The organism is Bacteriovorax sp. As-1, from assembly GCF_058446905.1.
In genome coordinates, this window is sequence record NZ_CP184341.1 from 1,535,617 (window position 1) to 1,593,287 (window position 57,671).

Consider the following 57,671-nt stretch of genomic DNA (forward strand, 5'->3'; position numbering starts at 1 on the left):
AGAGCATCGATCATAATCAAAAGCTCCATCAGGTTATCGTTAACTGGCGCACTTGTTGACTGAACAACAAAAACATCAGCACCACGAACGTGCTTTTCAATTTCACAGAAAATTTCACCATTAGCAAAACGAACTAATTGGGGATTAACCAGCGGCACATCTAAAAAATCTGATATTTGATTGGCAAGACTTGGATTTGAAGAACCAGAAACTAAGACAATTCGTTTCACAAGATCCTCTCTAAAATAAATGTGGGACTGATTTTACAAAATGGTTGGGGTGCAAGGATTCGAACCTTGGCATGGCAGAATCAAAATCTGCTGACTTACCACTTGTCGACACCCCAATCTTTTGTGGATTCAATATAAACGCAGAAGCGCTTTTTTGCAAGTATGTCCTTAAAAAAAGGGCCCTTAATTAAGGACGAGTTCGCAACCAAATTGCTGGAAGCGCTTACCTCTGTCGCGGTAATAATTCTGGAAGACATCAAAGGCGGTAGTTGCACCGTATAATCCCAGTGATTTTGTTTTGCGCTCGCCTTCGTATCCAACCCAGATCAGGGTGATATTCTTACCATCGAAGGCCACGTACCAGTTGTCATAACCATTGTTTGTGGTCCCGGTTTTACCGAAAAACCTAAGCTTTTGCATAACAACATCTACCGCGCGCTCAACTGTCGTTTGGTTCGGGTCAGACAGAAGCTGAAGCACCGACTGGTCCATGAAGCGCTCACTGTTTTTTATTTTGCCGCATTCTGTTTTAATAAAGTTTGCGTAGACGTCTCTAAGCTCGCTCATACTCAGCTCCATACTTCCCAGAAGTTCTGATGGGTATTGGTCAAGCGGGGTTTTTAATTCTGGAAAATACGGTTTTAACTTTTCTTCAACCTGAGGAAATCCCAGCTCGCTGGCTATTCTTATCACAGGACGGTTAAGTGACTTTAAAAGTGCATCTGTGTAAGTCACCTGCGCTGGAAGATTGCGATGGGCCTCTCTTGGAGTCCACGGCCCGGACTTTAGCTGCAATGTGATTGGATCAGTCACAACCCATTCATCCATTCTGCGTCCAAGGTCTTCAAAGACACTGTAAATAATCGGCTTAATTGTACTTCCGACTTGGTGTCTTTCTTTTGAAAGGGCCTTTTCTTTATTTCTTTCTACGCGGTTGTAGTAACTGTACCAAGAGTCTGAACTCAATGGTCCAAGCATAACCTTAACCGAGATATCAACAGTGTTGAATTTGTCGTTAAAGCGATCATTGATTTTACTTTTTACATCGGCCACTTTTTGAATAAGCACGAATTTTTCATACTCTGAAAGCGTTGGCTCCTGATCGTTTAATGTTCTCCAGATCGACTGGTGATAACGAGCGCTCTCAAGTTTCTTCAAGCGTGCAGTCCAGTTATCCCAGTCCGCTTTTTTCCAGATGAGGCTTGGATCGTTAGGAACAAAGTTTTCCTGAACGAGTTTCTTGTAAACAACGTCGGCCCTTTCTTGAAGTCTTTCCAGTTTTTTAAGCGGGTGAAAATAACCTGGACCTTTTAAAAGACCAATCAGGATCGCACCTTCAAAGGGCGTGATGTCAGCTGGTTTTTTACCAAAGTAAAAAAGTGAAGCGGAAAGAACCCCTTTCATTTTGATTCCCTGAAGAGCACCCCAATGAACTTCATTCAGGTAAGCTTCCAGAATTTTTTCTTTAGGAAATTTTGTTTCAATATAAATTGAAACGACCATTTCTTTTAATTTTCTCGAAAACGTTTTCTCATTTGTAAAAAATAAGTTTTTTACCAGCTGTTGAGAGATTGTCGATCCCCCCTGCGTGTAGCGCATAGTTCTTAAATTGGTCACGAAAGCACGGAATAAAGATTTTAGATCAACACCAAAGTGATCAAGGTAGCGTTGATCTTCTACTCCGATAAGACCCTTCCAGAAAATTGAAGGGATGTATTCAAATGGCAAGTAGTGTTGGTAACAGTAGATTTCAACACAATCGTTGCTCATCAGGTTTTTAAAAGAGACGTCATGATTGATTTGCAACAAACCAGGGATGGCACTTAGGTCTGTGATTGCACCGCTTTCGCGTGAGCGCGCCATAAAATCATCAAAACTATTTTTTTCTGCGGTAAAGAGATAAAAGCGTTGAAGTTCTTCTCTTTTGACCAGAGAGCCCTCTTCAAGTGTCACTGTCGGATAAGAAGTGATGTAAGGATCGTAGCTTTTTAAAATTTTGTCTTCCAAAAGAGCGATTGATGTCTCGTTAAGTGTTGTCTTAACAAAAATGTACACACCAATAGTTACTAGAACCATGAGTGCCAGCAGGAAGATAAATATGCGAATTGCCCATTGCTTCATCTTATCTATAATCTCACAAATACAGGGATAATCCAGTCATAATTCTTGTGTTTCTCATTTTGACTTAACCACTCTCATTTCATATAGTATTTTGATAAAACTTTCCAATGTTAATTGACCTCTTTTTTGGAGTATTTCATGACTATGTCTTTGAACAGATTCCTGGCCATCGCCTCTCTTGCGGTAATCCCAGCGACATCATTTGCTCTTCCTATCGACTGGCACGGCTCTTTCGGCGTGGACTCAACTCTTCTTTCAAGCTTCCGTAGAATCGATGGAAAAACTGCTCGCACAGCAACCAACAACGGTTCACAAGAAGTTGCACTTGATACTGGTGATAAATCTTCGGCTTCTTGGCAGAGCTACATTTTAAAGCTAGCTCCAACGATGATCATTAATGACGCAGCTACGTTTAAGGCGGAACTGACAACTGGTTATGCTAGCGGAGGATTCCTTGGTGACTCTGCTCAAACAGATAGGGCCGGTGATAATACAATTCCTGTTTATTACCACAATGAAGCTAAAGGCTCATCGGTTAACATCAAAAAAGCTTACCTTGAACTTTACTCAGATACTGCGACATACATGATTGGTCGCCACACTTATAACTGGGGTCTTGGGGCAATCTATAACGACGGATCAAATGCATGGGATCGCCACGCTTCTTCTCGCGATGGGATCACGATGAAACTTAAAATCGGAAACTTCTACGTAAATCCATTCTGGTCAAAAGTTTCTAACGGTGGCCTAACTGATGCAACAAATGCAAAAGAACTTGGAGCTGGTCTTCTTTACGATAACCCGGAAAGAGACATTGCTTTTGGTCTTCTTTACACAGTTAAATCAAGCAGTGCAAATAACACTCACTTCTCAACATCAATCGACCCAACTGCAACAAATAAGCAAGTTGGAGAAACTGACGTTAAGATCACAGATATCTACCTTAAAAAAGTTTGGGGTAAATTTGACGTAGCAGTTGAAGTTCCACTCATCTCTGGTGACCTAGGAAAAACAAACGCTGACAACACAGTGACAAGCTACTCAACAAAAGCAATCCTGGTTGAAGCAAACTATAAATCAAGTGACTCATGGAATTTCGGATTCAATGGTGGACGTGTTAATGGACAAGACGGAAGCAGAAGTAAATTCGGCGCTCTTTTCTTAAATCCAAACTATCAAGTTGCGAACATCCTTTTCCGTTATAACTTAAATGCGATTGGAGCTCCAAACACAGCAAGTGTTTACGACTCGTACATGACAAATACAATGTACTTCAAATTGAAATCAAGCTACAACTCTGAGAAGTGGACGTTTGATACTGCCGTTATCTATGCTAAAGCTCTTGAAACAGCTGAAGCTGGGAAAGCTGCTTACAACCACACAAAAAACAAAATGTTTAATGCTGTGACAACTCAGTCTGATGATCTTGGAACTGAAATCGACGTCAACGCTACTTACAAGTGGAACAATGAAATCTCTATCGGTGCTGGTCTTGGTTACCTGATCACTGGGGACTATTTCAGCTACACTAACGATACTACGATCAAGAACGAAACTAAAAACTCGCTTCTTCTACAAATCAACACTTCAGTTACTTTCTAATAAAAAAGGCCCTCGAAAGAGGGCCTTTTTGTTTCTACACTTTTAATTTCAGCTCAAATAGAAGGCCAAGCACCCATCTGCTGTCCACCCATTTGATTCATTTGTGGCATTTGGTATTGGTAACCTTGCTGTTGCCCATACATCATTTGCGACTGTTGTTGTGGGTAGTACATCTGTTGTTGCTGTTGACCCATCATCATCGAAGCACTTTGCCCACCCATGTTATACATAGAAGCATCGTATGCTGTAGATGTTGTTGGCCCATAGTACCCAGGGTATCTATCAGCGAAGTTATCTTCGTAGCTTGTATATGATGATCCGTATGGTTCATACATATCTGCTTCCGCTTCTTCTCTTGAAGCTACTTTTCTTTGGTACTCGTTATAGTTTGTACCCATCTTCGTTAATTTATCATTTCTACCTTTGATGTAATAAAGGTCTTTTTCACGTCTCTTAAGCTCAGCAGACAAGCGCTTGTCTCTTCCGCTTACAAACTCTTTACACTTAACTGGGTTCTTTACACTTCCAAGCATCCCAACCGCACAGTAGCTGTTGTAGTCTTGGTATTCTTTCTTTTCGAAAGCAGCGTAACGAGAGTTCATACGATCAATGGCCGCTTGACGCTCATTTTCTGTTTTCTTGATTGGGTACATATTCCCTTGTCCAACAAGGTACTGATCTGTCCAATCATTAAGAGTTTTATCAAAACGTTGTAACTTCTCAACCTGTTGCTTGTTAGCTGCTTCAAAAGTTAATGGCTTTCCACGTTTTTCATCTGTTGGTCCTGCATATACTTTTGAGTATAGGTATGACTTAAGACGGATATCTTCAACTGTTTTAGCTGAATCATTAATCGCGTATTTTTCCATTACAGAATAAACACTTGCAAACGACGTTGGGTTTCTCTTTGAGAATTGACCAATTTCTTCGTTAAGCTTTTTGATTTCATCATCAATCGCTTTCATTTCCGGTGCACCATCTTCAAGATTTGCACGTTTTTGCATTAAAGTATCAACACGGTAGATCGCTGGGTTAAGGAACTTATTATCAAGCTCTTTCACTAGCTCAGCGTATTTAGCGATTTCTTTTTTCGCTGTCGCCTCATCCATTGTGTCTCTTTGCTTGTTAAGCTTTTCTTCGATCTTCTTTAGCTCACCATCAATTCTAGCAACGTCTGCTTTAACCGCATTCAGGTACCCAGCATCCATTTCTGCTTTGATTTTATCAGCAATATCTTTAAGAGCGTCAGCATTACCAAGAGATCTTCTAGCTTCAGCGATTTTTTGAGCATCACCAGACTTACAGATAGCATTGATTTCTTCAATCAACACATCTTGACCTTTATTGATGAAAGTTGAATCATCAGCAATTTTCTCAGCAAGCATACATGATTCACCAGGTACACTTCCTTTAACTCTCTCTTCAAGACCAAAAAGTGGTTTATATCCATTTCTTGGATCATTGTATGCTTTTGGGTAACCAAAAGTTAAAGTCACAGACTTTTTGATATCTGCTTTTTTATCGAATTCATAATCCATCGAGTAGATGTTTTCTGAATATAGTTTTCCTGGAATGTCATCGTGCTTAAGCTGACCATCAACCAGGATTGGTGATTCTGTTCCGTCTTTTCCTTTTAGCTTGTAATTAGAAAGACACTCTTCAAATTGAGCGTAAGTTTGATCAACATCTTTTCCGTCTTCGCCTCTTTTAACAAGTCTCATAAGAACAGTTACGTTCTTTGAATCTTTATCCTGTCTAAGTTCTGGAAGGAAGTTACCACATACGTTAATGATCGGTGGAATTCTTACCACGACCTTATTGCCAGCTCTCTGTTCAATATTGATGCTATCTCCATCGCGAGTCAGCTGTTGGAATAACTCTAGCGGATAATATTTTTCTTTATCTTGATCACCATCACATGAAGCCATTGAATTGGCCTGGCTTGTAATGACCTCTTCTTTGGTCGCTTCCGATTTTTTCACCGTATTAGATGAAGAATTTCTTGTTGCGGCTCCATTCGAAGGTTTTGATTCACCATTACTCGGTGTTCTTACCCCTTGAATTCTTGCGAAAGCACTTTCTGTGATCAGAAGGCTTGCCAACAAGTTAATCGCCAAGATTTTTTTGTTCAATTTCATACGCAATTCCTTTTAGGAAGATGGGCCTATATCAAGTTCTCATCGTCTTTACGGAGGAAATTGAGATTTTCTTTAATACTTAATCAAAATAATAAGGATCTACGTCTATTTTCAACGAGATAGTGTGAGGGGGGCGGTAGTTTTTTAGGAAAGTATTTAATAAGTTGTGGAGTTGATTGATATCCTCGCTTCTGAGGAGCAAAGACCAAGTAAACTTGTTCACTTTTTTCTCAATCATTGAAGGTCTAGGGCCAAGAACATCTACTTTATTAAAGTGCGTGTGCGCTAGTTCAGACAATCTCTCTGCTTGGGTACTGCTCTCTTTAATGACTTCGGCCTGATGTTTTCCATTGATATAAAGTAGGATGATTTTCTTTACCGGAGGTGATGAGCACATTTCTCTCAGCGGTATCTCATCCTTATAGAAGTCATCAAATGAATGATTCTTTAAATAAGAAAAGATTTTATTTTCCGGGGCCAAGGTATGAACAAGAACTTCGGCCTTTTTTCCAAATCGTCCAGCTCTACCACTAACCTGAGTAAGCGTTTGATAAACTCTTTCATTGCTTCTGAAGTCAGGGAAATTTAATTGAGAATCGATCCCCAATATAATAACCAGGTTTACGTTTTCAAAGTTGTGCCCCTTTGAAAGCATCTGGGTTCCGACCAGTATATCTATTTTCTTTTGGTGAAAAAGATCCAGCGTTTCTTCTAGTTTTCCAAATGTCTTAATTTCATCACGGTCAAAACGTTCGACCACTCTGTCGGGAAATAGCTCCTGTAAAGTGTCGTGGGCCTTTTCCGTTCCAAAGCCTTTGGGTGTCAGTTGAATGTTCATGCACTCAGGACACATTTCTGGGGCCGGTGATTTATACTCGCAAGTTTGGCATACAAGCTCGCTGCGCTTTTTGAAATATTTTAAATTAGTGCTGCAATTTGGACAGGCAAATTGATGTCCGCAGGAATTACATTGTAAATAACTCGCATAACCCAAGCGGTTGATAAAAACGAGAACCTGCTCACCTTTTTCAAGCGCCTTTCTTATCTTAAACACACTTTCACTGCTATAAGGCCAAAGCATCTTTTCAGCTTCAACTCGCGCTCTCCCTCGCATATCAACCAACTCTACGTCAGGAAGTTTTGCTTCTTGGGCCCTTTTGGTTAGTGGGAAATAGTGAGTTGTTCCGACAAAGGCCTTATAGGTTTCCACCATTGGTGTTGCTGAGCCAAGAACAACGGGAATCTTTAAAAGCGAAGCTCTTTTAATCGCTATATCACGGGCATTATATGTACAACGGTCATCTTGCTTAAAAGATTGATCGTGCTCTTCATCGACAATGATCAGCCCCAGATTTTTAATCGGCAAAAACACACTACTGCGCACACCAAGAATTAATTTTGGTGAAGAGTCTTCCTGAAGAAGTTTCCACAATCCAAATTTATCTGAATTGCTAATGGCACTGTTGTACGAATAGATCGGTACATTTAAATAGGTTTCAAATGTTTTTAAAAATTGCGGGGTGAGGTTAATTTCTGGAAGAAGAAAGAGAACTGATTTTTTCTCTTTAATGATTTTTTGAATCAGCTCCAGATAGATCAAGGTCTTTCCGGCCCCAGTCACTCCATGAACTAATGACTTTGTGAATTTATCAAAGCCTGCTTCCGTGATTTTCTCAACTACGTTTTGTTGATCTGGATTTAATACAAATAGAGACTCTTCTCCCTTTCCTTGATCGTAGTTGAGCTTGCGTGGGCGCTTTAAAAAAGGGGGTAAAACATCAAAAATCAGCTGTCCCAATGGATAGTGATAATAACTGGCCATCCATTGGAAGAGGTCGCACTCTTCTTTAGAGAGAGTTAGCTCATCACTTGCTTCGGTAATGTCTTTAATTTTTTCCAGGTCAAGGTTTTGTTCTGAGACCTTCTGCCAGACGCAGCCATCCACCGATCTCTTGCCTTTTCCCAATGGAACTTTAACTAATGTTCCTTTAGTGATTTTTTGAGCGAGCTCTCCCCCCGCACTATACGTCAGCATAGAGCCATTAAAAGGCGTATTAACCGCAACAAGAAAGAGAGTTTTTTCCATTCTTAAAATAGAAATGAATAGCCAGGGTCAGCTTGTCCCGGAGCTTTTTTCATTTCTTCGTAGCTATCGGCCAGGCGTTTGTCGGCTTTTTTAACATCGAGACCCAGTGTTTGGATTTTATATAATCCACCTGTGCTGTCTTTCATGTTCATAAATTTAGGAAGTTCATTTGTTCCATTAAAAAGAAGATAGTTGCTAGCTTCTAATTTAATTTGAGCGTCAGCTGTTGCGTAGTCCATTGCTCTAAATTGTCTTTCTTCATTTGAAAAATAACCCTGGACCGACTTCCAATCCACTTTCCACATAAACTCGTTATCTTTTTTAACCAATTCAATATTGCGTGCGCGCTTAAAAGTATTCGATCTGAAAAGCTCCAGAACTTTTTCCTTTGTTTTTGGGTCTTCTGGATTCAATGGAGAACCTGCATCACCTCTTCCTTTGCTGTTAACTAAGTGAGTGCGGTAAGCGCGAAGAAGCTTCATCTTATCTTCATTCAAGAGAGTTTTGTTTTTTACAACACTCACTCCATTTTTTTCCAAGAACGCTTCAACTCCTTGAGAGCGGTTTGTAGCCAGCATCATCAGCACACCATAGAACATACTTTTTTCAGGAGCTTTTTCTCTTCTGATTTGAGTTAAAAGATCTGGAACATACTTCACGCTCTTAATTTGAGAATTAAGCATCTGTCCGTTTGAATAAACAGTTTGAAGCATGCCAATAGTATTGGGATTATCCAGAGTCAATTGCAACTTAACATAGTCCATCTTATCAGGCTCATTCAGTGACTGAACCATCATCTTAACGGTTACATACTGTCCTGGCAGATCTGCATTGTTTAAGTTCTTTAACAATCCTTCTTCCGTTGGAACAGAAGCTTGCAAGGTAAATGCAAACGAAAGAATCATTAAGGCCTGAAATAATCTCTTCATCGTTAATCCTATCTGATGTTGTATTTTTGTACTTTTTCTTTAATAAGACGTCTCATCATCTCTTCTGAATCTTTATTCATTAGAGCGAATTCAATCGTTGCGTTTAAGTACCCTTCGATATTTCCTGTATCAAATCTCGCGCCCTCAAAAATGTGAGCGTAAACTTCACCTTCTTTTGCCAACAAGTTGATCGCATCTGTTAATTGGTATTCTCCACCAACTCCTTTTGGGATCACTTTTAGTGCGTCGAAAATTTCCGGTCTAAAAACATATCGCCCTGGTGTTGCCAGGTTTGAGGGTGCATCGGCCGGCTTTGGTTTTTCCACCATCGTCGTCATACGCATTATTTTTTTCTGAGCGTCAGTAAAATTCCCTTTAACGATACCGTATTTATAAGTTTCCTGAGGATCGATTTCCATAACTCCAATCACATTGGCATTATTGTTTTTTGTCGAAACATCGATCAATTGTTTTGTAACCGGGTTTGGCCCGCGAACAATCTCATCTCCTAAGATAACAGCGAATGGCTCATTTCCAACGATATCTTTTGCACAAAGAACAGCGTGACCTAGTCCCAATTGTTCTTTCTGACGGATTGAAGTCACTTCAACCATTTTTCCAATTTTTTGAACAAGCTCGAGCTCTTTTAATTTTCCATTTTTAATTAAAAAATCTTCCAGCTCAAACTTGCGGTCGAAATAATCTTCAATCGCATTTTTACCTGATGAAGTGATGAAAACAACCTGCTCAATACCTGACAAAATTGCTTCTTCTACTACGTAGTGAATCATTGGAAGGTTGATGATAGGAATCATTTCCTTTGGAACTTCTTTAGTGGCTGGTAAAAATCTTGTCCCTTTTCCTGCAACGGGGATGACGGCGCGTCTAATCTTCATTATAATTTCCTTTTGAAAGCTGTTATTAATTTTAAAAGGATTTACTAATATTCGCAATCAAATCACAAAATCTTTTTTCCTCGTCAGCACACTCATCATGTCAAACTTTGCGCATGCAAGAATACATGAATTTGAGACGACACATCTAAAATCAACTGCAGGTACTGGTGTTTCCAGCATTCTTGCCGAAGAAGCGGCATTCTTAAACCCTGCTAGCTTATCTTTCTTCAACAATGGCAGTGTTTATTTTCAAAGAGACATGCTGCAATTGAAAGATGACAAAGGGAACATTATTCAAAAGCCAAAATCAACAGGTGTTGTTTTAGCTGATGGCAATGCTTCTCTAAGTGGGACAGTCAGCTACGTTCACCAGGAAGAAGGTGCAATAAAAAGAAGCCGCTGGGGAGCTAGTGCAAGCTCACCATTAAGCCCAGGTTCAGCTTTTGGTTTCAGCATGAGGAAAACTAAAGATGAAAACACTCTTACAAATAAAAAAATTGATTACTATCAATCTGTTTTTGGTGTGACTCACTCAATAGACACACAAAGCTCAGTTGGTGTTGTTGTTTACGATGCTTTCAAGTCAAAAGGCCAGGCGACAAAGGCCATTGTCGGCGCACAACATGTTTTTGTTGACTACATTACTATTGGTCTTGATTTCGGAGCAAACTACACTTCCGAAGAAATCTCTGAGTCACTTCTTTACCGCGGGAGTGTTCAGGTTCGCGTGCTAGATGATTTCTATCTACGTTTTGGTGCTTTCAAAGATAAAGAACACGACGAAAAAGGAAATGGTTTTGGACTTGCATGGATTCAACCAAGGCTTGCTCTTGAGTTCGCTCTGAAAAACACTACACAAGATGCAGATACGACTATCAACAGAACAGAATCTAAAATAAAAGAGATGTCTTTCGCAGCATCGTTAAGATTCTAAAATAGGTGTAACTTGGCAAAGAAAAAAGCTGACGCAAAAGACCTCAAGGACGAGAAAAAGCGCGAGCAGGTTGTGGAACTTTACCGCACACGACTGACTCACCTCAAGCGCGCTCAAGTTTTTGTCAAAGAAGATCGCATGGCCCAGGCCGTGGATTCTTATAACAAATACCTCGGTATTCTTGCTCTCTATTTCGATACAACCGAAGACCGTCTGACTCCTTCGCTCTTTGATGCGGAAAAAGACATGACGGAGTTGCTGTTAATTAGTCACGCTTACTGGGATTTGGCCAAGGCCTACGACCGAAGCCCTAACCTACAAAGGGATTGTCTGCGTTGCTTAGATCAGTTTATGAAGTTCTCAATCGGTTTCAAATACCAACACGTAAACGCTCAGATCATCCGCAAATTTAACAATAAAAAGCAGGCCCACAACCCCAAGGCCTTTGAGGCCGCTTACCACAAGATTCAAATCAGTGCGAAGAGATGTTATGTGGCCACAATGTGTTTTGGATTTGAGCACGAAAAAACTGAAGTCTTAAGACACTTCAAATTGAAGATCGCCAAACATAGTCTGGGATTGGATTTTATCGATTTTTATTATGCATACTCGCCTCGCCTGGTAGATTTTTTAAGCCAGAAACCGGTCTTGAAGTTTGCTTTTAATGCTTTTATCGCGCGTCCTTTATTATCAACTTTTGTGTTTTTAATCAGACCCCATGTTTACAATCAGAAAACTCATTCTTAAAGAATGGCTGACATTTTTTTTAGGTGCTGTGTTTATCCTGGCCATGGTCTTGTCGCTTGGACATATCCTGACAGGTCTTTTAAAGGCAACAAACGAATTGCGCTCAATTCTGCTGGATTTAGCTCTGGAGATGCCATCATTTCTTATTAAAATTTTTCCAGTCTCCTGCCTGGTTGCTTCCCTTTTTTCTATCAATAAGCTTAAAAGCCGAAACGAGCTGACGGCCATTTTTGCCAGTGGTTTTTCCCGCAGACAATTTGTTCTCTGTATAGGAATTATCGGTGCATTGATTGGCCTTATTCTTTTTCTTATCAACGGCTACCTTGTTCCCTATACAAAACATCAGCAGTCCCTTTTAAGTGATTCACATCCACGCATTGCCAATAAAGCAAAGACAAGCACCGTTTCAATCAACGCTCTTAAGTCTGGTAAAATCTGGTTTAAAGGACAGGACTATTTCTTTTCATATAGCTCTTTTGATGGTGTCACAAATACCATTTATGATTTGAACTTATACTTCTACGACAGAAACTTCAAACTGGCCGAGCAAGTCAGTGCCGGAACGGCGAAATTTGTTGAAGGAAAAACATGGCAGCTGGAAAAAGGCGTTCATGTGACCAACTTGGAAAACAAAACGTTTCCCTCTCCCAGTTTTTTTAATGATAAAAAATTTGATTTAAATGAAACGGTGTCTGATTTCAAAAAGATCAACGCTGACATTTCTACACTAAATATTTGGCGCCTGTATGACTACATCCTTGTTCTAAGAACCAATGGAATCAACGACAGTGAATATTATGTCACGTTCCTCGATAAATTTTCCTCAGGCTTTACGTGTCTAGTTTTGGCGATTTTAGCCTCTGTGGCACTCTTTAATCCCAACCGACGAAACAGCTCTTTTGGGATGAATATCGCCTTCGTTCTCACTTTCACCTTCCTGTATTGGTTTATTTACTCGTACTTTATGACTCTTGGACAAACCAGTAAAATCCCAGCGATAGCTGCTACTTTTGGGGTTCCGTCGGTCTTTGTTCTCTACTTAGCAGGCTATTTTATTTACCATCGCAAATTGCGCTAATTTATGGTATTTAATAGGAATGAAAGATAACTTTTTAGAGAACTACAAATTAGAGGGAGCGAAGCTTCCCATCTTCACATATCCTGCACCTGTTTTAAAAAAGGTCGCAGCTCCTGTTACTGAATTTAACGATGAGTTAAGAGCACTGGTTAAAGACATGCTTTTCACCATGTACCACGCACCAGGTATTGGATTAGCAGCACCACAAGTCGGTGTGAGTCTGCGCTTTTTTGTTTTAGATATTTGGTTTGAAAGAGATAAAGTTACGATGGCCGATGGCACTGAAGAATGGCGTCTTTCAGATTTTAAACCAATGGTTTTCATCAATCCTGTATTTAAAAATAAAACCGGCGAAATCATCCATGAAGAAGGATGCTTAAGTGTTCCCGGTGTATACGAAGACGTTAAACGTGCTGAGTTTGTAACAGTTGAGTACCAAGATATGTACGGCAATCATTTATCGCTTGAAGCTGATGAATTGCTTTCAGTTTGTCTTCAACACGAAAACGATCACCTCGATGGGATTGTTTTCATCGACCGTCTAAGTTTTTTAAAGAAGCAGTTAATTGAAAAAAAGTTCCTGAAGAAACAAAAGAAAAAATAATGACTAGAAAATTAAATGTCGTTTACTGTGGGACTCCTGATTTTTCAGTGCCTACACTCGAAGAGCTATACAATAACCCGTCTATCAATCTTGTCGGCGTTATCACTATGCCTGATCGCCCGGCCGGAAGAGGACAGGAATTAAAAGCTCCTCCCGTGGCTGAGTTTGCTAAAACTCACAACATCCCTCTTTATCAGGTTGAAAACATTAACCGCGAACCAGAGGTTCTTGAAGCTCTGGAAAAACTAAATCTGGATTTCATCCTGGTTCTAGCTTTCGCTCAATTCTTAGGCTCACGCATTCTCAACATGCCTCGCCTTGGTTGTTTTAATATTCACACATCTATTCTTCCTAAATACCGTGGAGCTGCTCCTATTCAGTACGCTCTTTTAAATGGCGACACTTCAACCGGTGTTTCAATTCAAAAGATGGTTAAAGAAATGGATGCTGGTGATTTAGTTCACTTCGATGAAGTAGCGATTACTGACGATGAAACAGGTGAAAGTCTCTACAACAAACTTAAACTTAAGGCCGCTGTCAGTACAAAAGCTTTAATTGAAAAAGTTTTAGAAGATAAACTAGTTTACACTCCTCAAGACCCTGCTGGAGTGAGTTTTGCTCCCACAATAAAAAAAGAAGATGGGTTTTTAAATTTCAAAGAATCAGACTATAAAAAAATCAGAAACCAGATTAAGGCCTTCGATCCATGGCCTGGGACTTACTGCTTTTTAAATGGCCAGAGACTTAAAGTTTTTGAGATTGAAAAACTCCCTCGTTCATTAAAACCCGGAGAAACTTCAATCGACCACGGACTCCTGTCTATTGGTTTAAATGACGGATCGGCCATCAGACTGAGTAAGATTCAGCTTGAAGGTAAAAAAGTTTGCAGTGACACTGAATTATTAAACGGACTTAAAAATAAGGGCGGAGAGATCATCCTCAATCCGTAAAAGTTTATGACTATCATTTCACCAAGTCTTCTTGCCTGCGATTTCCTCAATATTGAACCGGAACTCATGGCGTTTTCTGGTGTGAAAGATATGTGGTTTCACCTCGACATCATGGACGGACACTTTGTTCCGAACCTGACGTTTGGCCACCCGATCATTGAACTCATCACTAAAAGATCCCCTCATAAATGTGACGCTCACTTCATGGTGACTAACCCTGAATTCCACGGAGAAACTTTAAAAAATTCAGGAATCCACAACTTCACATTTCACCTTGAAGCTGTGATGGACTCGCTTTCACTTATTCAAGAATTAAAAAAGAACTACCCGAGCGTGGGTATTTCGATCAAGCCCAATACACCAACTCATAAATTGAGTGATGAAATCCTAAAAGCAATTGATCTTGTTTTAGTGATGTCAGTTGAACCTGGTTTTGGTGGACAGTCTTTTATGCCAAGTGCATTTGATAAAATTAAAGAACTAAAAAAGAGACGCGAATCCCTAAAAGCACACTTTCAAATTCAAGTTGATGGTGGAGTGACAGACAAAAACGCCAAGGAACTGATTGAGGCAGGAGCCGACAATTTAGTTGCCGGCTCTTATGTTTTTAAAACGACTAAAGACAATTACAAAAACAAAATCGAATCACTGAGAAACTTCTAATTATTGAGCTAGAAGAGTTAACGTCTGATCCTGTTGGCAAATAAGAAGATCGCCATCAGCAGCACATTTCATATCAGTTGAAACGATTGAGCTGGAAATCGCTCCGCCTAAAAGTCTTAGGTTTCTTAATGTATCAAGACCAGATCTCTTCATGCTGGCAGCGTATAGTCCTTCCATTGTTTGTGCGCTAACTGTGATTGATTTTACACTTCCAAATAAACTTGTATTTACTGTCGCCGGGATTTCTTTATTGATGTTTTCTTTAATGTCGATAAGCCTTACAACATTTTTTCCGGTTACTTCTAAACTCACCAGCTCTTCACTTGCTTCATTAATTTCTTGTGAGCTTAGGTTTTTTACTCCTTTTGCCGTGATGTAATCCAGAGACGCTTGTCCAGTTACCACTTGAGAAATTTTCGTGAAGCGAGTTTTTGAGATTTTTTTGAGCGTTAAAACTTCATGACCTTTCACCGTATAAACAAGACGATCTCCAGCGAACGCTGAAGTTGAAAGAGTAATTGCCAATGCAAAGACTGCAAGAGTTGTTTTCATAAGAGCTCCTATTGATGGTTGCCCCATCATAGCAGGCCCATAAAAACCTGGTAGGTCTCTTGAATTTTTTACTTGTGCCTTCTTTTTGAGGGTGTTTTTTTGTTTATTCTCCAAGGAAGCGTTGAAGAAATCAGCTACTTAAGCCCTCGTTTGGTTTAGGCTCCCTTAGCACTTAAACTCCCACATATGCAATTGAGAAACATTTTTAAAAACCTGATCTTTAAGGAAGCCGACAACAAGGAGCTCGAGCAAATCATTTTATTTATCCAGATGAATCACCTCCAGTCACTAACCGAGGCTATTGAAGGCAATCCTGGCCTTCTCTACCTCTGTCACAAGAAGCGCTCACTCATCTATTGGTGCGGCCATTACAATAATACAAAAGCCCATATGGTCGTCATTCAGCTAATTAAAAAATACCCTAAAGAAAACAGTGTGATAGCTGCCTAAATTGAAGCAAAACCCCATTACATTTTGAGCTTTTTCATTGTAGGATCAAGGCGTTTTTTTAACCCTTGAGAGTACACATGAACATCAGCTTAAATGGCCAGTCTTTAACTATTGATCAAGTTCACCAGGTGGCACACGCCAAAGGTGGATCAGTGAAATTATCTATCGATTCAAAAGCGATGGAAAAAATGAAAGCGTCTCGCGCGTTTGTTTTCGACATCGTAAAAAAAGGAGCTCCGGTTTACGGAATCAATACTGGTTTTGGTGCTCTTTCAAGCATGCACATTGCTGAAAAAGACTTAGCCACACTACAAGTAAATTTAATCCGCTCTCACTGTACTGGTGTGGGTAAACCTTTTTCAAGAGAAGTCACAAGAGCGATCATGCTTCTTCGTGCAAACTGTTTAACTTCAGGTTTCTCTGGTGTAGAGCCTTCTACAGTTGAACTACTTTTAGATTTTTTAAATAACGACATCACTCCCGTTGTTCCTGAAAAAGGATCTGTTGGTGCTAGTGGTGACCTTGCTCCTTTATCTCACATTGCTCTAGCTTTAATCGGCGAAGGTGAAGTTGAGTACCAGGGAAAAATCGTAAACTCTGATGTAGCAATTAAGACCATTGGAAAAAAAGCTGCTGTGCTTGGACCAAAAGACGGTCTTGCTCTTATCAACGGAACAGCTTGTATGGCGGCGCTTGGAGCCCTGGCTGTTTTTGAAGCTCGCCAAATCATGAAACTTGCCGACATCTGTGCAACGTTAACGATGGACGGAGTAAAAGGGACAGACAAAGCTTACAATCCAAAAATCACCATGCTTAAACCTCATCCTGGCCAAATTGCCTGTATGGAAAACTTAAATAAGCTAGTTGCCGGATCAAAACTAAAAGACTCACACCCTGACTGTCACAAAGTTCAAGATCCATATTCACTTCGTTGTGTGCCTCAAGTTCACGGAGCTTGCAGACAAACATTGATTCACGCTGAACAAGTTATTGGCCTTGAACTAAATGCAGTTACAGACAACCCGCTTATCTTCGTTGAAAGTGGTGAAGTTATTTCTGGTGGTAACTTCCACGGTGAAGCACTTGCTTTAGTCATGGATTACCTGGCAATGGGTGTAGCCGAAATCTGCAATATCTCTGAGCGTAGAATTGAAAAAATGATGAACCCTACTTTCTCTGAGCTTCCAGCATTCTTAACAAGAAACTCTGGATTAAACTCTGGGCTTATGATTGCTCACGTAACAGCGGCAGCTCTTGTCAGTGAGAACAAATACCTTTGCCACCCGGCGAGTGTAGACTCTGTTCCAACTTCAACTGATAAAGAAGACCACGTTTCAATGGGTGTAACTGCAGGAAGAAAACTTCACGAGGTTGTAGAGAATGCTAAATCTGTTCTAGCAATCGAGCTCCTGTGTAACACTCAAGCACTTGATCTTCAAAGACCAGAAGTCACTTCAGCTCCGCTTGAAGCTGTGTATGCACTCATTAGAAAATCAGTGCCAACAATCGAAGAAGACAGAATATTTTACAAAGATATGAACAATATTATTAAAGTTATCAACAGTGGCGAAGTCGTTGCTGCTGCTGAATCAAAACTTGGAGCTTTAAACTAATGAGTACACATAATATTCCATTACCTCCAACAGGATCAACACTAACAACTAAGGGATGGCACCAAGAAGCTGCACTAAGATGCCTTCTTAACAACCTTCACCCTGAAGTGGCCGAAGACAGAGACAACCTAATTGTTTACGGCGGAAACGGACAAGCAGCTAGAAATCATCAAGCACTTGCCGACATCATCCACGCGCTAAAAAACTTAGAAAACAATGAAACACTTATGATCCAATCAGGGAAGCCGGTTGCGATTCTACCGAGTCACGAACACGGTCCAAGAGTTTTAATTGCAAACTCTAACCTTGTTCCTCATTGGGCGACGTGGGAGCACTTCAATAAATTAAAAGACGAAGGTCTTATGATGTACGGCCAGATGACTGCCGGGTCATGGATCTACATCGGGACTCAAGGGATTCTTCAAGGGACCTATGAAACTTTCATGGCCGCTGCAGAAAAACACTACGGAGAAGGTTCAGACCTGACTGGTAAACTTGTATTAACTGCTGGTATCGGTGGAATGGGTGGAGCTCAACCTCTTGCTGTTAAAATGGCAAACGGTGTGTGCTTAGCTTGTGACGTTGAGGAGTGGAGAATTGAGAAGAGATTAAAAACAAGATACCTAGATGTGCTTTGTAAATCATTTGATGAAGCGATCGATCTTGCTCTTAAGTCAGTTAAAGAAAAGAAAGCTATCTCTATTGGTGTTGTTGGAAACGCTGCTGATTTCTTCAAATACGTTTATGACAAGGGAATCAGACCAGATCTAGTTACAGACCAAACATCTGCTCACGACCCTCTAAACGGATACGTTCCACATAAAATGACAGTTGCTGAAGCTCTTGCACTAAGAACTAGCAATCCAGCTAAATACGTTGAACTTTCAAAACTTACAATGGGTGAACACGTAAAAGCGATGCTTGCTTTCCAAAAGGCTGGATCACATGTTTTCGATTACGGAAACAACCTGCGTGAAGGAGCTAAGCAAGTTGGTGTCACAAACGCATACGACTTCCCAGGATTCGTTCCTGCTTACATCAGACCACTTTTCTGTAAAGGATCTGGGCCATTTAGATGGGTTGCTCTATCAGGGGACCCGGAAGATATCCGTGTAACTGATGAGGCGATGAAAAAACTTTTCCCTGAAAATAAAAAACTTCACAACTGGTTAGATAAAGCTCAAGAGATGGTCGCTTTCCAAGGTCTTCCAGCTCGTATCTGCTGGTTAAACTACGGAGAGCGTGAGAAGGCCGGACTTATGTTCAACCAACTTGTCCGTGAAGGAAAAGTTAAAGCACCAATCGTTATCGGTCGTGATCACTTAGATACAGGTTCTGTAACTTCTCCAAACAGAGAAACAGAAGGCATGATGGATGGAACAGATGCAGTTTCTGACTGGTCTCTTCTAAACCTTATGATCAACACAATGAACGGAGCTTCATGGACATCATTCCACCACGGTGGTGGTGTTGGTATCGGATACTCTCAGCACTCTGGTATGGTTATCTGTGCTGATGGATCTAAAGACATGGATGAGAGACTTAAGCGCGTTCTAAACTCTGACCCGGGAATGGGTGTTGCTCGTCACGCAGACGCTGGTTATGAACTAGCTCGCGAAACAGCTAAAAAAAGCTCGCTAAAGCTTCCATCGCTAAAAATTAACTCTTAATAAAGATCTGAGGCGCTGGCCTGAGTGTTGTCTTTGAATTTACAAAAGGCACTCTCTGCGCCAGCGTTGTTTTTAAGAATCAGGATTTCTCCCTGATAATCTTTTTTACAAACGACAGCACCAGGATTCTTCCCGCCACTTCTTTCTGCCTCACTGACCTTTACTTTATCTTTGTTTAAAACGGCCTTAATCGCCTCGCATTTAGCTCGAATTGCCAGGCAGTTCTCAGAGACCAAAGCACCGGTTTCTTTATCTTTAACGAATGAATAATAAAGGCTCCCGCTTGACCAGACATCTGCACTTATCACAGGCTCAGCGGCCCATGTCGATTGAATCCAAAACAGAACAAGAAGTAATTTCATAATAACTCTTAATTTAGGTAGTCAACGCCGTAAACGCTGTCAAAAAAGTTTTGCTCGTTAAACCAATAGGCTCCTTTTCCATCAATGTTTTCAATTCCAGATTCTGCTGTCGCCCGGTAGTTAGCACCCCACGAGTTCTGAATAAGATACTTGTACTTTCCCTCTGAGCATTGGATTCCTACAATACCAAGCGCATGGTGACCACATTCATTATCTTTGAATTGTGCCTTCGGTTTTTTTAAAATTTGAGAGCATAAAGATGCCGTCAAGGGCTGATTGTTTTTTAATTTTTTAATAATCATCTTATCGACTTCATCTTTGTTCTTCCAACTGCTTTGAATGGTATTGCAAGAAACATTTTGAGGGATATAAACTTTTGTACTGTCATTGCAATCGCTCGCATAAAGTGCCATCATCGCCTGATCATAACTATTTCCTGCATTTGTAGTCAGGAAATCCATAGCCGTTTCAAGATCATCAAGTCCTGACTCTTTGTATTTTACGATTACATTGGTTGCTTGCTTCATGAGTTCTGCATAAGAGCAAAGACTAATGTTACTTCTCCAGTCCTCTTCAAATTCCTTTGTTTGAAAATAACCATAGGTATTTCTTTTTATACATGCCGGTGAAAAGCCTGATGTGACCACTTCATTGAATTCTTCGCTCAAACCTTTAAGACTGTTGCTCAAAATACTTGAAGCACCAACAATTTTATCTTTCATAAACTTTCTTGCTATTGTTTTTTCCGAAGGAGGCATGCTGAGATTTTCTATAAAACTGTCTGTTATATCGTCACTTAAATTCTCAACTGAGAAACTACCTTTTCTCTGCTCTATCTTTGCCTTCAGCCTCTTCTTCCAGCTAGGGTTTATTTCCTTAACTTCGATGGAGCCATCTGCATTAACTTTCGCATTGTATGCCAGGCCTTTTGCAACTTTACACCAATACTCATTGCTTGATGCAAACTCCGGCTTAAAACAAAACTTATAGCTCAACGCCTGCTGTGTGAGCGGCCCCAACAGCATGTCGATATTATCTGCATTAATTCGGTTGCAATCCTTCTCTTCAATTTTCTTAATCTTCTTTTGAACCAAATCCTGAAAACTCGTTTTAAAATCCTGATATTTTTCTTGGGCAGCTAAAACTCTCTTCTTGTTAAAAAATCCCGGCCTTTCATTAATGTCCCCAAAAATTTTTTGGAATTGATTCATGTACAAGGAAGACTCTAAAAAAGTTTTAAACTGCTTATGCTCGGTATCCCCAGAAGTTAAAATTTTCTCAAGATTTAAATTTGTTCGCGTGCAAAGGATTGGCTTCTTTTTATCAGTCTGCATATCTTTAACAGTGGTGATAACACCACAAGTATTTCCGCCATCCAGGGCCAAGTCCCAGTCCATTGCCCCGCCAGCACCATTAATTGCTTTCTGCGAATTTTTTTCTTCCTTTACATAAATGTCGTAATTACCTGACCTCGCAGCTTCAGATCTAAGATTCTTTAAATTCTCTGTCTTATACAATGTGGCCAAGTGAAGATAAGACACTTCAGGATTATCTGGGAGTGCTGATTGCAGCAGAAGGCTGGCCGCATTTGCATAACAACTTCCAAGACCATCTTGATCTTGAACGCGAAAGTTTGACAAACTTTTATTTCCTTCATCAACACGAATAACTTCGCCATTTTGCATTTCTCCACAATTTTGTGCGAAAGCAGTGGCCGAAAGCGTGAGAAGCATAGTCAAAAGTGCAATTTTCATAAGCAAAAACCTCACATAAATTCTAACACATTTCACTTTGGTTTTAAGGGAGGAAGACTTAACCTGAGTAAAGCAATCAAGTAGTGCACTTTTAAACTTTTTACCCTTCTGGAATGCCTGCTTTCGTTCTATACTGCTTTCTCCAACCACTAAGTGAGTTAAACAAGATCTATGATAGTTAAAATTTTTCGTCACTTCTCTGAAATCGCAACACTAGAAAACGCTTACAAAAAAGATGGAAGAAAACTTTCTCCTTCTGACCTTGGACTAATTAAGGACGCTTCTATTGTCTACAACCAAGATGAGATCATTTGGGTTGGTCCGGATAACCAGCTTCCAGAAGACTATAAGAACATGGATTATATTGATGCCAGCGGAAAGACTTGTGTGCCGGAGATTGTCGACTCACACACTCACGTCGTCTTTGGTGGAGACCGCGCTCATGAATACAGCATGAGACTTAACGGCGCGACTTATGAAGAAATCGCAAAGGCCGGTGGCGGAATTTTAAACTCAATGAAAGGGACAAATGCTCTTTCTCGCAGCGAACTTTTAAAACTGGCCCAACAAAGAATTAAAAACATCCGCTCTTATGGCGTGGGAACAATCGAAGTTAAATCTGGTTACGGATTAAATTTTGAAAAAGAATATGAAATTTCACGCATCATCCACGACCTAAAAAATATCGTGCGCCCTGATGTGCAAATCATTAATACTTTCATGGCCGCTCACGCTGTTCCCAAAGACTACTCGAGCTCTTATGAATACATGAAAGATGTCGTTCTTCCTCTGTTAGATAAGCTTGGTGAAGAACAAATCCTTGATTGCGTTGATATCTTCCACGAACAAAATTATTTTTCTGAAGAAGATGTGATCTCGCTTTTTGAACGCGCAAAAAGATGGAACATTCCAGTTAAAATGCACGCAGATGAATTTAACGACAATAAAGGTGCTATCCTCGCAACTAAATACCAGGCGCTTTCAGCAGATCACCTCCTGGCAACTGGTGCGGATGGAATTGAAGCGCTTAAAAATTCAAATACAGTAGCCACACTACTTCCTGGCACAGGACTTTTCTTAGGGAAAAACCAGGCCAATGGCCGCGCTTTTTTAGACGCCGGAGTTAAAGTGGCCATCGCTTCAGATTACAACCCTGGCTCATGTCATTGTGACAACCTGGTGATGATCGCTTCACTGGCCGCACCTATTTACAAAATGAATATGGCGGAGCTTTGGTGTGCCATCACTTTCAACGCCGCTTGTGCAGTAGGGCTAAAAAACCAAGGGGCCTTAATCCCTGGACTTAGACCACGCTTTAGCGTCTTTAATACCGACTCAATTGATCGAATTACCTATAATTGGGGTAAGAATTTAGCTATTTAGCATTTTTTAGGCCCAATAAGATTTAGTTTTGACCAAGATTGTCCGATAAGCCTTCTATGAAAAGGTTTGTTACATTCCTGCGTTTATTTAGTCTGACTACATTGCTTGTTTTAGCATCGTGCGGGTCTGATAAAATGCAAGGAACCTCTACTGGATCAAACTCTTTAACAGGTGGACAATGTGCTTGTAACTCAAGTTATTCACCAGTTTGCGGATATAACAACGTCACATACGATAATTTATGTCAGGCCAAATGTTACTTTGGTGATGAGGCCAATAAGTTTGCTCAGGGAAGTTGTAATTGTAGTGCCAGTGGCCCAGTGTGCGGTGACGACAACAAAACCTACCTTAATGAATGTGATGCTCAAGAAGCAATCAGAAATGGCTACATGAAAAGAATCGTTAAGTTCAGTGATTGCAATCGCTAATTAATTCGCTGTCCACTCTTTCATTTTTTCTACAATTTCTTCTGCATTAAAATCCATCGGCCCATTGCTAAAATGAACCACTTTTCCTCTTTGGAAAATGATCGTGACTGGAATCGCGGAGACTTTGAAGTCTGTGACTAACTTAGAATTTTTATCTGGAACGATAATGAATTCATCTTTCATATTGATCTTCTTCATTATCTTATGAATGTTGGCAACCTGGTCATCTTCATCTGTATTGATGGCCACAATTTGAACTTGCTCCGGTTTGAATTTATTTTTTAAGGCCATCATCGAAGGCATCTCTTCCAGGCATGGGATACACCACGAAGCCCAGAAATTTAAAATCACTACTGGTGCATTGATTTTTGTCATTGGCAGATCTTCACCCGCCAGCGTTTTATAATTTCCGTGGAGGAAAAGGTTCTCGTACTCCAGATATTCTTGCGACTGCTTAATCACTTCTTCATTTTTTGCGAAGAACTTGAATCCTATTTGTCCGGCAAGCACAACGCTAAACACCACGATAAATATAATAAATGGTAAAAATTTCTTCATTGCATGAGCCCCTAATCGTTCTAAAATTATACTATGTTTAAAACCAGACTGAAACTAAAACCCAAGAGTTTAAATAACCAAAAAGGTCAAACTTTCTTGGAATTCATTTTCGTTTTAATGCTACTGATAAGTATCTCCTTTGCCTACATGAGGGGCTTTAGCTTTTATATTGGTTCCCGCTGGGAAGTCATGCTGAAAATTATTGCCAGACCTAATGCAAGTACAGTTACAATTCCGTAAGTAACATTCTTTTAAAATAAGTTCAGTGAGGGCCTATGAATTACATCTTGTCGATTGACCAGGGAACAACAGGAACGAGATCTTGTCTAATTGATGCCGAAACGTTTACGCTTATCGGCCAAGCAAGTAAAGAATACCCTCAAATTTATCCCAAGCCATCTTGGGTTGAACACAACCTCAATGACATCTGGGCGACTGTTGAATCAACCGCTAAAGAAGTTTTAAAAAACAATAATGTTCAGGCCCATCAGATTAAGGCCATCGGTATTACGAACCAGCGTGAAACAACATGCGCCTTCGACAAAAAAGGAACTCCGCTTGCCAACGCCATTGTCTGGCAAGACAGACGCACCAGTGATTTTTGTCAGGAGCTAAAAGGAAAAAATCTTTCAGAGAAGATTAAAGAAAAAACGGGTCTTCCTATCGATCCATATTTTTCTGCAACAAAGATGAATTGGCTTCTAAAAAACAATTCTACTGTTGCTAGTGCTGCTAAAGAGGGCACTCTTCTTTTTGGAACGATTGACACCTTTCTTCTTTTTAAATTAACCGGACATGTTTCTCATAAAACTGATGCTTCAAACGCCTCACGCACGATGCTGATGAATTTAAAAACCTGTGATTGGGACGCTGAGCTTCTCGATGTCTTCGGGGTAGAAAGAGAATCACTTCCTTCTATTGAAGACTCATTTGGGAATTTCGGTGTTACAAAAGGTCTTTCGTTTTTACCAGATGGCATTCCCGTGACTGGAATTTTAGGGGATCAACAATCCGCTCTTTTTGGGCAAGCTGGTTTTCATAAAGGCGAAATGAAATGCACTTATGGAACTGGCGCCTTTGTTCTTTTAAATACTGGTGATGAACTGATTTACTCAAAGTCAGGACTACTGACGACAGTTGAGTATCGTCATAAAGGTAAGGCCGTCTACGCTCTTGAAGGCTCTAGTTACATTGCCGGTGCAGTAGTTCAATGGCTGCGCGATAATTTAAAGATCATCAAAAAAAGTTCTGAAGTTGAACCCCTTGCACGCGAAGTCCACAACTTTGAAGAGCTAAAGCATATTCAGTTCTTTCCATTTTTTGCCGGAATCGGTTCTCCTTACTGGAATGCTGAGGCAAAAGGTGCGATCACCGGACTCACTCGTGATTCAGGACGTGCTCACATTGCCTTTGCTTGCCTTGAAGGTGTAGCCATGGCGATTAATGACCTTTTAATGGCAATGAAAAAAGACACTGGCCTTAGTATTAAAACTCTTAAGGTCGATGGTGGAGCCGCCGCTAATGCACTTTTAATGGAACTTCAGGCGACGATTTCAGAAACGACGATTGTTAGACCTAAAGTTATCGAGACAACTGCTTTTGGTGCTGCGATGGCCGCGGCGATTGGAGCAGGTTTAACAGATTTTGAAAAACTCTCTACGACTTGGAAAAAAGACCGTGAGTTTCCGATTGATTCAAATCTTGAAGGTTACATCAAAGACAAAAGAGAACTTTGGAGCAAAACGATCAGCAAAATGTTTACTTAACTGGTTTTGCTTCCTGCGGTTTTTGGGCCGCAGGAGGTGCTGCCATTTCGCACACTTTCTTTTTCGGGTCCCAGACACCTTTTGATTCCACACAATAATGAATAGATGCAAAATCTCTCGCAATCACCGCTACAATTCCAATCAAGAGAAGAATCATGGTCGCAATTAAGAGATTTCGATCTTTCATATATTATTTCCCGATAAACTGATCTAAATCTCTAGCCTGGCGAAGACCAATGATCTCGATATCATATTTACCTTTTAATTCTCTGGCCGTTTTTTCTGAAGTGACCACTCGTTTGTAATTGAGCTGGGCCATTTCTTTAATTCTCATTTCCATTTGAGGAATTGAGCGGACTTCCCCAGTTAGACCAACTTCTCCAACAAAAATCGTGCTCGAGTCAATTGGTTTTGAACGGTATGAACTTAAAAGAGAAGCAATGATCGAAAGATCCGACTCTCTTGTTGTAAGCTTCATTCCTCCTACAACGTTTAAATAAATATCGTTAAACCCCAGAGGTAATCCGAAATATTTTTCAATAACAGCCACCATCATTGAAAGGCGGTTGTTATCAATCCCGTGAGTTGTCCTGCGTCCGTTACCAAACTTATTGTCAACAACTAGCGCTTGCACCTCTACAAAGAGAGAGCGCGATCCTTCAATGATACAAGTTAAGGAGCGCCCAAAAGATTCTTTTAACTGGTCATCAAGAAAATATTGAGAAGGATTTTTAACTTCATCCAGCCCACTTTCTTTCATTTCAAAAATCCCAACTTCATTGGTATTTCCGAAACGATTTTTCATTGCACGAAGGATTCTATAATGACCAAACTGGTCCCCTTCAAAATAAATAACTGTATCTACCATGTGCTCGAGAATTTTTGGCCCAGCGATCGATCCTTCTTTTGTAATGTGACCAATAACAAAACATGTAATTCCATTGGCCTTCACGTGATTCATAAGTTCATAAGTCACTTCGCGAATCTGAGACACCGTTCCAGGTGCTGAATCAATTTCAGACGATGATGTTGTCTGAATTGAGTCGATAACTAAAAAGCGCGGCTGAAGTTTATTGATCTGCTCTAAAATCTTCTGCCAGTTTGTTTCGTTATAAATATAGAAGTTGTCGGCATTAACACCAACTCTCTTAGATCTTTCTGCAACCTGGTTAACCGACTCCTCTCCACTTACATAGAGAACTGTTTGTCCGGCGTGCGATTGAGAAAGCCTTCCCATGATGGCCGTCAAAAGTGTCGACTTCCCAATTCCTGGCTCTCCACCAATGAGAATTAAAGATCCCGGGACAACACCGCCACCCACAACGCGGTCAAACTCCCCCATTCCCGTCACAACTCTAAATTGCTTTTCTAAAACGATTTCATTAATCAGCTTTGGAGCTTCCCCACCTAAAGCCGTTCTTTTATGAGCGCGGTTTAAATCTTTAGCTGCAATAGTTGTCTCTTCGGTAAATGAGTTCCACGATCCGCACTCCGGACATTTTCCCATCCACTTTGCTGTTTGGTATGAACAACTCTGACAAATAAACGTTGAGGTCTTTTTGGCCATGACAATCCTACTGTAACATATTTAAAAGTTCTGCTTCTGTAATGATCTTGATCTTAAGTTCCAGCGCTTTTTTATACTTACTTGAACTTGGGTCCGTTTCATTTGTCACCAGAATGTCAGTGTTCTTCGAAACCGAAGACACCACAACTCCTCCGCCTTCGCGGATCTTATCCTCTACCACAGGTCTCTTTTCTGAAAGGGCGCCAGTGATACAAATCTTCATTCCCGTGATCGCTGTTTCGCGGGTCTCTTCAACGGTGAACTCAAACCCCAGACCTACAAGCTCATCAATGAGGTCAAACTTTTCACGAAGAGAAGTTAAGAATTCAGTAGCTGATTTTTCAGCGAAAGATTCTACTTTCATTAGTTGCTCAAGACTTAAGTTTTTAATCTTCTTTATGCTATCAAATCCACCGCGCACGACTTTCTCACACTTATTATAAGCTCCGCCACTAATTCCTAGCGCCGATAAAAAAGTAATCAGGTCTACGGTTTTCGTTTTTTCAATCGAATCAATAAGCTTGTTACTTAATTTATCTTTAACCTTATCAAGTTTCATTAAGTCAGAAGCTTCCAGGCGGTAAAGATCAGGGATCGTTTTTACAAGCTTTGCATTGATTAATTCCTCTAGTCTTTTTCCACTTAAGTTTTCAATGCCAATCTTCTGGATGAAGTTTAAAATGATCTCTTTGTTTTTCCCTGGGCAATTATCATTGCGGCAGTAAATCCTGATATCTACGATTTCAACTTTTGAGTCACAGCTTGGGCAATGGTCTGGAACTATAAATTTCTCTTTTGATGATTTCACAACTGAAAGAAATTTTGGAATAACTTCTCCAGAACGGATGATCTCAATCTCATCTCCAGACTTTAAGTTATTGGCCGCAACCATTCCGTAGTTATGCAGGGTCACATTCGAGATCATCGCACCAGAAAGTTCCACCGGCTCAACTTCTCCAACAGGAGTTAAAATTCCATTTCTAGAAACGTACCAGACAATTTCTTTAAGCGTTGTTGTCTTTGATTCACCTTGAAACTTAAAGGCCATCTTGTAACGAGGGTGGTGAGATGTCTCCCCTAATTCCTCATGCAGTGACAGTTTGTTATAAGTGAAAACCAATCCATCGATTTGATACTCCCCTTCTGACATAAAATCGCGGGCGCGGTCAATCACATCCTGAAGAGATTGTTTTGTTGTATGGATTTCAATATCAGGGATCAAAAAGCCGTGCTCTTTTAAGTGCTCAAACTTTTTTTCTTCTTTTTTGATATGCTCATCGCTAATGTAATCAAAGGCCATGAATTTGATATAACGGCAAAGCTCTAAGTTATCTTTTCGCCCCATCAAACCTGCGACAATATTTCTCTGGCTAGTTGGCTTTTCTAATCCAATATCTGTCATTTCTTTTGAAAGCTTAAAGAAGCTTTCTTCATCACAGAAAAGCTCACCCCTAATTTCAATCTTGTTCTTATTGTTGATAAACTTCGGAACGTTACTTATCCACATAACTTTTTTAGTAATGTTCTCGCCATAAGTTCCATCTCCTCTGGTTTTGGCCAGGTGAAGATCGCCGTCTTGATAAATAAGAGAACAACTTATTCCATCGAGCTTCATCGTGCTCAGAATTTCTTCTTTCCCCATCCATGTCACCAAGTCTTCAATGACGTAGGTTTTTTCAAGGGAAAGCATTTTTTTATCATGCTTAATTTTATCGCTGGCCGATGTCGTTGTACCGACAATGTTAAGAACTGGGTTTTTTGGATCGAGCTTTTTTAATTCGTCTTCGAGTTTATCGTAATCGTGATCAGATATTTCAGGGCGCCCTTGGTAATAGAGCGCCTTATGTTTAATAATTTCGGATTCAAGTTTTTGGATGCGACTCACTTAACCCCTCCGAGGTTAAAAAGTAAAAATCGCTCCTACTTTAGCAGAAGTATCTTTGAATTGCAGTTCTTTTGTATTTCCCTTTGTGAAAGTCGCTTTATTTGAAAGAACTTCAACGGCCCCAACAAGTGAAATATTTGTTTCATAAGCATACTGTCCACCGATCTCTAAACGGTAGTTTGAGCTCGAGTCGTCTGTTCCATAAATTTTCGCTTTCTCTTTGTAAGAAGATGTTAAAAGGAAATCAATCAAAAGGTACATTCTCATTGCCTGATAGACCGGAATACTACCGCGTGCTCCCAACAACAATCCAGAGAAAGTAAACTCCGTGAAGCCATCGGCCAGTGAGGTATTCATGCCGTAAATATAACTTCCATATCCACCATAAAGATCAACTTGCGGTCCGTAAAAAAATCCCATTGGTAAATATTTGTATCCAAACTTAACACGTGTTGCAGTATTGTCTGAGGAATTGCTATCTTGAGTGAAAGTTCCCTGGTCCCTTTTATAACTGCCAAATTTTTTTCCAAATTCAATTCCACCCCACCAATTTCTAGTCGCCCAAAGCTCCAGGTCAAGGTGTCCTCCGAATCTCATTCCATCCATTGAACTCTCTGAAGCACCCGACTTTGTCATCGAGCCACTCCCCGCTGTTAAATAGATTCCAATTGAACCTAGCTTTCCAAATTCATTATCTTCTTTTTCACCAAACTTTACTTGCTCAATCACTTTTCTTGATTCAACTGAGCGAACCCTTACCCAGTCCTCAATGCGAAGTTTTTTATTTCCTTCATAAGCTGTCACTCTTGCTTGCGCTTGAGTTTCACCAACATCAAAAACTTTTGCATCTGCAATTTTTTCAGTCTGGTAATCAATGATTTCTTTTAACAATGGGTGCTGTCTCTTTGCAGTAGGTCTCTCAATTACGATTTCGCTTCCGTTAAAGATCTGCGATTTTCTTCCAATATCGATTGTAAATTGATCACCAAGAACACCTTTGACTCGTCCACTGTAAGGAATCGTCTTCTCATACATATCCAGCCAGTTTTTTACTGTCTGAGAAATCACTGTTGAATCTGTTGTCTTAAGCTGAGTTTGCTCTTTGAAATAACGGTCTTCACCGTTTTCGCCGATAACTTCAACCTTAACATCAGCCGTGTTTGCTCCCACTGCCAAAACGATGCGAATAAGTGTTCCCGCTTTTGTTTTATCAGCAATGACTTTTAAAACATCTTTATTGTTTAAATGGCTTTCAAGATTTTTAGAGTATTGCCCAAGAATGTTGATAAGCTCTGAGTTCGATTTATACGTACACCACGAACCGTCTTTAATGTAGTTTTCAACATCCTCAAACACCTTAAAGCCAATTTTATTGTCTGCACCATCCGTTACCGGAAGAAGCATACAGTTTCTCATCGACTCCGAGGCCATAATCTTTGTTGAAAGGAGCAGGACCCCTAATAAGAAAAATTTTTTCATAGTTCAATCTCTGGAAGTGGCGGCAGTGTTTCTGCCTGGGCATTATGTTCATAAACCGAAAGAAGCATCTTAAGATCATTGATTTCCTCTTCCAGCTCGCGGTTTCTCTTTTTAAGGAACTCCACTTCAAGTTTTAAGGCCAACTCTTCTTTCTGGACGGTGATCTCTCTAGTCCAGATAAAGTACTTTCCGTTTTCTTCTTTATACTTAATGTGCCCTGATTTGATTGAGCGTCTGATTGTTGAAATTGAAACTTTTTTTACGTTGGCGTAATCGAGTATCGATAACCAGATTCCTTCTTGATTCATTAGACATCTCCATTCCATTGGTGAGTACTCATATTCTATCTTAAATTCAGATCAGTTAGAATATTTTTAAACCCGATGAAGGCACTCCACTACTTTGAAAAAAATCTCAAAACAAATGTAAGAAGTGTTATCCTTATCTCATGTACCACGATGTAAATCTCAGCCAATTCAAAAATAAAAAGACCGCCCTGGTTCTTTCCGGTGGCGTTGTTAAGGCCGCTTCATGGCATCTGGGCGTGGCCCTCGCCCTTGAAGAGCTTGGTTTTGTGCTCAAACACAATAAGTCTCCACTTGATGCAGATTATGAGATTTCAACTTATGTTGGCTCAAGCGCTGGCTCATTAATTAACCTGTACTTTGCCTCTGGGTTTAGGCCAATTGATGTTATCGACGCTACCATTAACCGCAAGAATGCCCAGACATCGTTAAAGCCGGTTACATATGCTGATATGCTTTCGAGAAAAATGCCTTCGCGCAATCCATTCAACTTTGATTTCTATAATCCCCTTGAAGGATTCCCGGCCTTTTTAAAACAAATGTCAAAACCACTGCTTTCTATTTCAGGACTTTTTTCAACTGAAGGTCTGAATCAGTATATGCAAAAGCATGTTATTCTTTCGCAAAATTTCGAAGAATACGTCGCCGACATGTTTGTCGTTGCCACTCAGTTAGATCATTCGCGAAAAGTTATTTTTAGCAAATACAATTACCCAAGTCCAATCCATGATTCGACAGCTGAATATTACACCGGTGTAGATATCACTCAGGCGGTTTCTGCCAGCATGAGTGTTCCGCCTTTTTATGCTCCTTTTCCGATAAAAAACCCGCGCACAGCTCAAGTCGATTATTATATCGACGGTGAAATTAGAGAGACTCTCTCTAACCACGTGGCCGTTGATAATAAGTGCGATTACATTATTAGTTCATGGACCCACACTCCATACCACTATCACGATGAAATCGGGTCTTTAATTAATTTTGGTCTTCCAGCCATCTGTATGCAGGCTATTTACCTAATGATCCAAAAGAAAATTGTTTCTTCCCGCGGACAGAAGGTTTTAGCAAAAGATATTATCGACACTGTTAATGACTACATGTCTTCGCAAAATTTCAGCGTAAAAGATAAAGTGAAGATCACTTCGATTTTAGAGAGAAAACTTAACTATAATCCCAATGTTAAGTTTATCGACATTTATCCGGATCACTCTCACTACAAGCTTTTCTTCACCAACTCATTTTCGCTCGATCCACAAAAGGCAAAATACATCATGACTGCGGGCTATAAAAAGACGCTCGAAGTTTTTAAAAATTTAGATTAGAAATTAAATTTGCTCAATTAGATACGAACCTTCAGAACAGAAAGTCTTTAAGAAGTCGCTAGATCCATCTGTATAATCCAGACGTACGTTGAAGATCCCTTCCATATCACCTGAAATAAACACTTTTTCAGATAATTCAGAGTTATCTCTTGAGAAGTTTCCATCGCGGTCTAAGAAGCTTGTTTCAACAAACATTTCGCCGCTCTTGTTTTTACCATTAGCTTTGATATCACGAAGGTCTTTTGTAAGGTTTACTTGAACCATACAACGCTCACCAAGCTCACTTAAATCGTTAGCATCTAGTACCTTGCCGATAAAGTCTTTACCAGGAATTTCGATTTCTGTAGCGCTGTCAGTTCCAACAAAAAGGCTGTTTCCAAGGTGTTTAAACTCTAAATATTTTCTCGAGTTACTCACAAGCTCTGGAACTTTGATTTCATAAGAGTTTAATGTCTTTTTCTTAGCCGTTGTTTTCGTGCCGTAGAAAGAAACATCTGATCCGTTGATATTTAGTTCTTTTACTTTTCTTCCCAGAAGGCTTCTTGTTGTAAAAGTATAAAGCTCTCTTTTTGTATTGATGAAATCTGCGTCTTCAAAGTACATTTCGCCATCGCCAACATAAACAATTTTTTGAGCTGTCTCTTTATTATCTAATAAGTATCTAAGAAGGATATTTCCTGTTTTTACACCCAGGAAAAGAACATAAGAAGCTTGCTCTTTAGACTCAAGCATCTTGAAATTTTGTGAGAAGAATAATTTGTATTGATAGTCAGAGTCGATCTCTACATCAGAAATGCTTGGGTCAACCGCTACCATCAGAAGGTTTCCAACGACGTCTGCTTTTTTCTTTTGTAGGAAAGCTTGAATACCCGCCTCATTCATAAGCGGAACATTCATACCTTTGTTAAGAAGATTTAATTCAACTCTTGTAGGGATAAGTCCGTGAGACTGAACCACACCTGTTTGAGTATTCACATCCCCTGATAGTGAGTATCCAAGTTTGATTTCCCCAGAGGCCTGGTCATCAGCTCTTTCACTTCTATCATAATCAGGAACAAATTCATATCCAAAGGCCTGGCGTGCTTTTTGAGTATTCAGATTGATCTCGCGGGCCTTAATGACGAACTCTGCCATCGTCCCCATGTCGTTGTTGCTAGCCATAAATGCTGAAGCTTGTGAACCTTCATCATTAGTTGTCATTGGTTTTGTAAGTGCAGCTTGTGCTTGTTTTGAGTAATCAAAGACCAGGTTGTCTTCGTCATTCATTGCTCTTTCAAGTTCGTCTGTGTTTTTCGTAGTTTCGAAAGATTTTTTCTTTTGAGTAGTCACATTGTAAGCAACTGCTGGACCTTTATGAACCGCTCTTTCAATTGCTTCTTTAACTGAGTTAGAAATCGGAGCATCGAAAGTCTTTTTAAATCCTTCTTTATACTCTGGAACTTTAGCAACTTCTTTTGCTTCTTCTTTATCTGAGTAGTCAAACATCACTATCTCATCATTCCCTGCGGCCGGTGTTTCTGCTTCGGCCATCACTGGCTCAGCGTTTTGAGTACTCACAACATCGCTAACTTCGTCTTTAATAACTTCATCTAAAACTTTTGTCGCTGTTGAAGCCTGGGCCGTTTTCACTTCATCGTTTACGATTTCTGAAGTTTCATAACTTGCCAGCTCTGCGCCTGCAAAAGTTTCATATCTTAAAGATTCTGCTGAAAAACCATAAAGCTTAATCAGCTCTTTATTATTGATTTCAAAATCACCTACAGAATCTGTCGCTGTAATGCTCTTTAAAAGAACTTCATCTAGCTTCATATCAACCGCTGCAAATTCTGGTTTGATATCATTCCAGTTTTTCGCGATCATTTGATACTTAACTTTTTCTGCTTTAAGGGCGTAGCGAGAACGAAGGATTTTTCCCTTCACTTCTTTTTCGATTGTTTTAACGATATCGCCAGTCACGTCTGCAACTGGTACAGCGGCCTTTAATTCATTTTTTTCTGAAAGATAGCTGATGTTATTGGCGGCATTTTTAAAGGCCGTAAAATCGACTTTTTTAGGCTCTAATCGCTCTTGAGAATACGTGTAGGCACCGACTACAAAAGTAGTCGCAAGAAGAGCCGTGCACGATTTAACAAAAACAGATTTTTTCGTCATAGTTATTTGTTAAATTTTAGATTGATTCAGGTGAGTTGCAAGAAAAGTGCGGGTTTTGCCTAGTGATTTCAGTAAAATATTGAGTACTCAGGGGCCCTAAAGCTCATGAGTACTCAAATAATGGATTAGCGTGGTCTGGTAAATTCAGCAAGCTGGATACGAAGTCTCGCTCTCTCAGCTTTCTGTACGTACTCGTCAACCTCTTCTGGAGATAGACCTTCCGTGTTTTTAAGTTTCTCTTCCGCGTTTTGAAGAGAAAGTTTCGCTCTCTCAACATTAACGTCCGTGCTTTCTTCTGCAGTATTTGCAAGAACGGTAATCTTGTTTTCTAAAATTTTACAAACACCGTTAGAAACTAAAAAGTTTCTGTCCGCATAATCAGGTCCACCGAAAACAGTAAGCACACCAGTCGAAAGTTTCGTCACGATGTGAGTGTGATTTTCAAGGACGTTGATCTGCCCGCGAACCGTTGGGATTAGCAACGATTCAGCGGGAATGCTCTTCGCAATAATTTTAGAAGGCGTAAGAATATCAACTGTGTAGTATTTCATGTTCTATCCTACTAAAAATTATTTTCCGGCCTTAATTTGAGCAGCTTTTTCGTAAACCATATCTAGTCCACCTACTAAGTAGAAAGCTTGCTCTGGTAGATCATCAACTTCACCGTTAAGGATCGCTTTGAACGCCTTAATTGTATCGCTGATCTCTACGAATTTTCCTTTTAGACCAGTAAACTGCTCAGCTACGAAGAATGGCTGAGAAAGGAATTTTTGAACCTTTCTAGCACGTCCAACGATTAGCTTATCTTCTTCAGAAAGTTCATCCATACCAAGGATCGCGATGATGTCTTGAAGTTCTTTATACTTTTGAAGAATCTTCTGAACTCCGCGAGCAGTGTTATAGTGTTCTTCCCCAACGATAGCTGGAGTAAGAATTGAAGACGAAGATGAAAGTGGATCTACCGCTGGGTAAATTCCTAGCTCAGCAATCTGTCTTGAAAGTTCTGTTGTTGCATCTAAGTGGGCAAACGTAGTTGCTGGAGCTGGATCGGTATAGTCATCCGCAGGTACGTATACAGCTTGGATAGATGTAATCGAACCGTTAACAGTTGAAGTAATCCTCTCTTGCATAGCCCCCATTTCGGTACCTAAGGTAGGCTGATATCCTACGGCAGATGGAATACGTCCTAGTAGCGCTGATACTTCAGACCCTGCTTGAGTAAAGCGGAAGATGTTATCAACGAAGAAAAGTACGTCTTGGTTTTCTTCATCACGGAAATATTCCGCCATTGAAAGACCAGTTAGAGCAACACGTGCACGAGCTCCAGGTGGCTCATTCATTTGACCGAATACCAGTGCAGTTTTTGCAATTACACCAGACTCTGTCATTTCGTGGAAAAGGTCGTTCCCTTCACGAGTACGCTCACCAACACCTGCGAATACTGAGTATCCACCGTGTTGAGTAGCGATGTTGTTAATTAACTCTTGAATTAGAACCGTCTTACCTACACCGGCACCACCGAATAGACCAATCTTTCCACCGCGAACGTATGGAGCTAGAAGGTCGATTACTTTAATCCCAGTATAGAACTGCTCTAGTTTTGTTGATTGCTTATCGAATCCAGGAGCTGGTCTGTGAATGTCGTAAGTTTTTTTAGCGTTAATTGGACCTGCTTCATCAACTGGCTCACCGATAACGTTAATAATTCTTCCTAAACACTCTCTACCAACTGGAGCTTGGATAGCTTTACCAGTATCAAGAACTTTTAGTCCTCTCGATAGACCTTCAGTAGAGTCCATCGCGATACAACGAACCATGTTGTCTCCTAAGTGTTGAGATACTTCAACAGTCAGGTTCCATTCTTGATTCGAGATCGTCTTGTTTGTTAACTTGAGAGCGTTGTAGATCGCTGGAATTTTCCCGTTAGAAAATTCAACGTCTAGTACCGGTCCCATTACTTGCTTTACAACACCGTAATTTTCAGACATTGGTGACCCCTTAACCTTTCAGAGACTCAGCACCAGACACTACTTCAGATAACTCTGTCGTAATCGCTGCTTGTCTCAGTTTATTCATCTTAATTGATAACGTTCTAATTGCTTTTTTACAGTTCGAAGAAGCTGAGTCCATCGCGCTCATTCTCGATCCGTGTTCAGCTGCTACTGCATCTAAAAGCGCAGTGTATAGCGTGCTGATATACGTTTGAGGAATTAGAGTGTCCAGGATTTCTGTAGGATTTGGATCGTACTTGAAATCGAATGGAAACTTCTCGCGTAGAACTTCCTTCTCTGCCACATCTAAAGTCATTGGTAAAAGTTGTTTTACCGTTGGATCAAATGCGATAGCTGATTGGAAAACGTTGTAAGCTACGTAAACGTGGCCCACTTCTGCAGATTTAAACATCTCTGAAAGCTCAACACCAACTTGTTCCATTTCAATGAAAGTAGGTTCAGACTTATTAAATGTGTAAGTCTTCCCTTTGTTGTATGTCGAAGCCAGAAGATCTCTAACCTTTTTCCCAATGAAGTAAATTTTTACATCTTGATTTGTTTCATCAAGAAATCTTCTTACTTTCTTAGCAAGTTGTGAGTTGTACGAACCGCAAAGACCTTTATCAGAAGAGATAACAAGAAGGATGGCCTTATTGTTGTCTTTCTTTTCATTTAAAAACTCATTGTCATAGCTTTGAACAAGAGCAGATACCGTTTTAATTGTATCTTCTAGTTCACGAGCATATGGACGAGAGTTCAAAATGTTGTTTTGAGCTTTCGCTAGTTTTGCGGCCGAAACGAGCTTCATCGCTTGCGTGATTTTAGAAGTACTTTTGGTACCCTTAATCTTCTTTTTAAGCTCTTTAATATTCGCCATTGTTATTAATTCCTAATTAGTTACTCTTAATATTTCTTAGTATTTTTTAGTCGCTAAGAAACCTTTAACAGCTTCTAAAATTTTAGTTTCGTTATCAGCTTTAATTTCTTTTGCAGCTGAAATGTCTTTCATAACGTCACCGTGTCTTGAGTGTAGGAATTCAAGAACGTCTTTTTCTGCAACTCTAACTTTTGGAGTTGGAACAACGTCGAATAGACCTTTTGTAGCTACTAGAATCGCAACTGCTTGGTCGATAACGTCAGCTGGAGAATATTGATCTTGTTTTAGAAGTTCAACTAGTCTCTCACCTCTGTTTAGCTGTCTCTTAGTCGCTTCATCAAGGTCAGATCCGAAAGCTGCGAAAGCCGCAAGTTCACGGTACTGAGCTAGATCCAGACGAAGTGTACCAGCTACTTTTTTCATAGCTTTAATTTGAGCAGATCCACCTACGCGTGAAACAGAAAGACCAACGTTTACAGCTGGACGGATACCAGAGTTGAAAAGATCCGACTCTAGGAAGATCTGGCCATCAGTAATCGAAATTACGTTTGTTGGAATGTATGCAGAAACGTCACCTTCTTGAGTTTCAATGATTGGAAGTGCAGTTAAAGAACCGTTTCCAAGTTCATCGTTAAGTTTACATCCACGCTCAAGAAGTCTTGAGTGAAGGAAGAAAACGTCCCCTGGGAATGCTTCACGTCCTGGTGGACGACGAAGAAGAAGTGACATTTGACGGTATGCTTGTGCTTGCTTAGTTAAATCGTCATAAACGATAACAGCGTGACGGCCACTGTCTCTGTAGTACTCACCCATTGTAGCCCCTGTGTATGGTGCAAGGAACTGCATTGGAGCAGAAGAAGAAGCAGTAGCTGAAACGATGATTGTGTACTCAAGAGCACCAGCATCTTTTAGCTTTTGTTGTACTTGTCTTACTGTAGATTGTTTTTGTCCAATTGCTACGTAAACACAAATTACGTTTTTACCTTTTTGGTTGATGATTGTATCGATAGCGATTGCTGTTTTACCAGTCTTACGGTCACCAATGATAAGCTCTCTTTGTCCACGTCCAATTGGAATCATAGAGTCGATTGCTTTTAATCCTGTTTGTAGAGGCTCGTGAACTGATTTACGAGCGATGATCCCTGGAGCCTTAACTTCAACTACGCGAGTTTCAGTAGACTTGATTTCACCCATACCATCGATTGGCTCTCCGATTGCGTTTACAACTCTTCCTAAAAGAGCGTCACCAACCTTAACAGCAACGATTTTTTCAGTTCTTTTTACAGAAGAACCTTCTTTAATTTGTGTATCTTCCCCAAGAATGGCGATACCAACGTTATTAGTTTCTAAGTTAAGAACCATTCCTGTTGTGCCCGATTCGAACTCAACAAGCTCACCGTTCATTACGTTTTTAAGACCGAAAGCTCTCGCGATCCCGTCCCCAACAGTTAATACAGTTCCAACTTCATCTACTTGAAGTCTAGTTTGAAAGTTTGAGATTCTTTCTTTGATAATACTTGTAATCTCTTCTGGATTCATTGCCATTTTTTACCTCTTAGTCCTTTTTATTGGGCTATTATGAATTTAAAACACTGTCTTTAAATTGTTCTAGTTGATTTTCAAGAGATGCATCTAACTGAAGATCTTCTACAGTTACTCTGTATCCCGCTGTTACGTTTCCTGATTTTTTGTATTCAAGGATTGCTTCTCTTCCAAGTTTTTGTTGAAGGTAAGCTTTTAGCTTTTCTTTAACTTCTGCTGGAATTGATTCTTCAGATCCTTCGATTGTTCCTCTTAGGAATCCTTTTTTATGATCGTCGATAACGATTGCATCTTTGAAGATCAGTGGCATTAATCCAATTCTTTGTTCTTGAACAAGGAATTGCATGAAGTTTACTGTGATCTGAGATAGACCAAGTCTCTTCATGACTTCGTTTAATACAGCTAGTTTTTCTTCTGCTGTAAACACTTCAAGGAAAAGAAGTGTTTCAAGATCGTTACTCTTGTTAATTGCTTCTGTAAGCTTTGTAAGTTCACCAACCAGGTCTAACTTTAGCTCTTCGCCAAGTTCAACAATTGATTGAGCATAAGCTTTTGCGATGATTTGTTCTTTCATTGGCTAGCTACCTATCTTAATGCTGAAACAATCTTAGATGTAGCGCTCTTTTTCATGTCGCCAGACCCGTTGATTGTTTGCTGAGTTTTAGCAATTACGCTGTTAAGTAAATCTTCGTTAAGTTTTTCAACCAGTTCGTTTTTCTCGCCTTCGATTTTATTTTCATAATCTCTTTTTGCACGAGTGATTACTGATTGAGTTTCAGCAGACTGAGTTGTGATGAAGTTTGCAACGTCACTTTCGTAGTCTTTTTGAATTTTAGAAAGCTCGCCTGGAAGGTTAGCCATTTTGCCTTGAAGAGTTTTTAGTCTTTCTTCAGCGTCTTTGTTCTTTTGAGCTGCAGATGCCATTAAGCTTTGAATGTCCGCTGCTTTTTTATCGAACATATCTTTCATCGGCCCTTTTAATTTCCAAACGAGGAAACCAACAAGAACGATGAAGTTAATAGCCGGGTACATTAGGTCTTTAATAGATGGTTCGTGGTGAGCGCCTTCGCTTGCGGCCATGGCCACACTGCTCATCATGATGAACATAAATGAATAAATAGCTTTAACTTTCATTTAATTCCTTACTTAGTTAATTTTTCAACGAGATTGTTAGATAGTTTTTCAGCTTCTGCCATAACAGCAGTTCTCTTTTCAGCAAGCTCTTTTAAAAGAGTTGATCTCTTTGCTTCATAGTCAGCGCTCATTTTTTCTTCAGCTCCGTTTAGAACTTCTCTTTCTTTGGCGATGATTTCAGCTTTCTTCTTTGAAGCGATTGCTTGTGAATCTTGGTGAGTTTTTTCTACTGAACCTTTGTATTGTTCAGCTAAGTCTTCTGCTTGTTTGTAGATATGGTTTGCGTGTGAATCTAGCTTTGTTGTCTTGCTCTCGCGTAGATCTAAAACTTCTTGAAGCTTCTTGAACAGAAGAGGCGCAATGATGTTGAAGAAAACGACAAATAAAGCAAATTGGACAAGGAAAGTAGCATCGATTTTAAGTGAGTTTAAGATAGTGACAATCGTGTTCATGGTTATGAAAACCCCGTTTTCTTTTTAGCAATAAAATATTTATTGAATTGAACTGATAATTTTTTCCACTAATTGATAATGTTTTAGCGGGTTTTCGTCAAGGTAATTTAAAGGTTATACGCTTTTATCAACACTCTATGTTTGGGTGTTTTTCTTGTCGCGCATTTTGGTTGTACCGTGGAAAATAACGCCCTCTTCCACAATAAGACTTGGTGTAGTGATAATGCCTTCAAATCGCGCAGGCTTAAGAATTTCCACGCGTGAGCTGGCCTTGATGTTCCCTTTTACGGAGCCGGCTATAATAATTATGTTTGCGTTAATGTCGGCATTGATCACAGCGCCTTCAGAAATGACAACCGTGTCATTTGAAAAAACCGATCCGTTGACGATCCCTGCAATCCTGGCCGTTCCATTGAAAGAGAGGTTTCCTTCAAATTTACAACCTTCTTCGATAATTGCTGAAACTTCTCCGCGGCGTCTTTCCATAAAGCTTTCCTTAGCTCAAATAAAAAGTGGTCCCATAGGACCACTTCACTCGTTCATGTATTTTAATTCTACTTTGAAAGTAGGAACTCATAAATATCGTTAAATTCTGCCTCATTCGAGAATTTAAGCGAAATAGTCCCCGATCCATTTTTTCCGCTAGAAAGTGAGTAATGGAATCCCGTTTTTTGCTCAAGAGTCTTTCTAAATTGATCAAGTTTTTCATCGAAAAATGGATTCTTTCTAGACTCTTTCTCTTTAAGTGGTTTTTTAGCCTTTAGGGCCTGTTCTAATTCACGGACTGACCATGACTTAGCTACAGCTTCGTTGGCGAGTCTAATGGCGTCCTCGCGCTCTTTAACAGAGGCTAGAATTTTAGCGTGACCAAACGATAAAACTTCTTTTTGAAGAAGATCAATAACTGGTCTTGGAAGATTTAATACGCGAAGGAAGTTTGCGACAGTCGATCTTTCTTTACCCAACTTTTTTGCTACGTCTTCCTGAGTGAGTTTGTACTCGTTCATCAGTTGATAGTACGCCAGGGCTTCTTCAACGCAGTTAAGGTCAGAGCGCTGAACGTTTTCGATGATCGACATGATCATCTTCTCACGATCAGTTGCTCTCTTCACTACAACTGGAACTTGCTCTAATCCAATTTTTTTCGAAGCGCGAAGTCTTCTTTCTCCGGCCACAAGTTCATATTCACCGTTCTCTAATTCAGCAACGATTAACGGCTGAATGATTCCGTTTTCTTTAATTGATTCTGCAAGCTCTTCAAGATCTTTTTCTTTGAAGATTTTTCTCGGTTGATTCGGATTAGTTTTAATTGCTCCGATATCTACTAGAAGTGGAGTGTTCTCTACTCTGATTTCGATTTCTTTTTCCACCGGCACAGCAGGAGCATTTTCATTTCCAAAATGTGCGTTGTAAGCGTTGTTCACCACTGGTGCAGGAGCTGCGTCCTGAAGAAGTGATGCGATCCCTTTACCTAATGCAATTTTTTTTGCCATTGTCTTATTCCTTATTGTTCAAAAGCTGGTGGTTCATCGAAGTTGATTTTTTCAAGGTCCGGAATCGAACTCATGATTAAATCTTCTGCTGGTTTTTCAGAGCCAACTTCTTTTGCTGGAGCCGAAGTTCCCTTTGTGCGCTCCTTAAGAATAATTTCCTTGGCCAATGCTAGGTAGGCTTCACTGCCTTTTGATTCAATATCGTATAGAATAACTGGTTTTCCGAATGACGGACACTCAGCAAGTTTTACGTTTCTTGGAATGATTGTTTTGAAAACTGTATCACCGAAGTGAGTTTTAATTTCTGTTGCTACTTGCTTATGTAGACCTGATCTTGAGTCAAACATAGTAAGAAGAATTCCATCTAATTCCAGGTTTGGATTTAGAGATGTTCTAATTAATCGAACAGTATTTAATAACTGTGCCAGACCTTCCATTGCTAAATATTCAGTTTGCATTGGAACGATATAAGAGTGTGCAGCGTTTAGCGCGTTCACTGTTAAAAGTCCTAGAGAAGGAGGACAGTCGATAATGATATAGTCGTAGTCTTTATCTACTGATTTGAAAGCTTGTTTTAGTTTAGATTCGCGAGCAAATAAACTCACTAATTCAATTTCTGCTCCTGAAAGGTTGTTATCAGAAGGACAGATATCAAAATATGGAAGTTCACTGTGGTAAATTGCTTCTTTAATATCAATTTGTCCGATTAGAGCGTGGTAAATATTTTTTCCAGCAAATGTTTCTTTTGCGAGCCCTATACTTAGACTTCCGTTTCCTTGAGGATCGAGGTCAATTAGTAGAGTTCTTTTCTCAGCTACTGCTAGACACGCCGCAAGATTAACTGATGAAGTTGTTTTACCTACTCCACCTTTTTGGTTCATCATCGCAATAATTTTAGCCATTTATGGGTCCCCTTTTTGACTATTTAGACGATATTTATAACTTTTTTTTCACTTAAAGTAACGATGAAAGTTTAATAATTTTTTCTTTCGTCATTGTTCCACGTAGAACTTTTCTATTCTTAAATCCTAACAGGATGCGTCCTTCAGTTCCTGGTACGTCGTATGATTTTTCTTCGATCATCTCCCAGTCTTTTTCCAGAAGTTCTTCGACATCTTCTAGTTCATAAAAGTTTGGTCCTTTATAGAAAAAAACGTAGACGGTTTTATTTGTACGAATCATTGGTAAATAATCCGCCACTTTTCCCACGGCCTTAAATGTGATCATCGTGTCGACATCGAAGTCTACTGTTTCCAGGCGCTGATGCTTTAGCTTTGCATTTTTTAAACCAAGCGTGTCTGCAATTTTTTGGACGACCTGAGCTTTTTTTGCACGGGCATCAAATCCCAAAAATTTTTTATCTGGATTCTTGAAGGCCAGAGGTAGGATGGGAAACCCTCCCCCAAAACCAACGTCCACTAGTATCTTTGTTTTTTCCAGGCAGTTTTTGAAAACCTTGCTCTCTGTTTCTGGAAGGACTGAGTCTATGATTTGTTTTTGGTAAAACTCTTCTGGTGAATCGATTCTTGTTAAATTGATCCCGGCAAACTCGCCAGTCAAAAGATCGAGGTATTTTTTAGCGAATTCTTTCATGTTTTTCCTTAAACCAGGTTTCCGGCCACGTATGCTAGGGTAGCGGGTCTGATTCCTTCAATTCTTTGCAATTGACCGAAAGTTTCAGGCCTGATTTGCTTGATTCTGAGTTTGCACTCAAAAGAGATATTCTTTGATTCTGCCAGGACTTCCCAGCTGATCTTCTTCTTGCTCATGCGATTAATCTTTTCACTTTCAATGACGGCCCTATCAATATAGCCCTCATACTTGGCAGCGATTGCCACTGTTCGAACAACATCCGGGTGAAAACTTGCACCCATCCTCAGTGTTTCATTCATCAGGACTTCAACCGGATTTAGATTAGGGCGACGAAGAAGTTCTTTGAAACTAATGTTGCTTTCAAGGGATCCGTACCCTACTTCGGCGAAATATTCTTTTGTTTCTGCCGTTGTTGCATAAAACATCGTAGTTTCGATTAAGTTTTCTAGGATTGTGACCTCATCGAGGATGCTTTCCTGGAAATAATCCAGCTTTGCGCTTAATCCAAGCGTCTTTCTGTATTTATTCATTCTTTGAATTGTATTATCTTCTCTCACGTAAAGACGGTTTTCTGATCTCGCAGTAAAGAGCCTATAAGGCTCATCTCTTTTATTTGTGACTAAATCTTCGATCATAACTCCAATATAAGAGTCATTTCTGTCTAAAATGAGTGATTCTTTTCCTAAAAATGCCAAAGAAGCATTGATTCCAGCAACAATTCCCTGCCCTGCTGCCTCTTCATATCCAGAAGTCCCACAAACTTGTCCCGCAAAATATAATCCGGGAATAGATTTATACTCCATTGAGCGAGAAAGTTCAGACGTATCGACAACATCGTACTCAACGGCGTAGCCGTGAACGAGGATTTTTGCTTCTTCTAGGCCAGAAATAGTTCTAATAAAGCTTTCCTGAACATCTTTTGGTAGCGAAGTTGAAACTCCATTTGGATAAATCGTCTCTAGATTTAATCCTTCTGGTTCAACAAAGACATGGTGAACGTCTTTTTCTGTGTATCTGAAGGCTTTATCTTCAATAGAAGGACAATATCTAGGTCCAATTCCTTTGATCTGCCCATTAAAAATGGGAGATCTTTCTTTGTTTGCACGAATTATGCTTAAAGTTTCTGAATTTGTCCTCGTTAGATACATTGAAATCTGCTGAGAGTTTCTAGAAAACGGCTCACTCATAGAGTGAAAGTTTCTTGTGCCGCAGTCACTCTCTTGAGGCTCGAGCTTAGAATAATTGATCGTCTTTCTGTCGATTCTCGGAGGAGTTCCAGTTTTAAATCTATTTGGAAGAGTTTTAATTTCAGAAAATAAATCATTCAGACCTACTGACTGTTTACACTCTACTCTTCCACCAAGGGTTTGCTCTTCTCCCGTGTGGAGTTTTCCATTTAGAAAAGTCCCTGTAGTGACAATCACCTTTAAAGCGCTAAAGGTATGTCCCTCTTCCGTTTCAATGATAAATCTATCTGTATTTTTTACGGCCTTCACCATCTGGCGAATGATCGTTAAATTTTCCTGAGTCGAAAGAAGTTCTTCGGCATATTTCGTATAGAGTTCTTTGTCTACCTGGACTCTTGTTGATTGAACGGCAAACCCTTTTGACTCGTTCAGTGTTCTATACTGAATGCCGGCCTTGTCAGCGACAATTCCCATCATTCCACCAAGGGCATCGATCTCTCGAACCACTTGACCCTTCCCCACTCCGCCGACGGCCGGATTGCAAGGAGTCGAAGCAAGACTTGCTCCGGGACCAGAAATCAGTCCGACTTTTAATCCGAACTGTGATGAAATCCATGCGGCTTCACTTCCAGCGTGACCACCACCAATGATTAATATATCGAAAGAATTATTCATAATTTTTTGTTCCACGTAGAACAATGGCCAGAAAAAATGCAAAGCATTTTTACCAGTTAGTTAAAAAGTTCTGGCCATCACTATTACTTTAACGCAAGGTTTTTGGCTACTTCCCAATACAAAAATTCGCAAAGATTGAATTAAGTACATCGTCCGGAGAAACAATTCCAATAAGCTCTGTAAGCGAATGTCCTAGAATATTGACCTCTGAAGAAAGAATCGCAACATCATCTAAACCATTGATATTATTTGAAAAATCTACAGATTTACTATAAATTTTATTGATTACTGTACGATGCCTCTCAAGTAATATCGGGTTATTAGCCGTCATCTTTTCAAATTTTTGCTGAATATGGGCCTTTAAAAATGGTTCTATAGGACCACTCGAATTTTCTGTCGATCCACTAAAAAGTGGTCCTATAGGACCGCTTGTTTTTGAACTTGGTCCTATAGGACCGTTATTTTTTGAAAGTGGTTCTATAGGACCATTGTTTTTCGAAAGTGGTTCTATAGGACCAATATTTTTTGAAACTGGTTCTATAGGACCAAAATTTGTCAAAAGTGGTCCCATAGGACCAGGAATAGTAAGTGGTTCTATAGAACCAAAATCTCTATTTTCGAATGTTGCTTTTGCTACAAAATTTGTCTTAATGAGAGAGAAATCTATCTCCTCTACTCTTCTAGAAAAATCGCTTTTATCAGAGTGAGAAACCACTAAAAAATCAAAATCAATATCCGTAAATTTCTTCAAATATTCTGGATTAGTTTCATAAGGATTTACGATCAAAATCTTGTAAAAAGCACGGGCCAAAATGCCCATGGCCCTATCAATTCCGATGTTCTCAATGACGTCACTTGATTCACGAATTCCGGCCGTATCGACCAGTTTAAAATTGGTCCCATCAATATGAATCACTTCCGAGACATAATCGCGAGTGGTCCCAGCGATATTTGAGACGATTGAACGGTCGTGTTTTAGAAGAATATTAAAAAGTGAACTTTTCCCAGCATTGGTCTGCCCTACCAGGACAATTTCCGGAGCAAGAAGTGAAGAAACATTCCCTTCTGTTCGGGTTTTTAGTGCCGAGATGAGTTTAAAAAATTTATTGAATGAATCCTGGAACAATTTTTGAGTTTCTTCTGCCCCTACATCCTCAGAAAAATCGATCGAAATCTCAACGGCCGCTTTTAATTTTAAAAAGGCGTCATAAAGGGCCAGGTACTGGGCGTGCAAATCCCCCTGCAGAATATCTAAACCTTGCGTAAGCATCAGGCTTGAATTCGCATTCAGAAGCATATCCAAACCTTCTACTTGAGAAAGGCTAAGTTTTTTATTTTTTAAAGCGCGGTAAGTGAATTCTCCCGGATGTGCCGCACGGAAATTTCCATCTTTAATGAAGAGATCAAGAATTCTTTGAATATTGAGCTGGTTTCCGTGAACCGATAACTCCAGAACATTTTCCCCAGTGTAACTCCCCCCTTCTGGAAAAAAAACCATCAGACCATTGTCGTAGACTTTGCCATCGGACTCGATATTCGTCAGGTGAGACATGCGCGGTTTAACTTTTACGAGGGAAAATGAGAAAAATTTTTGGAGATCGAGAAGATTTTTGAAACCAGTAAGTCTGATAACTGCGATTGCAGTATTGGAACTAGTTCCAGTACTGCAAGCAATTATAGGTTGATCATCAGTAAAAAAATTCATAAGGCTTCATATACTATGAAAACCTAATCGGCCATCTTGTAAACGATCATCTGCTGGAAAATACCTACAGTTGTCGATACGAAAATGTATAAAACTAGACCAGCAGGAAGCCCTTTCATAATAAAAGCGAAGATTACAGGCATGAAAAGCATAATCTTAGCTTGTGTAGGGTCCATAGTCGTTGTTGGCGTCATCTTTTGTTGTGCGAACATTGCTCCGGCCATTAAAAGCGGAAGCACGTAGAATGGGTCATGTAAGCTTAGGTCGTGAATCCATCCGTAGAATGGAGCGCCTACAAGCTCTACAGCACTATAAAGAACGCGGTAAATAGCGAAGAAAAACGGCATTTGAAGAAGTAATGGAAGACACCCTGATAGTGGGTTAGCTCCGGCCTTCTTAAACAGGTCCATTGTCTCTTTTTGCATCTTTTGCGGTTCATCTTTGTACTTTTCTTTGATCTTTGCCAGTTCAGGCTGGATCGTTTGCATCTTTTTCATCGACTTAAACGATTTGTACTGAAGAGGGAAAGTGATCAGACGAATAAGGATCGTTACAAGAATGATCGCTAGACCGTAGTTCGGGATAAATTTATAGATGAATTGAAGTGCTCTTAACATTGGAACTGCAAGGATAGCGAAAAATCCGAAATCTACTGCTAATTTTAGGTTATCCCCTAGAGCGATTAGCTCATCGTAGTTTTTCTTAGTGAAAACCAAGTCTCCCGAGAATTCCTTAGAAGCATTTGGGATCTCAACTAACATTTGTCCTTGTTCAGTTGTCTTATAACGGGCCGGAGTTTCTTTTGGGAAAACAAAAGCAAAAAGGTGGAAGTTATAATCAGTTCCCATCCAGTTTACGTTTCCATCGTTTTCTTTATCTTTTGAAACTTCGATTGTTTTTACATCTTTAGTTAAAACAGAGAAGTGACGGATTTGTCCGCTGTCAGATTTCATTGGGCGAGCATCGAAAATCAGGCGGTATTTGAATTCTTTCGGCGAAGAAAGTTTTACATGTACACGTCCATTTTCTTTGATGAAAGCTTCGAAAGTTACACCAAAATTTTGGTTTGTTCCTACGATTTTATTAGGACCTTGTTGCTCCATTTGGAAAAGAAGATCTGTTGCTCCGTAGTCTGTTACCACTTGAAGCTTTAGAGGAGCTGGAGAATCAGTAAGTGATTTGAAATCAAAAACCGAGTTAGGGTTTTTCATATCAGTTACTGTTAAATCACTCGTAAGTGTGAACTCATATTGGTCGCGCTTAAGAGTGAATGGTTGAATTGTAATTGGTGCAGCTGGTGTTGTCGCCGCTGCAGCTGTTCCAGCTGATAGAGTCGCCGGATTTTCAGTCTTCGGTTGCTCTTTTAAATCAGTTGTTGTGGCCACTGGTTGAGTCGTTACTGCTGTGGGAGCTGGTGTTTTTTGAGCGAAATAATACTGCCATCCAAATAGGACGATCCCCGAAAGAAGGACAGCGATAAACGCACGTTTTTGGTCTTGGTTGAACATGAAATTAACTCCAAAATAATGATAGACGTATTACTTCTCTGGAACGGGATCATGCCCGCCATCACAGAAGGGATGACATCTACTAATTCGACGTACTGAATACCATACTGCACGCTCTATTGGAAACTTCTCGAAACATTCTTTTGAATATTCCGAACAGCTTGGATAGAAGCGACATTTAGGGCCAAGTAGTGGTGAGATAAAATAGCGGTAAAAACGAATCAAACTAATAACAATAAACTTCATTAATTGCTCCTTAGTTTTTCATCTTCTAAAAAGCTAAAAAATTCGCGCAAATTCTTATGCAAAATCTCCTCTTTTATCTCTGTTGATTCAGGAAGAAGATTTCTCGACCAGGAAACGACAAATAAAATGTCGTAACCTAAAAATTTATAAGGAGACACACGATAAAATTCGCGAATCAAACGCTTCAAGCGATTGCGGTCGTGGGATTTGCCGATTTTTTTGGGAACAGAAAGCCCTATTCTTGATAAATTGAAAGAATTCTTTTTGTAGTAAACGATAAGTGAGGCTTTTTTGTAGGAAGAAGAGCCGACTTTTAATTCTTCGAAATCACTGGCCGATAGCAGTCGAAATTTTTTTTCGAACTTATTATCGGCCACAAGATATTACTTAGTGCTTGAAGATACCGTTAGGCGAGCTCTACCTTTTGCTCTACGAGCATTTAGTACGCTTCTTCCACCTGGGCTTGCCATTCTTTTAAGAAACCCGTGTACTCTTAATCTTTTTAACTTCTTTGGTTGCCAAGTTCTTTTGCTCATACAGCTATCCTTCTTCTATGCTTGATAAATAAATGGAGAGATAGGAATATATGTTCTTTATCAAAAGGTCAATAATAAACAACGCGCGTTACGTGTAAGAAAATGTAAAATTATGTTTTATTGCTGACAACTTTGGGGCCATGCTACAAAATCGACTCGCATTTCACACACACGGTATTTCGGAGTTTATAATGGCGCAGGACTTCCCGTCTCATCTTATTAAACATTTTTTTTCGATAGGCAATGAGACCAAGGCAAATGACCATTTTTTCGGACAATTCTCACCTGAATTGGGCCCGGAAAACGGCCAGTCTTCTGAACATCAAGAAGAGCTAAACGCTATTAATCAGGAGGTTTTAAGCCACCTGAAGACTATTGTTCCAGAACTAAAATTCAAAACGTACTTTGAGAACTCACTTGAGCTTCAAGAAATCGACAGCACAAGTGCGACCTTCAGCGTGCGTACGGCCTTCATTAAGAAGTCGGCCGACCTATATAAAGAAGAAATCGCCAAAGCTCTTTATAATGTCCTGGGAACGGCATACGAAATCGTTATCACATCTAAAGACCAAGCAGCGGACATCGCTCCTGCCTTTGGCCTTTCAGGCGTTCAAATTAAAGACGACACTAGACCAAAGTCGATGGCGACAACTAAGTTCACACTGGACTTAACCCCTACTCGCGATGATTTAAAATCGCGCGTGGACGCTGAGTATATTGAGCACATGAACCCGAACAAAACGGGAATCAGAGTTGACCGCTCAAAGACCTTCGACAACTTTATTGTCGGACCTACAAACAATATCGCACAGGCAGCAGCAAAAGCTGTGGCCCTGACACCAGGTAAGGAAGGAAAATACCCTTCGTTATATATCCACAGTAATTCAGGCCTGGGGAAAACCCACCTGCTTCACGCTGTAGCTAACGAGATCGCAGAAAAGCACCCGTCATACACAATCTGTCTGATCACTGCCCGCGATTTCATGGATGAGATGATTCAGTTGATGAAAACGAACCGTATTAATGAGTTCGTAAGAAAATACACTGAGAGAATCGATGTCCTGATGATCGACGATATCCATGAGTTAAAAAACAAAGAAGGTACTCAAGACCAGTTCTTCCATGTGTTCAATGAAATGCATAACAAAGGAAAGCAGCTGATCTTCACTTCTGATAAGAGACCAAAAGAAATTGATGGTATTTCTGAGCGTATCAAAACACGTCTTCAATGGGGACTTGTCGTTGATATCCAGCCACCTGATTTAGAAACGAGAATTGCGATTCTTCGTCGCAAAATGGAAGCGCTCGACCTATATATCAACGAAGACGTCTTAACGTTAATTGCTTCGAGAATTAAGACCAACATCAGAGAGCTGGAAGGTTCACTGGTAAGGCTTAAAGCTGTCAGCGAGCTAATGAACGTTGAAATCGAAGTTGACCTGGTTAAAGAACAATTAATGCTTCCTAATAGTGAAAACGAAAAAGAAGTGACGATTGAATCTGTAGCAAAAGCTACGGCCCAATACTTCCGCGTTCCACTGGCAGACTTAAAATCTAAAGGAAGAAGCCAGGACATCACAAAGGCCCGTCACGTGGCCATGTACCTTGCTAGAAAAGTGGTAAATGCAAAACAACAAGAGATCGGAGCGTTCTTTGGAGGCCGCGATCACTCGTCTGTTATCCATGCTGTTAATACTATCTCTGATAAAGTTAAGACTGATTCTTCTCTTTCAAAAGACATCAACGCTATCGAATCTAATCTCTAAAATTTAAGTCAAAAATGATCTCAATATAAATCGCAGCTATTCACAATGAATGTGGATAGCTGTGAATAACTTTGTCGTCTTTTAAGAGAGTTTTCCACAATTTGTTAACACCTTATCCACGGCCTTTTCCACATAACGGCCGAGATTTTATGCATGGCCAAACAAAAATTTTCGTTTTACGGCCTTGTGTTAACAACGTTATTTCGCATAGGCCTTTATCCACAAAAAGTTTTCAACAATGTGAATAACTATGTGGAAAAGATTTTTTAAATCAGGGATAAAAGGCCCTATTTAGGCAATCTAAGAAGTAATGTTGAAACTCAGTTGAAAAGATGTGAATAAGAATGTGAATTATAGGCCCCGCAACAAGAATATCCGTCGGGACATTTAAAAAAGTGAAAAGTTATCCCAAATAATCAAGATACCCACATTTATTAATTATATGAAATCAAAAGACTTTCGTATCTTTTCCACTTATCCACAGTGTAATAATAAAAGTATTAATAATAATAAATAATATAAAGCCATGGGAGTCTGAAGAGAGTTCATTTGAACTTCATCAAACCACTCATTAAATTCATTTAGATTGATTACATTTAGGATGATTAATTTATGGGATATTGTGGCTCAATGAAGCTTGATACTATGACTCCTAATTGCTAAAAACTTAGGATATAAAATTTTGGAAATAGCCTTATGTTAATTAAAATTTCAGTTCATGAATTAAAAGAGACTCTTACTAAAATCCTTTCAGTAGTAGATAAAAAAAATACTCGTTTAATACTAAATTTCATTCAAATCCAAGCTAGCGGTAATAAGATCGAAATGACTGCTACGGATTTAGAAGTATCAGCAAAAGTTACAGCTAACTGTATTGTGGAAAAACCAGGTACATTTTGTGTAAATGCTAAGAATATATTTGATATCGTAAAAGAACTTCCAGAGAAGGAATTAACAATTGAACTTCCAGAAGGATCAAATAACTTAAAGCTTACATGTGGATCTATTAACTTCACACTTCTGATCTATACAAGCGAAGAATTCCCTCACCTTCAATTTGGTACAAATGCTAATGAGTTTAAGCTGAACACTTTCCAGATCCTGGAAATGATCAACAAAACATCTCACGCTATTTCAAATGATGAAACGAGACTATTTCTAAGTGGTATCTATCTTCAAGAGATCGATGGCAAACTTAGAGCTGTTGCAACTGATGGATTCAGACTTGCTCTAGTGGAAACAGAACTTTCTAACAATAAAATTGAAGCACTTATTAACGGAATTATTATTCCTAAGAAAGGTGTAGCTGAGCTTAAGAAAATTGCTGAAGCTTATCCAGATCACCAGATTGGAATTTCTGTTGATGAATCATTCATTTATTTGAACGCTAATAATACTTATTTGCTAGCGATCAGACTGATTGCTAAAGAATATTTAAAATACCAAGCGATCATTCCTAAGAAGACAAACAACCACGCTGATATCGATAAGAACTCTTTCTTAAATGCTGTAAGACGTATCAAGATTATGGCCAACGAAAGATCAAACGGTGTGAAGCTAATCATGAAAGAAGGTGAAATGACAGTTGCTGCCAACCACCCTTCTCTAGGTGATGCTTTTGAAAAGTTCCCAATTAACTATTCTGGAAAAGAATTTGAAATTGGATTCAATGCTAAGTTCTTAATGGATATTCTTTCAATCTTTGGCGATGAAGATATCAGAATGGAATTTAACAACGAACTTTCTCCAGCTGTTATCAGATCGACAAAAAACCAAAACTATCTGTGTATCGTAATGCCGCTTAAATTATAGGTCTTATGAGCACGTATAAAATTTCTAAATTACAAGTTACTAACTTTAGAAATTTAAATCCCGACATCATCACGTTCTCATCAGGGATCAATTGCATCCTTGGTGAGAATGGAAATGGTAAAACAAATATCTTAGAAGCTATCAACGTTCTGGCGACAAAAAAATCTTTCCGTAAAAATACGAGTTTTCCACAATTTTTGAGTATTGATGGTGGAAAACCTGAGATTATATTTTCTTCTGTTGTGGAAAACGATGAGCGCGAAGTGATGAGTTACACTTCTAAAATGACCAATGAGAATGTTCTTTGGTTTTTAGATGGAGCTCCAGTAAAAAAACGCCTGGATATCAAAGTTGTTTTTATCAATCCATTTGATTCATATGGTTTTCACAATAGTGCCAGTGATCGCCGTGAGTGGATTGATTACTTTTTAAGCCAACTTGATGACCAATATAAAAAGCAATTGGCCCGTTATACAATTGCCCTTAGATTTAGAAATACCCTACTTTCTAAAAAACCAAGCCGTTTTAAGGAGCAAATTTTAGCTTCAGATCCCGAGCTTGCCCAACTATCGCATTTTCTCACAAACAAGCGCGTAGAGTTCCTGGAGGCCTTAGAACCGCTCATTGGCGAGACCTTTCAGACCCTGTTTTCTGAGCGCCATAGTTTAAAAATAAATTTAGATTCGCGCATTATTGGAATGTCAGTAGAAAACATTCAAAAATTATTCGCCAACAACTTGGAATCTGATTGCGAAAGAGGACACACTTCTTACGGTCCACATAAAGATGACTATGTGCTTCTTTTTGACGGTTTAAATTCGTTTGATTTTTGTTCTCTAGGTCAGCAAAAGATGAGTTATTTAAGCCTCTTATTTGCCTATATAGAGCTTTTTCGGTATAAATATATGTCCTATCCAATAGTGCTAATTGACGACGTTTCTGGCGAGCTTGATCAGCATCGATGGCGAAGGCTAGTTGAGTATTTAGAAAAACGAGAATTTCAAGTTTTGATAACTACTGCCAACGAAAAATTTAAGGAAGAATTAGACCGAATTAGCGGCGCCAACAACATCCACATCAGGAACGGTTCCATAATTCACTAAGACTTCTCCAAACTTATAGGAGTATCCGTCTTGGAAAACAATCAACAAGAATCCATCTCAAAAGTCAGCACTGAGTACGGCTCAGGCCAGATTAAAGTTCTCGAAGGTCTAGATGCCGTAAGAAAACGTCCTGGTATGTATATCGGTGATACAGGTATTCGTGGTCTTCACCACTGCGTTTATGAAATCGTTGATAACTCTGTAGATGAAGCCCTCGCAGGTTACTGTACGGACATCAATGTCATTATTCACATTGATAACTCAGTATCGGTTACTGATAACGGACGTGGTATTCCCGTTGACCTTCACCCTACTGAAAAAGTTTCAGGAGCTGAGCTTGTTTATACAAAGCTTCACGCTGGTGGAAAATTTAACGAAGAAGGCGGAGCTTACAAAGTATCAGGTGGATTGCACGGTGTAGGTGCTTCTGTTGTTAACGCTCTTTCAAAATGGGTTAAGCTTGAAATTAAAAAGAATGGAAAGCTTCATGAGTTAACGTTTGACCACGGTAAGGCAACTGCTCCATTGAAAGTCATTGGAGATCTTGATAATCCGAAAGAAACTGGAACGAAAGTTACTTTCAAACCAGACAACGAAATTTTTGAATTCCATGAATTCAACTACGATACTCTTGCTAACCGTTTCCGTGAGATGGCCTTCCTTAACCGCGGATTAAAAATCGTTCTAACTGATGAGCGTTCAGAAAAAGTCGACACTTTTCACTATGAAGGTGGTATTTCTGAGTTTGTTACATTCCTCAATAGAGCGAAAACTCCGATCCATAAAAAAGTTATCTACTTCGTGCAGACTAAGGATGATTACGAAGCAGAAATTTCAATGCAATGGACAGACTCGTACAACGAAGTCATCACTTCATATGCTAACAACATTTCAACTCCAGAAGGTGGAACACACGTTTCTGGATTTAAAACAGCTCTGACACGTGTACTTAACAACTATGCAAAAGATAACAACCTTCTAAAAAACATCAAAATCGCTCTTACGGGTGATGATATGAGGGAAGGCTTAACAGCAGTTGTTTCTGTAAAATTAAAAGAACCTCAATTTGAAGGTCAGACTAAGTCAAAACTTGGAAACAGTGAAGTTGAAGGGATTGTAAATTCACTAGTAGGTGAATCTCTAAAAACTTACCTTGAAGAAAATCCGGAAATCGGAAAACTGGTCATCAAAAAATCAGTTGATGCCGCTGCAGCGAGAGAAGCTGCTCGCCGTGCTCGCGAGCTTACTCGCCGTAAAAACGTTTTAGAGTTCTCTGGACTTCCAGGGAAAATGGCAGACTGTCAGGAATCAGATCCTGCTCAGTGTGAACTATACATCGTAGAAGGGGACTCTGCGGGCGGATCTGCAAAACAAGGTCGCGATCGCAGAGTACAGGCTGTTCTTCCACTTAAGGGTAAGATTCTTAACGTTGAAAAAGCTCGTTATGAAAAAATGTTGGCTTCAGATGAAATTAAAAACCTTATCCAGGCCCTGGGAACAGGTATTGGTAAGGATCAATTCAACATTGGAAAACTGCGCTACCATAAAATCGTTATCATGACCGATGCCGACGTCGATGGATCGCACATTAGAACTCTTCTTCTTACTCTACTCTACCGTCAATTCCCGGAGCTAATTGAGCAAGGGTATATCTACATCGCTCAACCACCTCTTTATAAATACAAAAAAGGGAAAATGGAGACGTACTTAAAAGACGATAAACGCCTTGAAGAGTACCTGATTAACAATGCAACTGATGACTCAAAAATTAGTATCAATGGAGAACTAGTTTCTGGAGATTCAGCTAAGCAGTTAATCAACAAAGAAAGCATGTACAGAAAAACTCTTTCTTACTACGACACTCACTATGATTCAGACCTTTTAAGAAGACTGATTGAAGATGGAATGCTTGGCGCTTCCGACATGAGCGACAAAGCGAAAGTTGAAGCAGAAGCTAAGAGACTTACTGATTTCTTCAAGCCGCTTGAGACTGAAACATTAAAGCAGTACTCAATTACGGTTGAAGAAGACTACGACACAAAAACCTTCTCTCTTCGTCTGAACATTAAAACTGCTTCAAGAACGAAAAGATTTAAAATCAGCCCGGGTTTCCTAAGATCGCCGGAATATGCTGATTTAGTTAACAGCTTTGACGGTATTAAAAAATACAGCAAAGCGACTTTTAAAATTGAACGTGAAAAAGACACAAGAGAGTTCGCATCTCTAACGGCATTCTCTGAATTCGTTATCGCGGATGGTAAACAAGGTGCATACATCCAACGTTACAAGGGACTAGGAGAAATGAACCCAGAGCAACTTTGGGAAACCACTATGAACCCTTCTAACAGAACACTTCTACAAGTAAGAATTGAAGATACGCTTGAAGCGGATCAGGTCTTTACAGTTCTAATGGGAGACCAGGTAGAACCAAGAAGAAAGTTCGTTGAAGAAAACGCACTGAATGCTAGAAACCTTGATGTGTAATACGTAAATTTTAGATTGTTAAAAAGGTAAAAAAATATGTCAGAAGAAAACAACAATAACACAATTAACCACGGAAATATTTCTCCGGTGGTCATTCAAGATGAGATGAAGAGCTGCTATCTCGATTACGCTATGTCGGTAATCGTTGGCCGTGCCCTTCCGGACGTTCGCGACGGGATGAAGCCGGTACATAGACGCGTTCTTTACGCTATGGACTCACTAAATAACTACCACAACAAGCCATTCCTAAAGTCTGCGCGTGTTGTTGGGGATATTATCGGTAAGTATCACCCACACGGTGACTATGCTGTATACCGTGCAATCGTTCGTCTAGCTCAGGATTTCTCAATGAGATACCCGCTGGTAGACGGGCAAGGGAACTTCGGATCGATCGACGGAGATAATGCGGCGGCGATGAGGTATACCGAGATCAGAATGAAGAAGCTTTCGGAAGAAATGCTGGCTGATCTTGATAAAGAAACAGTCGATTGGAACCCGAACTACGATGACTCTCTAGTTGAGCCAAGTGTTCTTCCAACAAAAATCCCTAACCTTTTAATCAACGGGTCTTCTGGTATCGCCGTAGGGATGGCAACAAACATTCCTCCACACAACTTATCAGAAATCATGAATGGTCTTCTTCTTCTAATCGACACTCCAACAGCTTCGATTGAAGATCTAATGAGAATCATCCCTGGGCCGGACTTCCCTACTGCTGGTACAATCCACGGTACAGAAGGAATTCGTTCTGCTTACCACACTGGTAAGGGTGTTCTTCAAATCAGAGCGAAAATCGACGTTGAACATAACGCTAAAAAAGACCGCGACTCAATCGTTATCACTGAACTTCCTTACCAGGTTAACAAAGCAAAACTAATTGAAAGAATTGCTGAACTTGTTAACGAAAAAGAACTTACAGGTATCTCAGATATCCGTGACGAGTCTTCGCGCGAAGGAATTAGAATCGTTATCGACCTTAAAAAAGGCGAAATCGCTACAGTTATCATTAACAAACTTTATAAAGCGACTCCGCTTCAAACTTCATTTGGTATCATTTTCCTTTCAATCGTTAACGGATCACCTCGTATCCTTAACCTGAAAGAGCAACTTCTTTTCTTCATCAACCATAGAAGAGAAATTGTTATAAGAAGAACTGTATACGAGCTAAAAAAAGCAAAAGAGCGCGCACATATCCTTGAAGGTTTAAAGATTGCTGTTGAAAACATCGACGCTATCGTTGAGCTTGTTAAGAAATCTGAAGGACCTCACCAAGCTAAAGCTCAGTTAATGAGCGTTTACTCTCTATCTGATATCCAAGCGCAAGCTATTCTAGATATGAGACTA

The 57,671-nt window shown here is 39.8% G+C and carries 52 protein-coding genes and 1 tRNA gene (2 of these 53 only partly in view); 19 read left to right on the forward strand and 34 right to left on the reverse strand.

Going from position 1 to position 57,671, the window contains the following annotated elements; genetic code table 11:
* The 3 genes from ACN20O_RS07875 to ACN20O_RS07885 form a co-directional block, all read right to left on the reverse strand.
* Window positions 1–230 carry the beginning of a ribose-phosphate diphosphokinase gene (locus ACN20O_RS07875; RefSeq protein ID WP_491638791.1) on the reverse strand. 715 nt of this gene lie to the left of the window's left edge, so the window shows 230 of its 945 coding nt (coding positions 1–230); it begins with the start codon at window positions 228–230; its stop codon lies beyond the left edge, outside the window.
* Between the two features lie 41 nt (window positions 231–271).
* A tRNA-Gln gene (locus ACN20O_RS07880) sits at window positions 272–346 on the reverse strand.
* Between the two features lie 67 nt (window positions 347–413).
* On the reverse strand, window positions 414–2,351 hold the full coding sequence (locus ACN20O_RS07885; protein WP_491638793.1) for a transglycosylase domain-containing protein: 1,938 nt from the start codon (window positions 2,349–2,351) through the stop codon (window positions 414–416).
* 138 nt (window positions 2,352–2,489) lie between these two features.
* Between ACN20O_RS07885 and ACN20O_RS07890 the strand changes: the two genes are divergently transcribed.
* Window positions 2,490–3,953 (forward strand): hypothetical protein, encoded by a 1,464-nt coding sequence (locus ACN20O_RS07890; protein WP_491638795.1) that lies wholly within the window; start codon window positions 2,490–2,492, stop codon window positions 3,951–3,953.
* A 53-nt stretch (window positions 3,954–4,006) separates the two neighbouring features.
* Here the strand turns inward: ACN20O_RS07890 and ACN20O_RS07895 are convergent, their stop codons facing one another.
* From ACN20O_RS07895 to galU, 4 genes are all read right to left on the reverse strand, one after another.
* Window positions 4,007–6,091 (reverse strand): OmpH family outer membrane protein, encoded by a 2,085-nt coding sequence (locus ACN20O_RS07895; protein ID WP_491638797.1) that lies wholly within the window; start codon window positions 6,089–6,091, stop codon window positions 4,007–4,009.
* Window positions 6,092–6,170: 79 nt separating this feature from the next.
* Entirely contained in the window at window positions 6,171–8,177 is a 2,007-nt protein-coding gene (gene priA / locus ACN20O_RS07900; protein ID WP_491638799.1) for a replication restart helicase PriA, read from the reverse strand.
* Window positions 8,178–8,179: 2 nt separating this feature from the next.
* Complete coding sequence (locus ACN20O_RS07905; RefSeq protein WP_491638801.1) at window positions 8,180–9,106, reverse strand: hypothetical protein; 927 nt, start codon at window positions 9,104–9,106, stop codon at window positions 8,180–8,182.
* Between the two features lie 8 nt (window positions 9,107–9,114).
* Window positions 9,115–10,002: a UTP--glucose-1-phosphate uridylyltransferase GalU gene (gene galU, locus ACN20O_RS07910; RefSeq protein WP_491638803.1), complete on the reverse strand. Its 888-nt coding sequence runs from the start codon at window positions 10,000–10,002 to the stop codon at window positions 9,115–9,117.
* A 97-nt stretch (window positions 10,003–10,099) separates the two neighbouring features.
* Between galU and ACN20O_RS07915 the strand changes: the two genes are divergently transcribed.
* The 6 genes from ACN20O_RS07915 to rpe are packed head-to-tail and all read left to right on the forward strand — an operon-like array spanning window position 10,100 to window position 14,978.
* Window positions 10,100–10,936, forward strand: coding sequence for a hypothetical protein (locus ACN20O_RS07915; protein WP_491638805.1), 837 nt, complete (start codon window positions 10,100–10,102; stop codon window positions 10,934–10,936).
* Between the two features lie 12 nt (window positions 10,937–10,948).
* Window positions 10,949–11,683: a CFI-box-CTERM domain-containing protein gene (locus tag ACN20O_RS07920; protein WP_491638807.1), complete on the forward strand. Its 735-nt coding sequence runs from the start codon at window positions 10,949–10,951 to the stop codon at window positions 11,681–11,683.
* Window positions 11,655–12,761, forward strand: a complete 1,107-nt coding sequence (locus ACN20O_RS07925) for an LptF/LptG family permease (protein WP_491638809.1) — start codon at window positions 11,655–11,657, stop codon at window positions 12,759–12,761. Before ACN20O_RS07920 ends, ACN20O_RS07925 begins: the two co-directional genes overlap by 29 nt.
* 19 nt (window positions 12,762–12,780) lie before the next feature.
* Window positions 12,781–13,365 carry a peptide deformylase gene (def, locus tag ACN20O_RS07930; protein ID WP_491638811.1) on the forward strand — a complete coding sequence of 195 codons (585 nt, stop codon included), beginning with the start codon at window positions 12,781–12,783 and terminating at the stop codon, window positions 13,363–13,365.
* Window positions 13,365–14,315, forward strand: coding sequence for a methionyl-tRNA formyltransferase (gene fmt / locus ACN20O_RS07935; protein ID WP_491638813.1), 951 nt, complete (start codon window positions 13,365–13,367; stop codon window positions 14,313–14,315). The genes def and fmt overlap by 1 nt, the downstream gene beginning before the upstream one ends.
* A 6-nt stretch (window positions 14,316–14,321) precedes the next feature.
* A complete protein-coding gene (rpe, locus tag ACN20O_RS07940; RefSeq protein WP_491638815.1) occupies window positions 14,322–14,978 on the forward strand; it encodes a ribulose-phosphate 3-epimerase in 657 nt (218 codons plus the stop codon).
* Here the strand turns inward: rpe and ACN20O_RS07945 are convergent, their stop codons facing one another.
* Window positions 14,979–15,530: a hypothetical protein gene (locus tag ACN20O_RS07945; protein ID WP_491638817.1), complete on the reverse strand. Its 552-nt coding sequence runs from the start codon at window positions 15,528–15,530 to the stop codon at window positions 14,979–14,981. It lies immediately after the preceding gene.
* Window positions 15,531–15,716: 186 nt separating this feature from the next.
* Between ACN20O_RS07945 and ACN20O_RS07950 the strand changes: the two genes are divergently transcribed.
* The 3 genes from ACN20O_RS07950 (at window position 15,717) to hutU (ending at window position 19,263) form a co-directional block, all read left to right on the forward strand.
* Complete coding sequence (locus tag ACN20O_RS07950) at window positions 15,717–15,980, forward strand: hypothetical protein (RefSeq protein WP_491638819.1); 264 nt, start codon at window positions 15,717–15,719, stop codon at window positions 15,978–15,980.
* Between the two features lie 77 nt (window positions 15,981–16,057).
* On the forward strand, window positions 16,058–17,593 hold the full coding sequence (gene hutH, locus ACN20O_RS07955; protein WP_491638821.1) for a histidine ammonia-lyase: 1,536 nt from the start codon (window positions 16,058–16,060) through the stop codon (window positions 17,591–17,593).
* Complete coding sequence (gene hutU, locus ACN20O_RS07960; RefSeq protein WP_491638823.1) at window positions 17,593–19,263, forward strand: urocanate hydratase; 1,671 nt, start codon at window positions 17,593–17,595, stop codon at window positions 19,261–19,263. Before hutH ends, hutU begins: the two co-directional genes overlap by 1 nt.
* On the opposite strand, the gene ACN20O_RS07965 is transcribed toward hutU, so the two are convergent.
* The gene (locus tag ACN20O_RS07965; RefSeq protein WP_491638825.1) at window positions 19,260–19,625 is read right to left on the reverse strand and encodes a hypothetical protein; all 366 of its coding nucleotides are present in this window, start codon (window positions 19,623–19,625) and stop codon (window positions 19,260–19,262) included. The two genes, hutU and ACN20O_RS07965, sit on opposite strands and share 4 nt — an antisense overlap.
* A gap of 8 nt (window positions 19,626–19,633) precedes the next feature.
* On the reverse strand, window positions 19,634–21,379 hold the full coding sequence (locus ACN20O_RS07970) for a C1 family peptidase (RefSeq protein WP_491638827.1): 1,746 nt from the start codon (window positions 21,377–21,379) through the stop codon (window positions 19,634–19,636).
* A 171-nt stretch (window positions 21,380–21,550) separates the two neighbouring features.
* On the opposite strand from ACN20O_RS07970, the gene hutI reads away from it, so the two are divergent.
* Together hutI and ACN20O_RS07980 are read left to right on the forward strand one after the other, a co-directional pair.
* Window positions 21,551–22,762 carry an imidazolonepropionase gene (gene hutI, locus ACN20O_RS07975; RefSeq protein ID WP_491638829.1) on the forward strand — a complete coding sequence of 404 codons (1,212 nt, stop codon included), beginning with the start codon at window positions 21,551–21,553 and terminating at the stop codon, window positions 22,760–22,762.
* A 56-nt stretch (window positions 22,763–22,818) separates the two neighbouring features.
* Window positions 22,819–23,190, forward strand: a complete 372-nt coding sequence (locus ACN20O_RS07980; protein ID WP_491638831.1) for a Kazal-type serine protease inhibitor family protein — start codon at window positions 22,819–22,821, stop codon at window positions 23,188–23,190.
* Here ACN20O_RS07980 and ACN20O_RS07985 read toward each other — a convergent pair whose 3' ends face one another.
* On the reverse strand, window positions 23,191–23,748 hold the full coding sequence (locus ACN20O_RS07985) for a TlpA family protein disulfide reductase (protein ID WP_491638833.1): 558 nt from the start codon (window positions 23,746–23,748) through the stop codon (window positions 23,191–23,193).
* Window positions 23,749–24,023: 275 nt separating this feature from the next.
* Between ACN20O_RS07985 and glpK the strand changes: the two genes are divergently transcribed.
* Window positions 24,024–25,514, forward strand: a complete 1,491-nt coding sequence (gene glpK, locus ACN20O_RS07990; RefSeq protein ID WP_491638834.1) for a glycerol kinase GlpK — start codon at window positions 24,024–24,026, stop codon at window positions 25,512–25,514.
* On the opposite strand, the gene ACN20O_RS07995 is transcribed toward glpK, so the two are convergent.
* From ACN20O_RS07995 to ACN20O_RS08015, 5 genes are read right to left on the reverse strand one after another with little or no spacing between them, the layout of a single operon-like run.
* The gene (locus tag ACN20O_RS07995) at window positions 25,507–25,701 is read right to left on the reverse strand and encodes a hypothetical protein (protein WP_491638836.1); all 195 of its coding nucleotides are present in this window, start codon (window positions 25,699–25,701) and stop codon (window positions 25,507–25,509) included. The genes glpK and ACN20O_RS07995 overlap by 8 nt on opposite strands.
* A gap of 3 nt (window positions 25,702–25,704) precedes the next feature.
* Window positions 25,705–27,081 carry a DNA repair protein RadA gene (gene radA, locus ACN20O_RS08000; RefSeq protein ID WP_491638838.1) on the reverse strand — a complete coding sequence of 459 codons (1,377 nt, stop codon included), beginning with the start codon at window positions 27,079–27,081 and terminating at the stop codon, window positions 25,705–25,707.
* A 7-nt stretch (window positions 27,082–27,088) separates the two neighbouring features.
* On the reverse strand, window positions 27,089–28,966 hold the full coding sequence (gene ligA, locus ACN20O_RS08005; RefSeq protein WP_491638840.1) for an NAD-dependent DNA ligase LigA: 1,878 nt from the start codon (window positions 28,964–28,966) through the stop codon (window positions 27,089–27,091).
* 15 nt (window positions 28,967–28,981) lie between these two features.
* Complete coding sequence (locus ACN20O_RS08010) at window positions 28,982–30,445, reverse strand: hypothetical protein (protein ID WP_491638842.1); 1,464 nt, start codon at window positions 30,443–30,445, stop codon at window positions 28,982–28,984.
* Window positions 30,442–30,753 carry a coiled-coil domain-containing protein gene (locus ACN20O_RS08015; RefSeq protein ID WP_102245410.1) on the reverse strand — a complete coding sequence of 104 codons (312 nt, stop codon included), beginning with the start codon at window positions 30,751–30,753 and terminating at the stop codon, window positions 30,442–30,444. The genes ACN20O_RS08010 and ACN20O_RS08015 overlap by 4 nt, the downstream gene beginning before the upstream one ends.
* 140 nt (window positions 30,754–30,893) lie before the next feature.
* Here ACN20O_RS08015 and ACN20O_RS08020 point away from each other — a divergent pair, with 140 nt between their 5' ends.
* The gene (locus ACN20O_RS08020) at window positions 30,894–32,072 is read left to right on the forward strand and encodes a patatin-like phospholipase family protein (RefSeq protein WP_491638844.1); all 1,179 of its coding nucleotides are present in this window, start codon (window positions 30,894–30,896) and stop codon (window positions 32,070–32,072) included.
* Between the two features lie 3 nt (window positions 32,073–32,075).
* On the opposite strand, the gene ACN20O_RS08025 is transcribed toward ACN20O_RS08020, so the two are convergent.
* The 18 genes from ACN20O_RS08025 to rpmH form a co-directional block, all read right to left on the reverse strand.
* Entirely contained in the window at window positions 32,076–34,223 is a 2,148-nt protein-coding gene (locus ACN20O_RS08025; RefSeq protein WP_491638846.1) for a hypothetical protein, read from the reverse strand.
* Between the two features lie 125 nt (window positions 34,224–34,348).
* Complete coding sequence (atpC, locus tag ACN20O_RS08030) at window positions 34,349–34,774, reverse strand: ATP synthase F1 subunit epsilon (RefSeq protein ID WP_491638848.1); 426 nt, start codon at window positions 34,772–34,774, stop codon at window positions 34,349–34,351.
* 18 nt (window positions 34,775–34,792) lie between these two features.
* Entirely contained in the window at window positions 34,793–36,211 is a 1,419-nt protein-coding gene (gene atpD, locus ACN20O_RS08035) for a F0F1 ATP synthase subunit beta (protein WP_491638850.1), read from the reverse strand.
* 10 nt (window positions 36,212–36,221) lie between these two features.
* Window positions 36,222–37,091: an ATP synthase F1 subunit gamma gene (atpG, locus tag ACN20O_RS08040; RefSeq protein WP_491638851.1), complete on the reverse strand. Its 870-nt coding sequence runs from the start codon at window positions 37,089–37,091 to the stop codon at window positions 36,222–36,224.
* 36 nt (window positions 37,092–37,127) lie between these two features.
* Entirely contained in the window at window positions 37,128–38,636 is a 1,509-nt protein-coding gene (atpA, locus tag ACN20O_RS08045; protein WP_491638853.1) for a F0F1 ATP synthase subunit alpha, read from the reverse strand.
* A gap of 31 nt (window positions 38,637–38,667) precedes the next feature.
* The gene (locus ACN20O_RS08050; RefSeq protein ID WP_491638855.1) at window positions 38,668–39,207 is read right to left on the reverse strand and encodes a F0F1 ATP synthase subunit delta; all 540 of its coding nucleotides are present in this window, start codon (window positions 39,205–39,207) and stop codon (window positions 38,668–38,670) included.
* 11 nt (window positions 39,208–39,218) lie between these two features.
* On the reverse strand, window positions 39,219–39,767 hold the full coding sequence (locus tag ACN20O_RS08055; protein WP_491638857.1) for a F0F1 ATP synthase subunit B: 549 nt from the start codon (window positions 39,765–39,767) through the stop codon (window positions 39,219–39,221).
* Between the two features lie 8 nt (window positions 39,768–39,775).
* Window positions 39,776–40,219 (reverse strand): F0F1 ATP synthase subunit B family protein, encoded by a 444-nt coding sequence (locus tag ACN20O_RS08060; RefSeq protein ID WP_491638859.1) that lies wholly within the window; start codon window positions 40,217–40,219, stop codon window positions 39,776–39,778.
* 135 nt (window positions 40,220–40,354) lie between these two features.
* Complete coding sequence (locus ACN20O_RS08065; protein WP_102245420.1) at window positions 40,355–40,705, reverse strand: bactofilin family protein; 351 nt, start codon at window positions 40,703–40,705, stop codon at window positions 40,355–40,357.
* A gap of 68 nt (window positions 40,706–40,773) precedes the next feature.
* On the reverse strand, window positions 40,774–41,712 hold the full coding sequence (locus ACN20O_RS08070) for a ParB/RepB/Spo0J family partition protein (RefSeq protein WP_491638861.1): 939 nt from the start codon (window positions 41,710–41,712) through the stop codon (window positions 40,774–40,776).
* 11 nt (window positions 41,713–41,723) lie between these two features.
* Window positions 41,724–42,614 carry a ParA family protein gene (locus tag ACN20O_RS08075; RefSeq protein ID WP_491638863.1) on the reverse strand — a complete coding sequence of 297 codons (891 nt, stop codon included), beginning with the start codon at window positions 42,612–42,614 and terminating at the stop codon, window positions 41,724–41,726.
* A 52-nt stretch (window positions 42,615–42,666) separates the two neighbouring features.
* Window positions 42,667–43,305, reverse strand: coding sequence for a 16S rRNA (guanine(527)-N(7))-methyltransferase RsmG (locus ACN20O_RS08080; protein WP_491638865.1), 639 nt, complete (start codon window positions 43,303–43,305; stop codon window positions 42,667–42,669).
* A gap of 8 nt (window positions 43,306–43,313) precedes the next feature.
* Entirely contained in the window at window positions 43,314–45,167 is a 1,854-nt protein-coding gene (mnmG, locus tag ACN20O_RS08085) for a tRNA uridine-5-carboxymethylaminomethyl(34) synthesis enzyme MnmG (protein ID WP_491638867.1), read from the reverse strand.
* A 106-nt stretch (window positions 45,168–45,273) separates the two neighbouring features.
* Complete coding sequence (locus tag ACN20O_RS08090; protein WP_491638869.1) at window positions 45,274–46,872, reverse strand: tRNA modification GTPase; 1,599 nt, start codon at window positions 46,870–46,872, stop codon at window positions 45,274–45,276.
* 23 nt (window positions 46,873–46,895) lie between these two features.
* Window positions 46,896–48,380: a membrane protein insertase YidC gene (gene yidC / locus ACN20O_RS08095; protein WP_491638871.1), complete on the reverse strand. Its 1,485-nt coding sequence runs from the start codon at window positions 48,378–48,380 to the stop codon at window positions 46,896–46,898.
* 30 nt (window positions 48,381–48,410) lie between these two features.
* On the reverse strand, window positions 48,411–48,626 hold the full coding sequence (gene yidD, locus ACN20O_RS08100) for a membrane protein insertion efficiency factor YidD (RefSeq protein ID WP_491638873.1): 216 nt from the start codon (window positions 48,624–48,626) through the stop codon (window positions 48,411–48,413).
* Window positions 48,626–49,003 (reverse strand): ribonuclease P protein component, encoded by a 378-nt coding sequence (gene rnpA, locus ACN20O_RS08105; protein ID WP_491638875.1) that lies wholly within the window; start codon window positions 49,001–49,003, stop codon window positions 48,626–48,628. Before rnpA ends, yidD begins: the two co-directional genes overlap by 1 nt.
* Window positions 49,004–49,009: 6 nt before the next feature.
* Window positions 49,010–49,162, reverse strand: coding sequence for a 50S ribosomal protein L34 (gene rpmH / locus ACN20O_RS08110; protein WP_102245429.1), 153 nt, complete (start codon window positions 49,160–49,162; stop codon window positions 49,010–49,012).
* A gap of 191 nt (window positions 49,163–49,353) precedes the next feature.
* Between rpmH and dnaA the strand changes: the two genes are divergently transcribed.
* The 5 genes from dnaA to gyrA form a co-directional block, all read left to right on the forward strand.
* Window positions 49,354–50,928, forward strand: a complete 1,575-nt coding sequence (gene dnaA, locus ACN20O_RS08115; RefSeq protein ID WP_491638877.1) for a chromosomal replication initiator protein DnaA — start codon at window positions 49,354–49,356, stop codon at window positions 50,926–50,928.
* Window positions 50,929–51,624: 696 nt separating this feature from the next.
* Complete coding sequence (gene dnaN, locus ACN20O_RS08120; RefSeq protein ID WP_102241809.1) at window positions 51,625–52,740, forward strand: DNA polymerase III subunit beta; 1,116 nt, start codon at window positions 51,625–51,627, stop codon at window positions 52,738–52,740.
* A 5-nt stretch (window positions 52,741–52,745) separates the two neighbouring features.
* Window positions 52,746–53,843: a DNA replication/repair protein RecF gene (gene recF / locus ACN20O_RS08125; protein WP_491638880.1), complete on the forward strand. Its 1,098-nt coding sequence runs from the start codon at window positions 52,746–52,748 to the stop codon at window positions 53,841–53,843.
* A 30-nt stretch (window positions 53,844–53,873) separates the two neighbouring features.
* On the forward strand, window positions 53,874–56,327 hold the full coding sequence (gyrB, locus tag ACN20O_RS08130; protein ID WP_491638882.1) for a DNA topoisomerase (ATP-hydrolyzing) subunit B: 2,454 nt from the start codon (window positions 53,874–53,876) through the stop codon (window positions 56,325–56,327).
* Window positions 56,328–56,363: 36 nt separating this feature from the next.
* Window positions 56,364–57,671 carry the 5' portion of a DNA gyrase subunit A gene (gene gyrA / locus ACN20O_RS08135; protein WP_491638884.1) on the forward strand. 1,242 nt of this gene lie beyond the right edge of the window, so the window shows 1,308 of its 2,550 coding nt (coding positions 1–1,308); the start codon lies at window positions 56,364–56,366; the stop codon falls past the right edge of the window.

Coding starts and splice junctions, on each gene's coding strand:
- ACN20O_RS07995 (WP_491638836.1), bottom strand. CDS start 25,701: ATGAAAGATCGAAATCTCTTAATTGCGACCATGATTCTTCTCTTGATT.
- fmt (WP_491638813.1), top strand. CDS start 13,365: ATGACTAGAAAATTAAATGTCGTTTACTGTGGGACTCCTGATTTTTCA.
- radA (WP_491638838.1), bottom strand. CDS start 27,081: ATGGCCAAAAAGACCTCAACGTTTATTTGTCAGAGTTGTTCATACCAA.
- ACN20O_RS07890 (WP_491638795.1), top strand. CDS start 2,490: ATGACTATGTCTTTGAACAGATTCCTGGCCATCGCCTCTCTTGCGGTA.
- rpe (WP_491638815.1), top strand. CDS start 14,322: ATGACTATCATTTCACCAAGTCTTCTTGCCTGCGATTTCCTCAATATT.
- ACN20O_RS08025 (WP_491638846.1), bottom strand. CDS start 34,223: ATGACGAAAAAATCTGTTTTTGTTAAATCGTGCACGGCTCTTCTTGCG.
- ACN20O_RS08070 (WP_491638861.1), bottom strand. CDS start 41,712: ATGGCAAAAAAAATTGCATTAGGTAAAGGGATCGCATCACTTCTTCAG.
- mnmG (WP_491638867.1), bottom strand. CDS start 45,167: ATGAATAATTCTTTCGATATATTAATCATTGGTGGTGGTCACGCTGGA.
- hutI (WP_491638829.1), top strand. CDS start 21,551: ATGATAGTTAAAATTTTTCGTCACTTCTCTGAAATCGCAACACTAGAA.
- ACN20O_RS07970 (WP_491638827.1), bottom strand. CDS start 21,379: ATGAAAATTGCACTTTTGACTATGCTTCTCACGCTTTCGGCCACTGCT.
- ACN20O_RS08055 (WP_491638857.1), bottom strand. CDS start 39,767: ATGAAAGTTAAAGCTATTTATTCATTTATGTTCATCATGATGAGCAGT.
- dnaN (WP_102241809.1), top strand. CDS start 51,625: ATGTTAATTAAAATTTCAGTTCATGAATTAAAAGAGACTCTTACTAAA.
- ACN20O_RS08080 (WP_491638865.1), bottom strand. CDS start 43,305: ATGAAAGAATTCGCTAAAAAATACCTCGATCTTTTGACTGGCGAGTTT.
- atpD (WP_491638850.1), bottom strand. CDS start 36,211: ATGTCTGAAAATTACGGTGTTGTAAAGCAAGTAATGGGACCGGTACTA.
- ACN20O_RS07895 (WP_491638797.1), bottom strand. CDS start 6,091: ATGAAATTGAACAAAAAAATCTTGGCGATTAACTTGTTGGCAAGCCTT.
- ACN20O_RS08060 (WP_491638859.1), bottom strand. CDS start 40,219: ATGAACACGATTGTCACTATCTTAAACTCACTTAAAATCGATGCTACT.
- priA (WP_491638799.1), bottom strand. CDS start 8,177: ATGGAAAAAACTCTCTTTCTTGTTGCGGTTAATACGCCTTTTAATGGC.
- atpG (WP_491638851.1), bottom strand. CDS start 37,091: ATGGCGAATATTAAAGAGCTTAAAAAGAAGATTAAGGGTACCAAAAGT.
- recF (WP_491638880.1), top strand. CDS start 52,746: ATGAGCACGTATAAAATTTCTAAATTACAAGTTACTAACTTTAGAAAT.
- ACN20O_RS07985 (WP_491638833.1), bottom strand. CDS start 23,748: ATGAAGAAATTTTTACCATTTATTATATTTATCGTGGTGTTTAGCGTT.
- def (WP_491638811.1), top strand. CDS start 12,781: ATGAAAGATAACTTTTTAGAGAACTACAAATTAGAGGGAGCGAAGCTT.
- ACN20O_RS08050 (WP_491638855.1), bottom strand. CDS start 39,207: ATGAAAGAACAAATCATCGCAAAAGCTTATGCTCAATCAATTGTTGAA.
- ACN20O_RS07950 (WP_491638819.1), top strand. CDS start 15,717: ATGCAATTGAGAAACATTTTTAAAAACCTGATCTTTAAGGAAGCCGAC.
- yidC (WP_491638871.1), bottom strand. CDS start 48,380: ATGTTCAACCAAGACCAAAAACGTGCGTTTATCGCTGTCCTTCTTTCG.
- glpK (WP_491638834.1), top strand. CDS start 24,024: ATGAATTACATCTTGTCGATTGACCAGGGAACAACAGGAACGAGATCT.
- atpC (WP_491638848.1), bottom strand. CDS start 34,774: ATGAAATACTACACAGTTGATATTCTTACGCCTTCTAAAATTATTGCG.
- ACN20O_RS08020 (WP_491638844.1), top strand. CDS start 30,894: ATGTACCACGATGTAAATCTCAGCCAATTCAAAAATAAAAAGACCGCC.
- ACN20O_RS07925 (WP_491638809.1), top strand. CDS start 11,655: ATGTTTACAATCAGAAAACTCATTCTTAAAGAATGGCTGACATTTTTT.
- ACN20O_RS08090 (WP_491638869.1), bottom strand. CDS start 46,872: ATGAATTTTTTTACTGATGATCAACCTATAATTGCTTGCAGTACTGGA.
- galU (WP_491638803.1), bottom strand. CDS start 10,002: ATGAAGATTAGACGCGCCGTCATCCCCGTTGCAGGAAAAGGGACAAGA.
- ACN20O_RS07885 (WP_491638793.1), bottom strand. CDS start 2,351: ATGAAGCAATGGGCAATTCGCATATTTATCTTCCTGCTGGCACTCATG.
- ACN20O_RS08010 (WP_491638842.1), bottom strand. CDS start 30,445: ATGAAAAAATTTTTCTTATTAGGGGTCCTGCTCCTTTCAACAAAGATT.
- dnaA (WP_491638877.1), top strand. CDS start 49,354: ATGGCGCAGGACTTCCCGTCTCATCTTATTAAACATTTTTTTTCGATA.
- ACN20O_RS08015 (WP_102245410.1), bottom strand. CDS start 30,753: ATGAATCAAGAAGGAATCTGGTTATCGATACTCGATTACGCCAACGTA.
- ACN20O_RS07905 (WP_491638801.1), bottom strand. CDS start 9,106: ATGAAGAGATTATTTCAGGCCTTAATGATTCTTTCGTTTGCATTTACC.
- ACN20O_RS08065 (WP_102245420.1), bottom strand. CDS start 40,705: ATGGAAAGACGCCGCGGAGAAGTTTCAGCAATTATCGAAGAAGGTTGT.
- hutU (WP_491638823.1), top strand. CDS start 17,593: ATGAGTACACATAATATTCCATTACCTCCAACAGGATCAACACTAACA.
- ACN20O_RS07980 (WP_491638831.1), top strand. CDS start 22,819: ATGAAAAGGTTTGTTACATTCCTGCGTTTATTTAGTCTGACTACATTG.
- ACN20O_RS08075 (WP_491638863.1), bottom strand. CDS start 42,614: ATGGCTAAAATTATTGCGATGATGAACCAAAAAGGTGGAGTAGGTAAA.
- yidD (WP_491638873.1), bottom strand. CDS start 48,626: ATGAAGTTTATTGTTATTAGTTTGATTCGTTTTTACCGCTATTTTATC.
- atpA (WP_491638853.1), bottom strand. CDS start 38,636: ATGGCAATGAATCCAGAAGAGATTACAAGTATTATCAAAGAAAGAATC.
- ACN20O_RS07945 (WP_491638817.1), bottom strand. CDS start 15,530: ATGAAAACAACTCTTGCAGTCTTTGCATTGGCAATTACTCTTTCAACT.
- hutH (WP_491638821.1), top strand. CDS start 16,058: ATGAACATCAGCTTAAATGGCCAGTCTTTAACTATTGATCAAGTTCAC.
- rpmH (WP_102245429.1), bottom strand. CDS start 49,162: ATGAGCAAAAGAACTTGGCAACCAAAGAAGTTAAAAAGATTAAGAGTA.
- ACN20O_RS07965 (WP_491638825.1), bottom strand. CDS start 19,625: ATGAAATTACTTCTTGTTCTGTTTTGGATTCAATCGACATGGGCCGCT.
- ACN20O_RS07915 (WP_491638805.1), top strand. CDS start 10,100: ATGTCAAACTTTGCGCATGCAAGAATACATGAATTTGAGACGACACAT.